Annotated in this window: 54 protein-coding genes and 1 riboswitch (1 of these 55 cut by a window edge); of the genes, 26 read left to right on the top strand and 28 right to left on the bottom strand. The window is 66.0% G+C overall.

Annotated elements, in window-relative coordinates; translation table 11 throughout:
* A protein-coding gene (locus AB0L58_RS23725; RefSeq protein WP_364389744.1) for a DUF4190 domain-containing protein crosses the window boundary here: on the bottom strand, positions 1 to 151 show its 5' portion. Its footprint begins 329 nt before the window's first position; only the first 151 of its 480 coding nucleotides appear in the window; the start codon lies at positions 149 to 151; its stop codon lies off the left edge, out of view.
* A 78-nt stretch (positions 152 to 229) separates the two neighbouring features.
* Positions 230 to 1,009 carry a pirin family protein gene (locus tag AB0L58_RS23720; protein ID WP_364389906.1) on the bottom strand — a complete coding sequence of 260 codons (780 nt, stop codon included), beginning with the start codon at positions 1,007 to 1,009 and terminating at the stop codon, positions 230 to 232.
* A 262-nt stretch (positions 1,010 to 1,271) separates the two neighbouring features.
* On the opposite strand from AB0L58_RS23720, the gene AB0L58_RS23715 reads away from it, so the two are divergent.
* Positions 1,272 to 1,733: an NUDIX domain-containing protein gene (locus AB0L58_RS23715; RefSeq protein ID WP_364389743.1), complete on the top strand. Its 462-nt coding sequence runs from the start codon at positions 1,272 to 1,274 to the stop codon at positions 1,731 to 1,733.
* 339 nt (positions 1,734 to 2,072) lie between these two features.
* A complete protein-coding gene (locus AB0L58_RS23710) occupies positions 2,073 to 3,425 on the top strand; it encodes an MFS transporter (protein WP_364389741.1) in 1,353 nt (450 codons plus the stop codon).
* Here AB0L58_RS23710 and AB0L58_RS23705 read toward each other — a convergent pair.
* Positions 3,415 to 3,918, bottom strand: coding sequence for a hypothetical protein (locus tag AB0L58_RS23705; RefSeq protein WP_364389740.1), 504 nt, complete (start codon positions 3,916 to 3,918; stop codon positions 3,415 to 3,417). The two genes, AB0L58_RS23710 and AB0L58_RS23705, sit on opposite strands and share 11 nt — an antisense overlap.
* 104 nt (positions 3,919 to 4,022) lie before the next feature.
* On the opposite strand from AB0L58_RS23705, the gene AB0L58_RS23700 reads away from it, so the two are divergent.
* The 4 genes from AB0L58_RS23700 to AB0L58_RS23685 all read left to right on the top strand — a co-directional run bounded on the left by AB0L58_RS23700 (position 4,023) and on the right by AB0L58_RS23685 (position 11,308).
* Positions 4,023 to 5,648, top strand: coding sequence for a DUF4185 domain-containing protein (locus AB0L58_RS23700; RefSeq protein WP_364389739.1), 1,626 nt, complete (start codon positions 4,023 to 4,025; stop codon positions 5,646 to 5,648).
* Between the two features lie 85 nt (positions 5,649 to 5,733).
* Complete coding sequence (locus AB0L58_RS23695; protein WP_364389737.1) at positions 5,734 to 9,321, top strand: hydantoinase B/oxoprolinase family protein; 3,588 nt, start codon at positions 5,734 to 5,736, stop codon at positions 9,319 to 9,321.
* Between the two features lie 83 nt (positions 9,322 to 9,404).
* Complete coding sequence (locus AB0L58_RS23690) at positions 9,405 to 10,319, top strand: NAD(P)-dependent oxidoreductase (RefSeq protein ID WP_364389736.1); 915 nt, start codon at positions 9,405 to 9,407, stop codon at positions 10,317 to 10,319.
* 173 nt (positions 10,320 to 10,492) lie between these two features.
* A complete protein-coding gene (locus AB0L58_RS23685; RefSeq protein WP_364389734.1) occupies positions 10,493 to 11,308 on the top strand; it encodes a hypothetical protein in 816 nt (271 codons plus the stop codon).
* Between the two features lie 18 nt (positions 11,309 to 11,326).
* Here the strand turns inward: AB0L58_RS23685 and AB0L58_RS23680 are convergent, their stop codons facing one another.
* From AB0L58_RS23680 to thiO, 9 genes are all read right to left on the bottom strand, one after another.
* The gene (locus tag AB0L58_RS23680; protein ID WP_364389733.1) at positions 11,327 to 12,787 is read right to left on the bottom strand and encodes a CCA tRNA nucleotidyltransferase; all 1,461 of its coding nucleotides are present in this window, start codon (positions 12,785 to 12,787) and stop codon (positions 11,327 to 11,329) included.
* A gap of 344 nt (positions 12,788 to 13,131) precedes the next feature.
* Positions 13,132 to 13,917, bottom strand: a complete 786-nt coding sequence (locus AB0L58_RS23675; protein WP_364389905.1) for an adenylate/guanylate cyclase domain-containing protein — start codon at positions 13,915 to 13,917, stop codon at positions 13,132 to 13,134.
* Between the two features lie 498 nt (positions 13,918 to 14,415).
* A complete protein-coding gene (locus AB0L58_RS23670) occupies positions 14,416 to 15,174 on the bottom strand; it encodes an ABC transporter permease (protein ID WP_364389732.1) in 759 nt (252 codons plus the stop codon).
* Complete coding sequence (locus tag AB0L58_RS23665) at positions 15,174 to 16,118, bottom strand: ATP-binding cassette domain-containing protein (protein ID WP_364389731.1); 945 nt, start codon at positions 16,116 to 16,118, stop codon at positions 15,174 to 15,176. The genes AB0L58_RS23670 and AB0L58_RS23665 overlap by 1 nt, the downstream gene beginning before the upstream one ends.
* Before the next feature lie 361 nt (positions 16,119 to 16,479).
* Positions 16,480 to 16,794 carry a hypothetical protein gene (locus AB0L58_RS23660; RefSeq protein WP_364389729.1) on the bottom strand — a complete coding sequence of 105 codons (315 nt, stop codon included), beginning with the start codon at positions 16,792 to 16,794 and terminating at the stop codon, positions 16,480 to 16,482.
* Positions 16,795 to 16,994: 200 nt separating this feature from the next.
* Positions 16,995 to 18,152 carry a helix-turn-helix transcriptional regulator gene (locus tag AB0L58_RS23655; RefSeq protein ID WP_364389728.1) on the bottom strand — a complete coding sequence of 386 codons (1,158 nt, stop codon included), beginning with the start codon at positions 18,150 to 18,152 and terminating at the stop codon, positions 16,995 to 16,997.
* A 269-nt stretch (positions 18,153 to 18,421) separates the two neighbouring features.
* Positions 18,422 to 19,183, bottom strand: coding sequence for a thiazole synthase (locus AB0L58_RS23650; RefSeq protein ID WP_364389904.1), 762 nt, complete (start codon positions 19,181 to 19,183; stop codon positions 18,422 to 18,424).
* 4 nt (positions 19,184 to 19,187) lie between these two features.
* The gene (gene thiS, locus AB0L58_RS23645; RefSeq protein ID WP_062990150.1) at positions 19,188 to 19,400 is read right to left on the bottom strand and encodes a sulfur carrier protein ThiS; all 213 of its coding nucleotides are present in this window, start codon (positions 19,398 to 19,400) and stop codon (positions 19,188 to 19,190) included.
* Entirely contained in the window at positions 19,397 to 20,494 is a 1,098-nt protein-coding gene (gene thiO / locus AB0L58_RS23640) for a glycine oxidase ThiO (protein ID WP_364389727.1), read from the bottom strand. Before thiO ends, thiS begins: the two co-directional genes overlap by 4 nt.
* 57 nt (positions 20,495 to 20,551) lie before the next feature.
* Between thiO and thiE the strand changes: the two genes are divergently transcribed.
* The gene (gene thiE / locus AB0L58_RS23635) at positions 20,552 to 21,259 is read left to right on the top strand and encodes a thiamine phosphate synthase (protein WP_364389725.1); all 708 of its coding nucleotides are present in this window, start codon (positions 20,552 to 20,554) and stop codon (positions 21,257 to 21,259) included.
* Positions 21,260 to 21,566: 307 nt separating this feature from the next.
* On the opposite strand, the gene AB0L58_RS23630 is transcribed toward thiE, so the two are convergent.
* Positions 21,567 to 22,277: an NUDIX hydrolase gene (locus AB0L58_RS23630; RefSeq protein ID WP_364389723.1), complete on the bottom strand. Its 711-nt coding sequence runs from the start codon at positions 22,275 to 22,277 to the stop codon at positions 21,567 to 21,569.
* Positions 22,278 to 22,392: 115 nt separating this feature from the next.
* Between AB0L58_RS23630 and AB0L58_RS23625 the strand changes: the two genes are divergently transcribed.
* Genes AB0L58_RS23625 through AB0L58_RS23615 form a run of 3 tightly spaced genes read left to right on the top strand, consistent with a single transcriptional unit; the run spans position 22,393 to position 27,277 of the window.
* A complete protein-coding gene (locus AB0L58_RS23625; RefSeq protein WP_364389722.1) occupies positions 22,393 to 23,772 on the top strand; it encodes a hypothetical protein in 1,380 nt (459 codons plus the stop codon).
* The gene (locus AB0L58_RS23620) at positions 23,769 to 24,746 is read left to right on the top strand and encodes a glutamate ABC transporter substrate-binding protein (protein WP_364389721.1); all 978 of its coding nucleotides are present in this window, start codon (positions 23,769 to 23,771) and stop codon (positions 24,744 to 24,746) included. The genes AB0L58_RS23625 and AB0L58_RS23620 overlap by 4 nt, the downstream gene beginning before the upstream one ends.
* Before the next feature lie 5 nt (positions 24,747 to 24,751).
* Complete coding sequence (locus AB0L58_RS23615) at positions 24,752 to 27,277, top strand: tetratricopeptide repeat protein (protein ID WP_364389720.1); 2,526 nt, start codon at positions 24,752 to 24,754, stop codon at positions 27,275 to 27,277.
* Between the two features lie 369 nt (positions 27,278 to 27,646).
* Here AB0L58_RS23615 and AB0L58_RS23610 read toward each other — a convergent pair whose 3' ends face one another.
* A complete protein-coding gene (locus AB0L58_RS23610) occupies positions 27,647 to 28,843 on the bottom strand; it encodes an acetate kinase (protein ID WP_364389903.1) in 1,197 nt (398 codons plus the stop codon).
* Between the two features lie 169 nt (positions 28,844 to 29,012).
* The gene (pta, locus tag AB0L58_RS23605) at positions 29,013 to 31,085 is read right to left on the bottom strand and encodes a phosphate acetyltransferase (protein WP_364389719.1); all 2,073 of its coding nucleotides are present in this window, start codon (positions 31,083 to 31,085) and stop codon (positions 29,013 to 29,015) included.
* 128 nt (positions 31,086 to 31,213) lie between these two features.
* Between pta and AB0L58_RS23600 the strand changes: the two genes are divergently transcribed.
* Complete coding sequence (locus AB0L58_RS23600; RefSeq protein ID WP_364389717.1) at positions 31,214 to 31,717, top strand: nitroreductase/quinone reductase family protein; 504 nt, start codon at positions 31,214 to 31,216, stop codon at positions 31,715 to 31,717.
* A gap of 171 nt (positions 31,718 to 31,888) precedes the next feature.
* Here the strand turns inward: AB0L58_RS23600 and fgd are convergent, their stop codons facing one another.
* Positions 31,889 to 32,899 (bottom strand): glucose-6-phosphate dehydrogenase (coenzyme-F420), encoded by a 1,011-nt coding sequence (gene fgd / locus AB0L58_RS23595; RefSeq protein WP_364389715.1) that lies wholly within the window; start codon positions 32,897 to 32,899, stop codon positions 31,889 to 31,891.
* 385 nt (positions 32,900 to 33,284) lie between these two features.
* On the opposite strand from fgd, the gene AB0L58_RS23590 reads away from it, so the two are divergent.
* The 3 genes from AB0L58_RS23590 to AB0L58_RS23580 all read left to right on the top strand — a co-directional run bounded on the left by AB0L58_RS23590 (position 33,285) and on the right by AB0L58_RS23580 (position 37,063).
* Positions 33,285 to 34,082, top strand: a complete 798-nt coding sequence (locus AB0L58_RS23590) for an HAD-IIA family hydrolase (RefSeq protein ID WP_364389714.1) — start codon at positions 33,285 to 33,287, stop codon at positions 34,080 to 34,082.
* Between the two features lie 454 nt (positions 34,083 to 34,536).
* A complete protein-coding gene (locus tag AB0L58_RS23585; protein WP_364389712.1) occupies positions 34,537 to 35,757 on the top strand; it encodes an MFS transporter in 1,221 nt (406 codons plus the stop codon).
* 1,144 nt (positions 35,758 to 36,901) lie between these two features.
* On the top strand, positions 36,902 to 37,063 hold the full coding sequence (locus AB0L58_RS23580) for a hypothetical protein (RefSeq protein WP_364389711.1): 162 nt from the start codon (positions 36,902 to 36,904) through the stop codon (positions 37,061 to 37,063).
* Positions 37,064 to 37,305: 242 nt separating this feature from the next.
* Here the strand turns inward: AB0L58_RS23580 and AB0L58_RS23575 are convergent, their stop codons facing one another.
* The 6 genes from AB0L58_RS23575 to AB0L58_RS23550 all read right to left on the bottom strand — a co-directional run bounded on the left by AB0L58_RS23575 (position 37,306) and on the right by AB0L58_RS23550 (position 41,913).
* Entirely contained in the window at positions 37,306 to 37,752 is a 447-nt protein-coding gene (locus tag AB0L58_RS23575; RefSeq protein ID WP_364389709.1) for a MarR family winged helix-turn-helix transcriptional regulator, read from the bottom strand.
* Between the two features lie 318 nt (positions 37,753 to 38,070).
* Complete coding sequence (locus tag AB0L58_RS23570) at positions 38,071 to 38,712, bottom strand: DJ-1/PfpI family protein (protein ID WP_364389708.1); 642 nt, start codon at positions 38,710 to 38,712, stop codon at positions 38,071 to 38,073.
* A 40-nt stretch (positions 38,713 to 38,752) separates the two neighbouring features.
* Entirely contained in the window at positions 38,753 to 39,199 is a 447-nt protein-coding gene (locus AB0L58_RS23565; RefSeq protein ID WP_364389707.1) for an RpiB/LacA/LacB family sugar-phosphate isomerase, read from the bottom strand.
* 433 nt (positions 39,200 to 39,632) lie between these two features.
* Positions 39,633 to 40,847, bottom strand: a complete 1,215-nt coding sequence (locus AB0L58_RS23560; protein WP_364389902.1) for an O-succinylhomoserine sulfhydrylase — start codon at positions 40,845 to 40,847, stop codon at positions 39,633 to 39,635.
* Entirely contained in the window at positions 40,844 to 41,260 is a 417-nt protein-coding gene (locus AB0L58_RS23555) for a rhodanese-like domain-containing protein (RefSeq protein ID WP_364389705.1), read from the bottom strand. Before AB0L58_RS23555 ends, AB0L58_RS23560 begins: the two co-directional genes overlap by 4 nt.
* Positions 41,261 to 41,274: 14 nt before the next feature.
* Positions 41,275 to 41,391, bottom strand: a riboswitch (SAM riboswitch).
* Positions 41,392 to 41,457: 66 nt separating this feature from the next.
* Positions 41,458 to 41,913, bottom strand: a complete 456-nt coding sequence (locus tag AB0L58_RS23550; protein WP_364389703.1) for a hypothetical protein — start codon at positions 41,911 to 41,913, stop codon at positions 41,458 to 41,460.
* Positions 41,914 to 42,228: 315 nt separating this feature from the next.
* Between AB0L58_RS23550 and AB0L58_RS23545 the strand changes: the two genes are divergently transcribed.
* Positions 42,229 to 43,617, top strand: coding sequence for an FAD-dependent oxidoreductase (locus tag AB0L58_RS23545; RefSeq protein ID WP_364389702.1), 1,389 nt, complete (start codon positions 42,229 to 42,231; stop codon positions 43,615 to 43,617).
* A gap of 124 nt (positions 43,618 to 43,741) precedes the next feature.
* Positions 43,742 to 44,614, top strand: coding sequence for an amidohydrolase family protein (locus AB0L58_RS23540; protein ID WP_364389701.1), 873 nt, complete (start codon positions 43,742 to 43,744; stop codon positions 44,612 to 44,614).
* Between the two features lie 141 nt (positions 44,615 to 44,755).
* Here AB0L58_RS23540 and AB0L58_RS23535 read toward each other — a convergent pair whose 3' ends face one another.
* Positions 44,756 to 45,238, bottom strand: coding sequence for a DUF456 domain-containing protein (locus tag AB0L58_RS23535; protein ID WP_364389700.1), 483 nt, complete (start codon positions 45,236 to 45,238; stop codon positions 44,756 to 44,758).
* Between the two features lie 49 nt (positions 45,239 to 45,287).
* Positions 45,288 to 45,893, bottom strand: a complete 606-nt coding sequence (locus AB0L58_RS23530; RefSeq protein ID WP_364389699.1) for a TetR family transcriptional regulator — start codon at positions 45,891 to 45,893, stop codon at positions 45,288 to 45,290.
* Positions 45,894 to 45,979: 86 nt separating this feature from the next.
* On the opposite strand from AB0L58_RS23530, the gene AB0L58_RS23525 reads away from it, so the two are divergent.
* Both AB0L58_RS23525 and AB0L58_RS23520 read left to right on the top strand, forming a co-directional pair.
* Positions 45,980 to 46,300 (top strand): hypothetical protein, encoded by a 321-nt coding sequence (locus AB0L58_RS23525; protein WP_364389697.1) that lies wholly within the window; start codon positions 45,980 to 45,982, stop codon positions 46,298 to 46,300.
* An 85-nt stretch (positions 46,301 to 46,385) separates the two neighbouring features.
* Positions 46,386 to 47,531 (top strand): CaiB/BaiF CoA-transferase family protein, encoded by a 1,146-nt coding sequence (locus tag AB0L58_RS23520; protein ID WP_364389695.1) that lies wholly within the window; start codon positions 46,386 to 46,388, stop codon positions 47,529 to 47,531.
* 135 nt (positions 47,532 to 47,666) lie between these two features.
* Here AB0L58_RS23520 and AB0L58_RS23515 read toward each other — a convergent pair whose 3' ends face one another.
* Both AB0L58_RS23515 and AB0L58_RS23510 read right to left on the bottom strand, forming a co-directional pair.
* A complete protein-coding gene (locus tag AB0L58_RS23515) occupies positions 47,667 to 48,371 on the bottom strand; it encodes a CoA pyrophosphatase (protein WP_364389694.1) in 705 nt (234 codons plus the stop codon).
* 187 nt (positions 48,372 to 48,558) lie between these two features.
* Entirely contained in the window at positions 48,559 to 50,061 is a 1,503-nt protein-coding gene (locus tag AB0L58_RS23510) for a PLP-dependent aminotransferase family protein (RefSeq protein WP_364389692.1), read from the bottom strand.
* A gap of 62 nt (positions 50,062 to 50,123) precedes the next feature.
* Here AB0L58_RS23510 and AB0L58_RS23505 point away from each other — a divergent pair, with 62 nt between their 5' ends.
* From AB0L58_RS23505 to AB0L58_RS23485, 5 genes are all read left to right on the top strand, one after another.
* Positions 50,124 to 50,438 carry a hypothetical protein gene (locus AB0L58_RS23505; RefSeq protein ID WP_364389691.1) on the top strand — a complete coding sequence of 105 codons (315 nt, stop codon included), beginning with the start codon at positions 50,124 to 50,126 and terminating at the stop codon, positions 50,436 to 50,438.
* Between the two features lie 52 nt (positions 50,439 to 50,490).
* Positions 50,491 to 51,063, top strand: coding sequence for a methylated-DNA--[protein]-cysteine S-methyltransferase (locus AB0L58_RS23500; RefSeq protein ID WP_364389689.1), 573 nt, complete (start codon positions 50,491 to 50,493; stop codon positions 51,061 to 51,063).
* 69 nt (positions 51,064 to 51,132) lie between these two features.
* Positions 51,133 to 51,348, top strand: a complete 216-nt coding sequence (locus tag AB0L58_RS23495; protein ID WP_364389687.1) for a type II toxin-antitoxin system VapB family antitoxin — start codon at positions 51,133 to 51,135, stop codon at positions 51,346 to 51,348.
* Positions 51,345 to 51,776: a PIN domain nuclease gene (locus AB0L58_RS23490; RefSeq protein WP_364389686.1), complete on the top strand. Its 432-nt coding sequence runs from the start codon at positions 51,345 to 51,347 to the stop codon at positions 51,774 to 51,776. The genes AB0L58_RS23495 and AB0L58_RS23490 overlap by 4 nt, the downstream gene beginning before the upstream one ends.
* Positions 51,777 to 51,853: 77 nt before the next feature.
* Complete coding sequence (locus tag AB0L58_RS23485) at positions 51,854 to 52,264, top strand: cupin domain-containing protein (protein WP_364389684.1); 411 nt, start codon at positions 51,854 to 51,856, stop codon at positions 52,262 to 52,264.
* Here AB0L58_RS23485 and AB0L58_RS23480 read toward each other — a convergent pair whose 3' ends face one another.
* Positions 52,265 to 52,594 carry a hypothetical protein gene (locus AB0L58_RS23480; RefSeq protein WP_364389683.1) on the bottom strand — a complete coding sequence of 110 codons (330 nt, stop codon included), beginning with the start codon at positions 52,592 to 52,594 and terminating at the stop codon, positions 52,265 to 52,267.
* On the bottom strand, positions 52,594 to 53,817 hold the full coding sequence (locus AB0L58_RS23475; RefSeq protein WP_364389681.1) for a Rieske 2Fe-2S domain-containing protein: 1,224 nt from the start codon (positions 53,815 to 53,817) through the stop codon (positions 52,594 to 52,596). The genes AB0L58_RS23480 and AB0L58_RS23475 overlap by 1 nt, the downstream gene beginning before the upstream one ends.
* Positions 53,818 to 54,063: 246 nt before the next feature.
* Between AB0L58_RS23475 and hsaA the strand changes: the two genes are divergently transcribed.
* From hsaA to hsaC, 3 genes are read left to right on the top strand one after another with little or no spacing between them, the layout of a single operon-like run.
* Positions 54,064 to 55,227: a 3-hydroxy-9,10-secoandrosta-1,3,5(10)-triene-9,17-dione monooxygenase oxygenase subunit gene (gene hsaA / locus AB0L58_RS23470; protein ID WP_364389679.1), complete on the top strand. Its 1,164-nt coding sequence runs from the start codon at positions 54,064 to 54,066 to the stop codon at positions 55,225 to 55,227.
* A gap of 2 nt (positions 55,228 to 55,229) precedes the next feature.
* Positions 55,230 to 56,108 (top strand): 4,5:9,10-diseco-3-hydroxy-5,9,17-trioxoandrosta-1(10),2-diene-4-oate hydrolase, encoded by an 879-nt coding sequence (gene hsaD, locus AB0L58_RS23465; RefSeq protein WP_364389678.1) that lies wholly within the window; start codon positions 55,230 to 55,232, stop codon positions 56,106 to 56,108.
* A complete protein-coding gene (hsaC, locus tag AB0L58_RS23460) occupies positions 56,108 to 57,013 on the top strand; it encodes an iron-dependent extradiol dioxygenase HsaC (RefSeq protein WP_364389677.1) in 906 nt (301 codons plus the stop codon). Before hsaD ends, hsaC begins: the two co-directional genes overlap by 1 nt.
* Positions 57,014 to 57,190: the final 177 nt, after the last annotated feature.

Raw genomic sequence — 57,190 nt, 5'->3', positions numbered from 1 at the left:
TCAGGAATCCGAGTATGCCGAGCACCAGTGCGGTGATCGCCATACCCTTGCGCTTCGGCGATTCCTGCCAATAGTTCGGCTGCCCCTGACCCGGTGGCGGCGGGTACTGACCCGGTGGTGGATATTGACCGGGCGGCGGATATTGCGCCATGGGACTTCCTCTCAGCCGGTGCGCTCGCGTTGCGGTCGCCTTCTGATCGCACTCCCTGGGATGTTGATGCCGAGCACGCTAACTGGAGCCGAGCCGTGCGTGCATCTCCCAGACCAGGATCTCCGCGGGCCCGTGGGCGACCACCCGCTGGCCACCAGATCTGGTCAGGCGCACCGCGTCACCCGCGTACAGCGGACCGACGCCCTCCATTTCCACCTCGCCCCTGGCGACGAACAGATGCAGGTACGGCGCATCCGGCAGGTCGATGTCCTGCTCGGTTTCCCCGCCCGCCAACCGCGCCACATGCATCGCCGAATGGCTGCTGCCGATGGCGATCGCGGTCCGATCCCGATACCGCGGCAGGCCGGAGGCCACGGTCACCAAGCCGCCACGCGCCAATTCGTCGTCGATCTCCAGCTGCTGATATCCCGGCTCCAGACCAGGTTCGTCCGGCACCACCCACATCTGTACGAAATGCACCGGCGCGTCGTGTTCGGTGCCGCGGTCCAGGCGCCAGGAGTCGTTCTTCTCCGAATGCAGGATTCCGGTGCCCGCACTCATCCGCTGTGCCAAACCGGGATAGATGACGCCGCTGTGCCCGAGCGAATCCTGGTGCACCAGCGACCCGCCGAGCACCCAGGTCACGATCTCCATATCCCGGTGCGGATGGGTTTCGAAGCCCTGACCAGGGGAAACAATATCTTCGTTATTGACGAGCAGCAGCCCGTGATGGGTGTTGTCGGGATCGTAGTGCTCCCCGAAGGAGAACGAGTGCTTCGAATCCAGCCAGGACACGCGCGTTTTCATGCGATCGCCGCCGCGATGGACATCGATGTGTGGTGTCGTGAGTGTGGACATCATGGTCCTCCTCTCGGGACCGTGCACCGATCACCTTTCAGGGTAGGAGCACTTACGACGCGGTACTCCGAATTCCTAGTAAATTGTCCTGCACTCGGCATTTTACGCGAGCGACCGGCAGGTGAACGGCAGGCGAGCAGTACCGACCGGTTAGTCGAGTCGGCGGTCGGCCCGATCCGCTACCGCACCACGGGGGTTGAGCAAACGCGTAAGGCGGATTCGTAACATCATGTGCCACAACGGAATCGGAGGTGACGAACAGATGCGGACCGAGGTGCTCGCGCGCATCGAGCGGCAACTCCGCGATGCGGCACAGCGCGACGGGATCAGCGATTTCGTCGTCGGTGTCGCGGTATTTCGCGATCGCAAACTCCTGGTGGTGCGGCGGGTACCGGACGACTACCACGGCGGCCTGTACGAACTGCCCGGTGGTGGCGTGGAATCCGGGGAAACCCTGGCCGAATGCGTGGTGCGGGAACTGTTCGAAGAGACCGGCCTGCGGGTGCGCGCCATCACCGAGTTCCTCGGCGACTTCGACTACGCCACCAGGACCAAGCCCCGAGTGCGCAAATACAGCTTCATCGTCGAGGTGGAGCCGGGCGAGGTCGCGCTGGCCCCGGGCGAACACGACGCCTTCGCCTGGATCGATGCCGCCACGCTCGCCGATCTGCCGATGGCACCGGATATGCGCGAAACAATCTCCATCTTGGTCAACTGCGTTTGACCCGGGACACGCCCCCTGCCGACCACCACGGAGCGTGTCTTACGAGCGACCCGTCGCGCCTCCGCGCCGAAGACGCGGCCATCGAACACAGCCGAGTCGTCGAAGCGCATGCGACGAAGTCGCGGGACTCGCCCGTCTGGTGCGTGTACATCGGGTGCCGAACGACCCGCCGTCAGTGACCTCGACGGAGCGAGTCGTACGAGCGACCCGTTCGTGGCCCGTCTCGCGTTCGAGTCGTCGAAGCGCATGCGACGGAAGTCGGGAGTCTCGACGGCTCGGACGCGAGACAAAGGGGGGCCGCGAACACGCAGCGCCGAAGGCGCTGCCAAAGTTACAGACGTGTCCACTGGTCGCCCCGAAGGCTCGACTCCCGCAGACGAGCGGCCGGTTTCGCTACATACGGTGCTCCGGGAGAGTCCCGGCGTAGTGCGTTTGGCGCTGATCCGCTTTACCGGTCAGTTCGGTGACGGCATGTTCCAGGCGGCGCTGTCGGGTGCCATTCTGTTCAACCCGGAGCGGGAGACCGATCCGCTCGCCATCGCGGCCGCGTTCGCGGTTTTGTTGCTGCCGTATTCGCTGATCGGGCCGTACGCGGGTGCGCTGCTGGACCGCTGGGATCGGCGGGCGGTGCTGCTGGTCGCCAATGTGCTGCGGGCGGTGCTGATCGGTGCGGTGAGTGTCGGGCTGTTGGCGGACAGCAGTGCGACACCATTGTTGTTGCTAGCGCTTGCCGTGGTCGGGATCAGTCGGTTCGTGCTCTCGGGCGTATCCGCGGCGTTGCCGAGAGTGCTCGATCAGCACTGGCTGGTGCCCGCGAATTCGGTGCTCGCCACGGTGGCATCCGGATGTGCCGGTGTCGGTGCCGCCGCGGCGGTCGCGATCATCGGGTTGATCGGCGCGGGCGATTTCGCATCGGCGGTCGCGGTGGCGATCAGTGCCGTGTGGTCGGTCTGCGGTGCGGTATTCGCGACGGGATTCGGGGCCGGGGTACTGGGACCGGAGCCGGGGATCGCGGCGCGCGGCACTACGGTGCGCGCGATCGCGACCGGTCTGCGTCACGGTGCGGCCGCCGTCTGGGGCGCGGTTCAGGTCACCACCGCGATGGTCGGTATCGGCACGCATCGGATCGTATTCGGCACCAATACGCTGATCATGGTGTTGGTGCTGCGGCAGGCGCCCGTCGACGGCGGCGGTGCGAATACCGGGCTGACCCGGTTCGGGCTTGCCATCGGCTGCACCGCGGCGGGGATGTTGGTGGCGGCGGTCGTCGCACCGGTGTTGATTCCGCGACTGGGTCGGTCGCGCACGGTAGTGCTCGGGCTGTTGACCGCGACCGTGGTGCAGTTGGCGCTGGTCACCCCGACCGCGCTCGCGACGGCGGGGACCGCGGCGCATCGGGCACATCAATTGCTGCTGGTCGCGGCATTCCTGTTCGGGCTCGCGGGGCAGACCATCAAACTGACCGGTGATGCGACCATGCAGATCGATATCGATGACACCCGACGCGGTCAGGTTTTCGCATTGCAGGACACCGTATTCAATATCGCGTTCGTACTGGCGATCGCGCTCACCGCATTGGTGATACCGGCGGATGGGCGGTCGATCGCTGTGGTGCTCGTCGGCGCCGGAATCTATGGTGCCGGCATAGCGGCCATTGTCGTGAACAATCGTCGGGTGCCGGTCACTCGCTGAACGACGTTGTCGGGTGGCCGGATTCATCGCCGGAGAAGGTGCGGTGATCGCGCAGCGCGGCGACCTGTTCGATCGGCGCCTGCGGATCCGACCAGCCCGAATCCTGTTTCGGCTCATCGTGATTCGACAAGGCCGCACCGAGTTCGTTCGCGGCGAGGTGATCCGGCTCCGGCTCGGTGCGCTCGATCCAGGCCAGGTGTTCGTTGTCCGCATCGGCCGGACTGCCGGTGATCTGGTGATTCCAGATGCCGTTACCGGTCGGATCGGTGAAGAAATGGTCGGGTACGCCGTCGTCGTCGAGATCCAGCCCGGCGACATCGGCAATGCCGGTGCCGTGCGAGTCCCACAGCACGTCATCGATCAGGCCGTCGCCGTCGAAGTCGAGCGCCACCGCATCACCCACGCCCGACCCGGATAGATCCAGATCCGCCTGGCTGGTCCAGACGTGGACCGTACCGTCACCGGTCCCGAATACGTATTCGATCTCGTTCATATCTGCTTGGACGCGACTGCACCCCATCCGGTTCCACCCTGCGCGCGATTCGGTCGGGTAAGTTGATCTCCCATCGACCCGAATCGACAGGGAGTCAACAACGGATGGGATTTCGGCCGAGCAGTGCGCGGGTGTTCGCGTCCACGGCCAGGTATCCCTGTGCGCCCGCAATCCTGGGGGTGCTGCTGGCCGGTACGCTGACGGTACCGACTCCCGTCGCGCAGGCCGCGCAGCATCCTTGGGCGCCGGCGCCGGTCAACAGCTGCGGCGAGGTCGGATTCGACCCGCTGAACCGGGAACCGGACCCGAACGCACCGCCACCTCCGCCGCTGCCCCAACTGCCGCCGCAGATCGATATTCCGGTGCCGATTCCCGAGATCACGCCGGTTCCGGTCCCCGACCCGCCGCCGGACAACACTCGGATCGATCCGGAGCCGCTGCCCGCCGACCCGTGCCGCAATCCGTGCCCGGATATTCGGGATACGCCGAAACCGCCTGATCCCGCCGCCGATCCGGAACCGGAGGGCGCGCCCGACACCGACACCGGCTCCGGATCCGGATCCGGATCCGGTTCGAGCTCCGGTTCCGCCTCGATCCGCCTGCCGCGCATAGAGATCCGTCTGGAGATCGAACCCGTTCCGATCCCGGTGCCCGGTGAGGACGGCGTCCAACCGCAACCCGCGCCGCCGCCGATCGTGCACCCGGCCGAACCCGGACCGCTGACCGCCGCCATCGCCCCACCGCTGGTGGAGTCGGTGGATCTGGTCGGTCAGGTGACCGGGCACGGTTCGGCGAACCGCACCGATATGCGCTGGCAGGTCGACGGCACCGACCTCGGCATCATGTGGGAGACCAAGCCGGGTGAGATCGCCGTGGCCTTCGGCGACACCTTCGGCGATGGCTGGACCAGTGGCGGCGTTGGCGGACCGGACTGGCGCAGCAATGTGCTCGGCTACAGCACCGACCACGACCTCGCCGACGGCCTCGGCATCGACACCATGGTGCAGGACAGCCGTTGTCACGCCACCGAACTGCTGTCCAGCCGCAAGATCAAGAACTGGGAGACGACCACCATCCCGACCTCCGGATTCGCGATCGGACAGCGCCAGTTCATGAGCTATATGTCGGTGAACCACTGGAGCCGCATTCCGGGGCTGTGGTCGACCAATTACGGCGGGCTCGCGTACTCCGACGACAACGGCCGCACCTGGGTCAAGGATCAATGGGCCAGGTGGGACAACTTCTTCGGGCTCGGCCGATTCCAGGTGGCGGCCATGGTGCCGCACGGCGATTACGTCTATATGTTCGGCACGCCCAACGGCCGGGTCGGCGTCATCGGCCTGGCCAGGGTGCCGAGGACCGAGGTGCTGAACAAATCGGCCTACCAGTACTGGGTGGGTGGAACATGGGCGCCCGCGGCCGAAAATCAAGCCACACCTTTGGTTCTCGGTATGGCCAGTGAGTTGTCGGTGCGCTTCGATGCCGAAACCGAGCAGTGGCAGATGGTCTACTTGGATTCGGCGCGCGGTGCGATCGTGATGCGCACCGCGGCGAGCCCGCAGGGTGCCTGGACCGATGGTGTTCAGCTGGTCTCGACCGACGACTATCCGAAGGCCTACGGCGGCTTCATCCATCCGTGGTCGACGAGCACGGACCTGTACTTCACCATCTCCGCGTGGGACAGCTACAACGTGTATCTCATGCACGCGAAACTCGATCCGCCGCACTGATCGCGCTCGGATCCGCGCCGACGGTGATTCGGTATGGTGCGCATGTGATCGACCAGCACATACGCATTACGCACTGGCGGCTCCGGTGACGGCCGAGACCGGTCCGGGCTGGCAGTTCTGGATCGATCGGGGCGGCACGTTCACCGATGTGGTGGCTCGACGACCCGACGGCAGACTCGTCACGCACAAGCTGCTCTCGGAGAATCCGGCGCGCTATGCCGACTCCGCAGTGGCGGGCATTCGCGAAATCCTCGCCGACGCGGGCGGCGGCGCCGAGATCGATGCCGTCCGGATGGGCACCACGGTCGCGACCAACGCGCTGCTGGAGCGCAAAGGCGAACGCACCGTACTGGTCATCACGCGCGGCTTCCGCGATGCATTGCGCATCGCCTATCAGAATCGGCCGCGGATCTTCGCGCGGGAGATCGTGCTGCCGGAGTTGTTGCACGAGCAGGTGATCGAGGTGGACGAGCGCGTCACCGCGGACGGCACGGTGCTGACCCCACCGAATCTGGACGCGCTCGCGTCCGAACTGAAGCCGTTGTACGACAGCGGTATTCGCGCCATCGCCGTCGTCTGTATGCATTCGCATCTGTATCCGGAGCACGAACAGGCGATCGGCCGGATCGCCCGCGAGATCGGATTTCCGCAGATCTCATTGTCCAGCGAGGTGAGCCCGCTGATGAAACTGGTGCCGCGCGGGGACACCACGGTGGTGGACGCCTATCTCTCGCCGGTGCTGCGCCGCTACGTCCAACAGGTCGCCGACCAGCTCACCGGTGTGCGGCTGATGTTCATGCAGTCCAATGGCGGACTCACCGAGGCCGGACAGTTCCGCGGCAAGGACGCCATCCTGTCCGGTCCGGCGGGCGGCATCGTCGGCATGGTGCGGATGTCCGAACTCGCCGGATACGACCGCGTCATCGGCTTCGATATGGGTGGAACCTCCACGGACGTATCGCATTTCGCGGGTGAGTACGAGCGGGTGTTCATCACCCAGATCGCCGGTGTCCGGTTGCGCGCGCCGATGCTCGATATCCACACCGTCGCGGCGGGTGGTGGTTCGATTCTGCACTTCGACGGCAGCCGCTACCGCGTCGGACCCGATTCCGCGGGCGCGGCACCCGGACCGGCCTGTTACCGCGGCGGCGGGCCACTGACGGTCACCGATGCCAATGTGATGCTCGGCCGCATCCAATCGGCCCATTTTCCAAGCGTTTTCGGGCCGGACGGCGACGCGCCGCTCGATGATGCGCTGGTGCGCGACCGATTCGCCGAACTCGCCGCCGACATCGCGCAGCGCACCGGTGACGATCGCACCCCGGAGCAGGTCGCCGAGGGCTATCTCGAAATCGCGGTCGCCAATATCGCCGCCGCCATCAAGCGGATCTCGGTGCAGAAGGGCCACGATGTCACCCGGTACGCGCTGACCACCTTCGGCGGCGCGGGCGGCCAACTCGCCTGCAAGGTGGCCGATTCCCTCGGCATCCGAACCGTTGTCGTGCCGCCCATGGCCGGTGTGCTCTCGGCCCTCGGTATCGGTCTCGCCGATACCACCGCCATGCGCGAGCGTTCGGTGGAGTTGCCGCTGCGCGATGAGTCGATGGACCGTGTCGCCGAGATCGCCGATGATCTGGAGGCCGTCGCGCGCGCCGAACTACTCGGTGAGGACGTCCCCGTGCACCGGGTCCGCATCGTCCGGCGTGCCCACCTGCGCTACGACGGCACCGACACCACACTCACCGTCGAACTCACCGAACCGGCGGCGATGGCGGCGGATTTCGTCGAACGCCATCGCAGCACCTACTCCTTCGTACTGGATCGCCCGATCGTGATCGAGGCGCTTTCGGTCGAGGCGACCGGATTGACCGAACCACCCGATCTCGCGGGCCTGGCCCGGCCGCCCGCGACCACCGGCGCGCCGGAGTCGGTGCCACTGCATATCGGTGGCGCTCGACGCGAGGTATTGCTTTATCGGCGTGCGGAATTGGTGCCGGGTAGGGCGGTGCGCGGACCCGCGATCATTACCGAGGCCAACTCCACCACGGTCGTCGACGACGGCTGGCAGGCCGTGCTCAACGACCTCGGACATCTGATCATGGAACGGGTGGCGGTGGCGGCCGGACCGCAGGCGGGTACCGACGCGGATCCGGTACTGCTGGAGGTTTTCAACAATCTGTTCATGTCCATCGCCGAGCAGATGGGCGCGCGGCTGGAGTCGACGGCGCAGTCGGTCAATATCAAAGAGCGCCTCGACTTCTCGTGCGCGCTCTTCGATCCCGACGGCAATCTCGTCGCCAACGCCCCACATATTCCGGTCCATCTCGGGTCGATGGGCACCAGCGTCAAGGAGGTCATCCGGCGCAGGCAGACCGGGGGCATGCGTCCCGGCGACACTTACGCGGTCAACGATCCCTACCACGGCGGCACCCACCTGCCCGATGTCACGGTGATCACGCCGGTATTCGACACCGCGGGTACCGAGATCCTCTTCTATGTCGCCTCGCGTGGTCATCACGCCGAGATCGGCGGCATCGCACCCGGATCGATGCCGGCGAACAGCCGTCGCATCGAGGAGGAGGGCGTCATCTTCGACAACTGGCTGCTCGTCGAGGACGGCCGGTTCCGGGAGAACGAGACGCTGCGATTACTCACCGACGCGCCGTACCCGTCCCGCAATCCGGCCACCAACCTCGCCGATCTGCGCGCCCAGATCGCCGCCAATGCCAAGGGCGTCGAGGAAGTGCGCAAGATGATCGACCACTTCGGACTCGATGTCGTCGAGGCGTATATGCGGCATGTGCAGGACAATGCGGAAGAATCGGTGCGGCGCGTCATCGATGCGCTCGACGACGGCGAATACGCCTACGAAACCGATCTGGGTGCCACCATTCGCGTCCGGGTCACGGTGGATCGGGAAAATCGCAGCGCCACCATCGATTTCAGTGGCACCTCGGCGCAGCTCGACGGCAACTTCAACGCGCCCTATGCCGTTGCGAACGCGGCGGTGCTCTATGTCTTCCGCACACTGGTCGCCGACGATATTCCACTCAACGACGGCTGCCTGCGACCGCTGCGCATCAACGTGCCGCCCGGTTCGATGCTGGCACCGGAACCGCCCGCCGCGGTTGTCGCCGGCAATGTCGAGACCTCCCAGGCGATTACCGGCGCCCTGTACGCGGCGCTCGCAGTACAGGCCGAGGGTTCGGGCACGATGAACAACATCACCTTCGGCAATGATCGCAGCCAGTACTACGAGACGATCGGATCCGGATCCGGTGCGGGCGACGGCTTCGACGGTGCACCGGTGGTCCAGACCCACATGACCAACTCCCGGCTCACCGATCCGGAGGTGCTGGAGTGGCGGCTGCCGGTACTGCTCGAGGAGTTCTCGGTGCGGGCGGGCAGCGGGGGCACCGGGCGCTGGCACGGTGGTGACGGTGCGGTGCGTCGGCTGCGGTTCACCGAAGCGGTGACCGTCTCGACGCTGTCGAGTCACCGTCGGGTGCCGCCGTACGGTATGGCGGGAGGTGCGCCCGGAGCCCTGGGCCGAAACCGGATCGAGCGTGCGGATGGCACGGTGCAGGACCTGCGCGGTGCGGATTCGGCGCATCTCGAACCCGGGGACGTGCTGGTCATCGAGACGCCGGGCGGCGGGGGATACGGGAACTGATCACTCTCGGCGCGTACTTTCGGCAGTGAGCTGGGTCATATTCGACAGTGTCACGTCGGAGGGTGGTCAGCTGTCTGATGGACATGAACGACATCAGGCACGTACTGCTGGCCGGGGCGAGCGGAGTGCTCGGCGGCCACATCACCACCGCGTTGCGGCAGTCCGGCTACACCGTGATCTCGTTGTCCCGCAGCGCCGGGGCCGATATCCAGGCCGATCTGATGAATCGCGACCAACTGTTGCGCGCGGTCGAGGGCCGCACCATCGATACCGTGGTGCACGCGGCGACGGCACTGCACAAAGCACCCATGCGGCACAAGGACATGTACGCGACCAATGCGCTGCGGATCACCGGCACCGCCAACCTGCTGGCGGCCGCACGCGCCGTCGGCGCCCGGCGGGTCATCGCCGAATCCATGGTCTTCGGTTACGGCTACGGTGATTTCGGCAATCACGTGCTCACCGAGGACGACGCCTTCGCGCCGACCGGCGACAAGGCGGTGGAACCCCACCTCGAAGGCATGCGCGTCAAGGAGGAGTTGATGCTGAATGCCGATGGGATCGAAGGCATCTCGTTGCGCTACGGCCTGTTCTACGGTGCGGGCGGCACCGAGGCCATCGTCGAAATGCTGCGCAAGCGCACGTTGCCCGTAGTGCGCGATCACGGTCGGGTGCTGCCGTGGATCAATCTGACCGATGCGGGTGCCGCGGTGGCCCTGGCCGTCGAAGGCGGAAAGCCCGGTGCCGCCTACAACATCGTGGATGACGCTCCGCTCAGCTTCAGCGGACATGTCCGGCTGGTCGCCGAAACCTTCGGCACGCCGACGCCGTTGACGCTACCGGCCTGGATGATGCGGCCCATGTCGTACGCCTACCGCATGACACAGGCCGATATGCGGGTGTCCAATGCCAAGGCCAAGGCGGAACTCGGATGGACACCGCGCTATCGGTCCTGTGCTGATGGCCTGAAGGCGTTGGCCGCCGCTCAGCGGGGATGAACCTGAACTTCCGCCGCCGTGATCGCAAAGTACACCGAGCGGCCCGGAGCCAGGTCCGGTTCAGATTGCCACCACTGCGCGGCACGTCATTCCGTGGATACACACAATTGCCCACTTCGTCACGGCCGTGACCGTGGTCGTGTTCGCCGACGCCAAGTACGCTCGAAGCAATCATGGCCACGTACTTCGATCCGACGTCATGGTCACCGATGCGGGCCGTTGACCTGGGTAAACGCCTCTTCGATCAATCGCTGCTCGAGCAGTGGCTCGCCAACACCACCGCATGGGTGGATCCACTGGCCGACTTCGGCGCGGGCACGGTGACCGCGCTCATGCCAGATGTGCTGATGACCGTGCTCAGCGAAGGCATTCTCAGCCGGTTCGGCGGCCAGGAGGTCACTGCGACCCTGCTCGGTCACGATCTGCACGCGACCCTGCAGGTGCTGAAGGTGCGCAGGCGCGGCGCGCATTTCCAGACCAAGACCGTGCTGTCCCGGCTGCGCTGGGACGATCACCCGATCGAACAGGTCACCGTGATCGCGCACGGGGTCCGGCTGGTGCCCGGCGTGCCGACGAAGGCGCGGGTGCAGCAACTGGACCTGAACGGGACCGTCACCACCGAGGCGCTGGTCGGCTGGCTCGATACCCAGCGGCTCGATTGGCAACTCACGGTGGACGCCAGCGGATTGATCCGGGCGAAGCATCGAAAACGCCCGATCAGCGTGCTGGTGGAGGCACAAGTGCGCGATAACTTGCTCACCGTCGATATCCACCGAGTGAACTGGGCGGGCATCCGGATCCCGCGCAAGCTGGTGACCACGCCGACGATACTGCTGGATCGGCTACCGAACGACGCGCGCATCGTGCACGCCACCCGCGACGGTGATCTGGTCCGATTCCGAGTCGAGCTGCCGGGGCTGACCGGATCGTTCGATCTGGCACAGATCCGCTCGGCCATTGTGGCGGGCACCACGCTGATCATCTTCTGATCAACCGGCGAATTCTCCCTAGACCCGGGCTTTCCACCATTCCAGCAGCGCGGCCTCGGCCTCATCTCTGGTGAGCGGTCCGCGATCGAGGCGCAACTCCTTCAGGAATCGCCACGCCTTGCCCACCTCTGGTCCCGCCGGAATGCCGAGCAGTTCCATGATCGCGTTGCCGTCCAGGTCAGGACGCACCCGATCCAGATCCTCCTGCTCCTGCAGTCTGGCAATCCGCGTCTCCAGCTCGTCATAGGTGGCGCGCAGCGCGGCGGCGCGACGCTTATTGCGGGTAGTGCAGTCGGCGCGGACCAGTTTGTGCAGCCGGGGTAGCAGGTCGGCGGCATCGGTGACATAGCGGCGCACCGCCGAATCGGTCCACTGTCCCTTGCCGTAGCCGTGAAAACGCAAGTGCAGGAACACCAGTCGCGCCACGTCCTCGGTGAACTGCTTGGGGTACTTGAGCGCGCGCATCCGCTTGCGCACCATTTTCGCGCCGACCACCTCGTGGTGGTGGAAGCTGACCCCGCCGCCCGGTTCATTGCGCTTGGTGTCAGGTTTACCGATGTCGTGCAACAGCGCGGCCCAGCGCAGCACCAGATCCGGATCGCCCTCCTCCAGGTCGATCGCCTGCTGCAACACGGTCAACGAATGCCAGTAGACATCCTTGTGCTGGTGGTGCTCGTCGATCTCCAGCTTCATCGCGGGCACCTCGGGCAGCACCAACTGGGCCAGCCCCGTCTCGCACATGATATTGACGCCGTCGATCGGATGTTCGGAGGCGATGAGCTTATCCAGTTCGGTGCGCACCCGTTCCGCGGTGATCCGCTCGATCTCACCCGACATCGCGACGATCGCGGCCCGCACCCGCGGATGCAGTTCGAAGCCGAGCTGCGCGACGAAACGCGCCGCCCGCAGCATGCGCAGCGGGTCGTCATGGAACGAATCCTCCGGCGCCGCAGGCGTATCCAGCATTCCGGCGAGCAGCGCATCCATCCCGCCGAGCGGATCGATGAACTCCAGCGACCCATCGGCCCCGATCTTCACCGCCATCGCATTGACCGTGAAATCGCGCCGCACCAGATCACCCTCGAGCGAATCACCGAAGGTGACCTCGGGATTGCGCGATACCCGGTCGTAGGTATCGCTGCGGAAGGTAGTGATCTCCAACTGCTGATCGGCTTTGGACGCACTCACCGTGCCGAATGCCAACCCACCGGTATCCCACAGATGATCGGCCCACCCCCGCAACAACTCCTGCACCTGTTCGGGCCTGGCATCGGTGGTGAAATCCAGATCCGTCCCCAACCGCCCGAGCACCGCATCGCGCACACTGCCCCCGACCAAGTACAGCTCATGCCCCCGCGCCGCGAACAACTCGCCCAACGGCGTCAACACATCGGACAACCGTCCCACCGTGACCGCGGCCGCGGCCAGCAATCGGGTACGTCGATCCAACGCTGCATCCTCGGACTTGGGCGAAACCACGAAGTAGCAGCTTACCGAGCCCCCACAACCGATATTCCAGCGCAACCTCCGCAGCGCGTACAGATATACAAGGCCAAGCGCATGCGGTGGGGGTGGAGGTGCCGAGATCCAGTCCGAATTCGAACATCCAACACCGCTCTCGGATACAAACACTCAGGTCGCAACCTCGGCTCCCAACGCAACCCCGACGGAGCGAGTCTTACGAGCGACCGTTGGCGGCCCGTCTCGCGTCCGAGTCGTCGAAGCGCATGCGACGAAGTCGCGAGTCTCGACGGCTCGGACGCGAGACAGCAGGGGGCCGCGAACACGCCGCGCCGCAGGCGCGGCAAATTAGACACAGCAAATCAACACAGCCGGAAAATCCGCAGATCCTCCGGCACGCCGCTCAGGGGCGCGGCGAAGAAACTGCGCCGATACGGCTTGACCGAGAATCCGAGTTCCGCCAGCGTCTCCGGCGCGATGGCCTGCAAGGTCGCATCCGAGAGCATGGTGTTGCCATTGCCCCCTGCCTCCATCACACGAGCGGCAATCGTGACATCCACACCGAGCCAGTCGCCGCCGATCTCGCGCGGCGTGCCGGTGTGCAGACCGATCCGCATCTGCGGGCGATAATCGTGCACACTCACATCGGCCAGGTTCTTTTTGGCCTGTGCCGCGGCGCGCACTGCGTGATCGGCCGAGGTGAAGACGGCCATCACCCCATCGCCCATGCGCTTGACGACCTGGCCGCCGCGATCGGCGATCGGCGGCTCGATGGCCTTGGCTACCCCGCGCAACAATTCCAGAGTCGCCTCATCGCCTGCGGAGAGCGACCAACTGGAGAACGCCACCAGATCGGTGAACATCACAGTTATTTCTTCGCTACCTCTGCCGCGGCCGACGCGCTCCAACATGGCCTGCCAGACCTGCAGCGCCCCGAACCCGATTTCCCGGGCCGCGCTCGGCGTATCGCCGACCAACTTGTCCGCCGCGCGCGCCACCGCGCGGGCACCGCCCGGACCTGAAACCGAAAGCGGGTCACCGAAAGACGGGTCACCCGGCAGTTGTTCGCGCGCCTTCCGCAGCGCACCGATGATGTCGGGCCGCTGGTTCGCGACATTCACCAGTGCGGAGAGCTGCCCGCGTCGAATTCCCGAGTTTCGACGAGTAGATCGATCCTCGTCGGCGGGCACCAGCGGTATGGTCACCTCGGGCGGAACGCCGCCGTTTTCCTCCGGCCCCGTCCCCGGCTCAGCACCGCCGGAAGGTGTTTCGGTCACGCCTCGAGCGTATCTCAGCCGACCAACTGTCGGCGGGTTACGTGTTATCGCCACCTGCGCCCCCTCGATCAGACTGAGCGGGCACTACGACGGGTCCGCCAACGGATAACTCACTGATTGCTGACCTCGAGCGTAGCCAGCCTCGATTCCGGATGAAAGCGCTGCCCGCCATAGTTTCCGGGATGTTCACATGCCGCCCGGATTGTCCCGAAACATGCACCGACCCGGTGTGGAAGGGGATTCACACACCGGGCCGATGTCACATCGTCCGCCGGGCAGTGGCAGACGGTGCGCGGGGTGCTCGGACCTCCCGACAAGGTCGGCACCCATTACCCGAGTGGCGAGGGAGGGCAACTCGGGCAATATCCATCATGCGTCGCGTTGGTTGACCATTACCAGTGCGGCGCCGAAGACGATCACGACAAACGCCGTGAAATAGAGCAGGCTTCCCCACGGACCCCAGTGCCAGTTCGCCGTCGATTCCGTGGCGCTGTAGAAGTGGCTCGCATTCGCGAAGGGCAGGAACGGCTGCACATTGCGCCCGAAACTGCCGAACGCGCCGAGCAGCGGCTCGATCAGCAGCGGCCACAGCACGATCAGTGAAATCGCCGCGGCCGACTGTCGGACCAGCACCCCGATACCGACCGCGAGAATCACGCTGAGCAGGGCATAGACCGGAATGCCGTAGATCTCGCGCCAGGCGTCACCGCCGGAGAGCGTCAGATTCTTGCCCGCGTCGCCGCCGACCGCCTTGGCGATCGCGAAGGCGGCGAAGGCCAGCACGATGGTGAGCACCGCGCCGTAGACACCGACCAGACCCGCCTTGGTGGCGATCACCTTGGCGCGATGCGGCGTCGCCTGGAAGGTGGTCCGGATGATGCCGAAGCGGTATTCGCTGGTCACGGTCAAGGTGGCCATGATCATCAGGACCATGACGCCGAATCCGCTGATCCCGCCGACCGCTGTGGCGACGGTCAGGTCCAGCGCATTCTCCTTGCCCGATGACGAGCGGGCCACCGCCGCGAAGAGCGCGGCCAAGCCCAGGGCGAGCACCACCACGATCGCCGAGCACCACCACGGTGACCTGGTCGAGGTGAGTTTGATACGTTCCGCTGCCAGCACGCCCATCAGAGCGCACCTCCCATCACCTGGTCGAAGCCTTCGCCGTGGTACTGCACCGCACCGCCGGTCATCCGCATGAAGGCCTCCTCCAGCGAGGCCCGCTGCGGCGCCAGCTCGAACAGGGTGATCTCGTTCGCGGCGGCCAGCTTGCCGACCGCGTCGCTGGTCACCCCGGCCACGACCAGTGCGGCGCCGTCCTGGCCCGCACCGTCCTCGCGGACGGTCATGCCATTGGAGGTGAGCAGGCTGCGCAACTGCTCGAGCTGCGGACTGCGTACGCGCACCGACTGTTCCGAGGCGCGCTCGATGAATTCCTGTGTGGTCGAGTCGGAAATCAGCTGACCGCGTCCGATGACGACCAAATGCTCTGCGGTCTGGGCCATTTCGGACAGCAGATGGCTGGAGACCAACACGGTCCGCCCCTCGGCCGCGAGCCGCTGCATGAAGCGGCGGATCCAGAGGATGCCCTCGGGATCCAGACCGTTCACCGGCTCGTCGAACAGCAGCACCGGCGGATCGCCGAGCAGTGCCCCGGCCAGACCCAGCCGCTGCGACATACCGAGGGAGAAGCCACCGGCGTTCTTACCCGCCACTTCGGACAGGCCGACCAGCCGCAGCACCTCGTCCACACGGGACATGGCGATGCCGTTGGATGCGGCCATCCACTGCAGATGCGCGCGGGCCGAACGGTTCGGATGCACCCACTTGGCATCGAGCAGCGCACCGACGGCGCGTAGCGGATGGTCCAGCTCGTGGTAGGGCTTGCCGTTGATCAATGCGGTGCCCGCGGTGGGCTTGTCCAGGCCGAGGATCATCCGCATAGTGGTGGATTTACCGGCGCCGTTCGGCCCAAGAAACCCCGTCACCTGTCCGGGTCGAACGGTGAAGGAGAGATCTTGAACCGCGACGGTCTGCCCGTAATGCTTGGTCAGGCCTCTCAGCTCGATCATGACGACCAGCTTTCCTCAATCCGCGGCAACGCGCGTCATTAAATGGTGCCGAGTTCAATCATCCTCGAGGATGATCGAGAATCCCACCGGCCCCGAGCCGCATCAGGGAATAGCCCTGACCGATACCCCTGTTAACGAGCCGGGCTCCGAACAGCCCGCCACCTACCAGCTGCGCTGCATGTAAACGGCGGCTGTGGGCTGCAAACCCATCGCTGTGTGTGGAGCCGACACCATGCCGTAGTCGACCCTGACTACTTGTCGTCCTCGTCATCGCGGCCATGGGTCGGCCAGCAAACCGCACCGACAAGCACCGCCAGCGGCAACCCCGCCGCCATAGCCAACCCGAACGCAACAGCCCCGCTCACCGCGGCTGCCCGGCAGGCGCGACCGCCGCCCAACGATGAAACGACAGCCGCGGCAGCACGATCTCCACATCGGCCACACTCATAATCGCGTTCACCGCAAGCACATTCAGATGTTCGAGCGACGGCGCGATCACCGCATCGACATCAGCACAGCGCACTTGGTCGACCAGCGGAAGCCGCGACAACTCCAGCGGCCAGACCAGCGCGTACCCGAGCCGCTGCGCCAGCCGCCGCACCTGCGCTGCATCCCAGTCCGAAGCCGAACTGATTTCGAAGTCAACCCATCCCAACGCGGTCGGCTCGTCTCGCATCGCATCTACCCCCTCGTTCGACTTGGTGGGCACCCGCCGCCGAGGTGCCGAAAGGCATCGACTCGGCGGCGCGTGCTATCTCGAGCGTCACACCGGGGACCTACGACACTCAATGGCACTTTTGCGGGCGACATCACGGAAGTGCCACAGCGAAGTTATGCGCCCTGGAGATAGCGGGCAGCCGAAAGAGGTTGGTGCGCTTAGTATTCCAGGCGGACCAGATCAGCCAACTCGCGCATTTCATCGGTAAGAGTGCGTCGCCGGGTGATGATCCTGCCGACCAGATCCCGGGCCATCCGCTGCTCGATCAACCACGGCCGGGCTTCCCGAGACAGGCGGAACAGGGTTTCGAATGCCGCGTCGTAACGGCGCAGCTCGATATACGCGTGCACGACGTCCAGCAGATGCCGATTTCGATTGTCGGACGTCGGCCGCAGTCCCACCGGGACGTTGCGGGCAAGTCGGAGCGCCAGGTCCGGCCGATTATCCACGACCGCGTTCTCCACGCGCTTCATCGCGACTGTCGCAACGTCGAATGTTGTCCAATATTGGTGGTAGCCGCCAGGTTGGCGGCGAACCGCGACCGCTCCGGCATGAGCGAGCCGCATCATGTCGTCGGCCTCGTCGGATCGGTTGTCCCTGATGGCTGCGGCGGACGCCCGCAACAGCAACCAACCCCACGTGGAGATCTCCTCGGTGGTGGCCACCGACAGTCGTGGCTCGACCCGATCGGCCCATTGCGTGGCCAGCTCGCGCACCTTTTCGAACTGCCGCTCGACCAGCAGCAGCCAGCACAGGGTCACCACGGCCGACGCCGCGTAGAGCACGTTGCCGGTTGCTTCGGCCTCGACCAGGGAACGTTCGAGCGCCACCCGTGCTGGCTGCAACTGACGCGTCTGGACCAGCACCGAACCGGCAAGTTGCAGGATCCTCGACCGCATGAGGGGAGACGCGGCGTAGCCGTCCTCGATAAACCGAGGCAAGACGACGGCGAGCCGCTCGTACTCGTTGTCGTGGTACAGCTTCACGGCGCCGTTGAGGGCTTCCTCCATTGTCCGATCGGCCACTGCCCCATCGTCTTGCACGTGGTTGGGCGACAGGATGGCCGTACGAGTCGGCAGCCAAAGACTGCCGCCGCCACTCTCCGATACCCCCGGGTACGGACCGAGCAATACCGACACCGGACACTCCAGCGCGACGGCCATCCGGCGCAGGGTCTCGATCCGGGTGTCGTCGCGCTCCCCCTGTTCGATCTTGCGGACCAGCGACACAGAGACGCCCGAAGCCTTTGCAAGCTCCCGCTGTGTCAGTCCGCGCCGCTTCCGAACCGATTGCAGGCGTTCGCCGAGATCCGCCATGATCCGAGCCTACGGGCATGTGGATGCGGCCGCCCGGGTATCTGCACCAAGACCGCCTTCAAACGCACCACCTTGGAATTCCCGCACCGCTGAATGCACGCGTCGGGCTGCTGCCGCGCATCGATTCGCAGGCTACGCGCGAATTCGCGCGAAATAACATGCGTGGCACGCGAATCGATGCGCGGGACGGTGCTACCGTCCGCATGCCTCGGCGGCACCTGAACTGCGGATACCGCCGGACCACGCGTCAGCGCCGGGTCGGCCCCGACTCAGCGATCCGGTGAGGAAGCCTGCGCCCAGAAGCGTTTGGGGATGCGGCCCGCGCGACGGGCGAGGTGACCTGCGTTGACCGCAGAACGCATAGCCGCCGCCATGAGGGCGGGGTGCTTGGCGCGGGTGACGGCGGTGGCGAGCAATACGGCCGAGCAGCCGAGTTCCATGGCCAGCACCGCATCGCTCGCGGTGCCGATGCCCGCGTCGAGGATGACCGGGACGCCTGCCGCTGCCACGATCATCTCGATATTGTGCGGGTTGCCGATGCCGAGTCCGGTGCCGATCGGGGCACCGAGCGGCATGACGGCGGCACAGCCCGCATCCTCGAGTCGCCGCGCCAGGATCGGGTCGTCGGTGGTGTACGGCAGTACGACGAATCCGGCGTCGACCAATTGTTCTGCGGCGGTGAGCAATTCGATCGGGTCCGGGAGCAGGGTGCGCTCGTCGGCGATCACCTCGAGTTTGACCCAGTTGGTGTCGAGCGCCTCCGCGGCCAGTTGCGCGGTGAGCACGGCCTCGGCGGCGGTGCGACAACCGGCGGTGTTGGGCAGCGGCATGATCTCGAGGCGTTTGAGCAGATCGAGCACGCCGGTGCCACCGACGGCATCGACCCGGCGCATGGCGACCGTGGTCAGTTCGGTGCCCGAGGCGACCAGCGCCTCCTCCAGCACGGCGAGATTTTCGGCGCCGCCGGTGCCCATGATGAGGCGGGAGCCGAACCGCTTGCCCGCGATCTCCAGTGTCTCAGGGGTTTCCAGTGCCTCAGCCACCCTGAACCGCCGTCAGCACTTCGATCTCCCAGCCGCGACCGACCGGCTCGTCCCAGCGGGACTTCGGGAAAACCGCACCGTCCACCGCGAGCGCGACCCCCTGCGACGGCAACCCGAGACGATCGAGAAGTTCACGCACCGTGAGGGAGCGGTCGAATTCGTGGTCCTGTCCGTTCACGGTGACACCGATGGGGACCGAGGTCATCGGACTCCTCCTGCAGAGATGGCGAGTGACGGCGGGTGTGCCGTCGAAAAACGATGGGGGTCGGCGGCTTTCGCGGCAGCGAGCGGTGCGCCGTCGAGCAGGCTCAGCACCGCGTCGACGGTGAGCGGCACCGCGAGCATGCCGTTGCGGCCGTGGCCGGTGGCCGCCACGATCCGGTCGGTGAGCCGCCCGATCAGGGGCAGGTTGTCGGGGGTTCCCGGCCTGGATCCAGCGCTCGCCTCGGCCAATTCGTATTCGCCGATTCCGGGCAGTACGGCCTCGGCATCGGCGATCAGATCGCGGACTCCGGCGACGGTCACCGTCGTGTCATAGCCCGCCTCGTATTGTGTTGCGCCGACGACGATTCCGTCCGCACGCGGCACCAGGTAGACCTGTCTGCCGTGCACCCGCGCGCGAATCACGCGCCGCGGCGGCGGTGTCGCGCCCGGACGATGACGCAGGCGCAAGATCTCGCCCTTCACCGGACGGACCGGGAGTTCCGGCCACAGCCGCGACGATGCCGCGCCCGCGGCGAGCACGATCTGGTCGTGCGGCAGCGCCGCCACCGCGTCGACCGTTTCGGCACGCACCTCGACTCCGGCTGTGCCGCAGGCCTTTTGGAGTGCATCGAGCAGTCTTCGGTTATCGATGGCGGGTTCGGCGGCGGCGCGCAGACCGGCCCGAACAGTGCGTGCCAGTGCGGGTTCCAGCGCGCGCACGCCGGCCCGGTCGAGCACCTCGAGCTCATGGCCGCGGGCACCGACCCATTCGGCCACCGTGCGCAGGTCGGCGGCGTCGGCACCATCGAGCGCGACGGTCAGGGTTTCGTCGGCGACGAAAACCGCGACGCCGGTCCTCGATTCGAGTCGCGCGGCGAATTCGGGCCAGCGGGCCAGCGAGGCGGCACCGAATTCCAGGACCAGATCCTCCCCCGGCCAGCCCTCGGACAGTGGTGCCAGCATCCCCCCGGCAACCCAGGAGGCGCCGGATCCGACGACGGGATCGAATACGGTGACCGACCACCCCGCCTCGGCCGCGCGCCAGGCGGCGGCGAGTCCGATGGCGCCGCCACCGACGACGGCCAGAGTCCGCATTTGATCCACCTGCCTCACTATTCGCATCCCCACGGTAGCGCGACTACGGTCGAGCACGTGCAACCCTCCCACCAGTTCCGGTCCCTACCGCCCAGGGAGCGTTTGGCTACCGCCCGGCTGTATCTCTGCACGGACGCGCGCAGGGAGCGCGGCGATCTGGCCAAGTTCGCCGAGGCCGCACTCGCGGGCGGCGTCGACATCATTCAGCTGAGGGACAAGGGTTCGCCCGGTGAGGCGGAGTTCGGCCCGCTCGAGGCCAAGGCCGAGATCGGCGCACTCGCCGAATTGAAGGCCGCGGCCCGCAGGCACGGCGCACTGGTCGCGGTCAACGACCGCGCCGATATCGCGCTCGCCGCCGGTGCCGATGTATTGCATCTCGGACAGAACGATCTGCCGCCGTGGTACGCGCGGCGCATTCTCGGCCCCGATGTGGTGATCGGGCGCTCCACCAGCAGCCGGGCGCAGGCCGGGCTCGCGGCGATCGACGAGCACATCGACTATTTCTGCACCGGACCGGTGTGGGCGACACCGACCAAGCCGGGACGCCAGGCGGCGGGCCTGGATCTGGTGCGTTCCACCGCCGACGCCCACCCGTCCCGCCCGTGGTTCGCCATCGGTGGCATCGATGCCGAACGACTCCCCGAGGTGCTGGCGGCAGGAGCGGAGCGTGTAGTCGTGGTGCGCGCGATCACCGAGGCGCGCGATCCCGAAGCGGCGGCCCGGCACCTGAAGACGGCGCTGATCGCCAACGCGCACCTCGGCTGAGAGTTCCCCCGCACGATCTCGGCCCGGCGCCCGCTCGACGCTCGCCCCAGCGCACCACCACCTCAGCCCAGCACCCGCTCGACTCGGCGCAGCACGAACTCGACTCGCCGCTACTCGCTACATGAATCGGCCGACGTGCTGAGCGCGATCTCGAGGTGACGCTGCCCACGAATGTTCCGCTCGGTTCTCAAAACGCGACCGCATAGCGATATCGCGCCGGGCTCGACGTCGGGTCCGCTCTTCGATACATGTGAGGCTCTTGCGGTGAGTTCTGCCACATGCACGCGCAGGGCACCTGAGGCCAGCGTCAAGACAGCAGTTGAACACGGGTGAGCGACAAGATCGGGTCAGCCGGTGCTGCCTCCGCATTCGCGGCCGGCCGCACGATATCCGTCGAATCCGCATGTGCGGGATCGACGATGCGGGCGTAGGTACCGGGTCCGTCGGGGTCCGCGTGCAACCAGACGAAGCCCTGATCGGCGAGATCGACGGTGCGCGGTAGCGCGGCGGCCACCGTATCGGCGTCGCCCACATCGATGTCGTCGAGGCAGACGCGCGCCGGAGCCGCGCGCAGCGCGGGCCAGGCTGCGGCGAAGCCCGGGTGCAGCGGATGACTGTCGACCTCGTCCTCGGGAACCCAGGCCAGCGCACTGCTCTCCCGGTTGCGACTGGTCGGCAGGGCCACCACGGCATCGGCCACCACGGTGGTGTAGGTCCAGCCGCTCAATGCCGTCGCGGTGACGCGCTCACCGCGCACCCGAACATCGGCGGGATCGATACCCGCTTCCTCCCATGCCTCGCGGACCGCCGCGTGCACCGGCGTCTCGTGGCTGTCGCGGGCGCCGCCGGGCAGCGCCCAGGTGCCGCCCTGATGACTCCACGGCGCGCGGTGCTGCAACAACACCGCCGAGCCGCCGCCCGTGAGCGGGGCGCGCAGCAGCAGTCCGGCAGCGCCGAAGCGGCCCCAATGCCGCAATCCGTCCGGGCCGTGTGACCAACCGTCACCGTCACCACGCATCTGGTTACCATCCTCTTCCAGCCGTCGCGGGGGTGTTTCACACGCCACGGCGTCGGTAAGACCACAATAAGCTCCGAGCAAGAGCACCACGTGCGCACCAACCGGGGAGGTGGAGATGGCAGCGCTCGACTCGACGACGGCCCCGCGGCCGCCGTCAGTCACGGCCGATGTCGGGCCCGAGCGGCTGGACGTGCCGCGCGAGGCCGGGCTACGCGCCCATCTGGACCCCGCCAACCTACGATCCTTCGCACTGTCGACCCCGGGCCGACTCATCGCGATCGGTCTGCTGCTCATCGGCCTGTGCCTGGCCGCGGGCATGATGACCGCCGCGACGGTGAGCGATCGCCAGCAGGCACTCGACATCCTGCTCGACGACACCGAGCCGGATGCGAATTCCTCCCATCACCTCTACACCTCGCTGTCCATCGCGGACGCCGCGGCCAGTACCGCATTCATCGCGGGCGGCCTGGAACCGCAGGCCGTGCGCGACCGCTACAGCCAGGCACTCGGCGAGGCTTCCGCCGAATTGGTGACGCAATCTGGTCATGCGGCCGGACAGGCCACCGATGACGATCCGGATACCCGGCTGCGTACCGGCATCGCCACCGGCTTGCCGGTCTACTCTGGTCTTGTCGAAACCGCCCGTGCGAACAACCGCAACGGGTACCCGGTCGGCGCCGCGTATTTGAGCGAGGCATCGAATCAGATGCAGACTGTCCTGCTGCCGATGGCCGCACAACTGCAGAGCCATCGCTCCGATGCCGTGAGCGCGGCCCAGCGGCATCATGTGCAGCCGCCGTGGTCCGCGATCGGTGTGCTGATCCTGGCGCTCGGCACACTTATCTGGGCGCAGTTCGATCTGTCGAAGCGCTGGCATCGCGTGCTCAATCCGGGACTGCTGCTCGCCTCGACCGCGATGCTGATCCTGTTGGCGTGGACGGTGGTCGCCGGATCCGTCTCGGCCGCGGAAATGATCGGTGGCCGCGACCACGGCGCGGTGCCGAGCTCCCGTTTGACCGAGAGCCGCATTCTGACCCAGCAGGCCCGTTCGGCGGAAACGCTGAAGCTGGTGCGCCGCGATGCCACCGGTGATTACGACCGGACCTACGAATCGAGTGTCACCCGGCTCAACGAACTACTCAGCGGCTACCCGTCCGATGCGCCAGCCGCCGGTGAGATCGAGCAGGCCCGTGCGGCACTTACTCGTTGGCGCGCGGCCCATCAGCGCATGAACGACACCCTCGCGCGCGGTGACTTCGTCGGGGCGGCGACGGTGGCGACGGGGCCGGGTGCCGCGGATGCCGCGGCACAGGTGGAAGCGATGGACCGCGCACTGGGACTGGGCTTGGACGCAACGCGCGAGACGTTGCGCGACAACATCTCCGGCGCGGCCCGGTCACTGGACTTCCTGGCACCGGGCGCGATGGTGCTGGGGATACTCGCCGCGGCCTATGTCGGCCTCGGTATCTGGCCGCGACTTCGGGAGTACCGATGAACCGCGTGCGCGGGCTGCTCGCCGCGCTCGCCGCCAGCGTCCTGCTCGCCGGGTGCGCGGCGGGCTCGGGCACGACCGATAACAAGACCACCGTCTACACCGAACCACCGCTGCCCGCCAAAGCCGTTTCGATACCGACGGATTCACCGATTCCAGCGGAACGCGACGAGCAGTGCGGCGATCCGACCGCGAGTCTGCGACCCACCGGGGCGGGTGCGGCCGCCCGCGGACCGACCATCGACGCGATTCGTGCCCGTGGTCGGCTGGTGGTCGGATTGGACACCGGAAGTAACTTGTTCAGCTTCCGGGATCCGGTCAGCGGCTCGATTGTCGGGTTCGATGCCGATATCGCCAGGGAGGTCGCCCGCGATCTGTTCGGCAGTCCGGAGCAGATCGAGTACCGCAGCCTCGGGTCCGCGGAGCGCGAGTCCGCGCTGCAGGATCACCTCGTCGATATCGTCGCCAAGACGATGACGATCAATTGTGAACGGCGGCAGAGGGTCACCTTCTCCACCGTCTATCTCCACGCGAATCAGCGGGTGCTCGCGGTCAAGAACTCCGGCATCCGGAGTCTGGCCGATTTGGCGGGTAAGCGGGTGTGCATCGTTTCCGGCACTACCTCGCTGGACCACATGCGCCGCGAACAGCCCGCCGCGACCATCCTCACCGTGCCCACCTGGGCCGACTGTCTGGTAGTACTTCAGCAACGCCAAGTCGAAGCGATCAGCACCGACGATGCCGTCTTGGCGGGTCTGGCCACACAGGACTCGTCGTACACCGAGTTGGTCGGCCCCAGCATCAGCGTCGAGCCCTACGGCATCGGCATCCCCAAGGGCAACGACGATCTCGTCCGTTTCGTCAACGGCACGCTGGAGCGCATCCGCAACGACGGCACCTGGGCCCGCCTATACCAGCAATACCTCATCGCACTAGGGCCGCTCCCCGCCCCGCCCGTCCCGACCTATCAGGACTGACAGCGATGAGATCACCGCACGATTCCGACGAGGGCGAGCCGAAGGAACCCGCCGAGCACACCGAAGAAGCCGGAGAAAGCACCCGGCTGGCCGCGTTCTCGAAACCCGACGCAGTCGACCCCGGCTCCGCCGCCATCGAAACGATCAAGCGGGCGCCGGGTACCGGCCCGGAGGCCGAAAACCAGCGTTCCGCAGCCACTTCCGGGGCCGCTGATGAGCAGGCCAGCGCCGCTTCCGATGCGGAAGCGCGGCAGCACCGCGCCTCCGCCGAGACGATCCGCAACCAACCCGCCGCCGGCGAAACCGTTCACCGCGACGAGATGGCCGCCGAATTCACGGTCGGCGCATGGAATGCCCCGGAGCCGACCTCCGCCGCCACCACACGCACGTCCGGCCGCAGTGTCCGCACCGCGCGCTCGCGACCGACCACGCGCAAACTCGGCGCCGGCCTGGTCACGATTCCGAATGTCCCGCCCGCCGATCCACGCGCCGCGGTACTCGCCGATCCCGTTGTCTCCGAGGGGCGGCGCTTCTGCTGGCGCTGCGGCAACCCGGTCGGACGCGCCACCGCGACCCGCCCCGCGACCACCGCGGGCACCTGCGAAACCTGTGGCGCGCCATACGATTTCCGCCCATCGCTGCACGAGGGCGCTCTGGTGTCGAGCCAGTACGAGATCCAGGGCTGTATCGCGCACGGCGGACTCGGCTGGGTCTACCTCGCGATCGACCGCAATGTCAGCGACCGCTGGGTGGTCTTGAAGGGTTTGCTGCATGCGGGCGATACGGAGGCGCAGGCGGTGGCCGTCGCCGAACGCCAATTCCTCGCCGAGGTGGCACATCCCAGCATCGTCAAGATCCACAACTTCGTCGAGCACACCGGCCCGGACGGTGAGTCGATCGGCTACATCGTCATGGAGTACGTCGGCGGCCGGTCACTGCGCGATATCCTCGACACCTACCCACGGCCGGCGCGGATGCCGATACCCGAGGCGATCGCATATCTGCTGGAGATCCTGCCCGCGCTGGAGTATCTGCATTCGATCGGGTTGGCCTACAACGACCTCAAACCCGACAACATCATGGTCACCGAGGATCGGGTCGAACTCATCGATCTCGGCGCCGTCACCCCCCTCGATGCCTACGGAAACCTGTACGGCACCAGAGGTTTTCAAGCGCCCGAAATCGCCAGGACCGGACCGACGGTCGCCACGGACGTCTATACCGTCGGGCGGACGCTGGCCGTGCTGACGCTGAGCATGCCGATGGAACAGGGACGCTATCTCGACGGCATTCCCGATCCGGCCGAACATCCCGTACTCGAACGCTACGAGTTCTTCCATCGTCTGCTGCTGTGCGCGACCGATCCGGATCCCGAACGCCGCTTTCCCTCCGCGCGCGTCATGTCGGCCCAGTTGGCCGGGGTGCTGCGCGAGATCCTGTCCTTGCAGACCGGCGTCGATCATCCACAGCTGTCCACAGCTTTCAGTCCACAGCGCGGCAGCTTCGGCACCGAGGAGTCGATCAGCCAGACCGACGCCTATGCCGATGGCATCGCGAGGAGCAATTTGCTGCGCGCCCGCGAAGTGGCTGCGGCACTTCCGGTTCCGCTCATCGATCCGCTGGACGCGTCGATGCCGGTGCTGGCGGCCGTGGCACATCCGGAACCGCGCGAAGCACTGACGGCGTTGCGGGAAGCACATCAGCGCGCCGAGGCTGATCCCGAAAAGCCCGTGGAAACAAGGGATCTGGAGCTGACGCTGGCCGAGGCCAAGCTACGGCTCGAACTCGGCGAATCGGCGGTGGTGCTGGATATGCTGTCGCGGCTGCCCGGCGATCACGATTGGCGCATCGATTGGTACCTGGGCCAAGCCCAGCTGCTGGAGCTGGATTACCAGCAGGCCTATGACAGTTTCGATGCGGTGCTGCGGGTGCTGCCGGGCGAGATCGCACCCAAGCTCGCGCTCGCGGCGACCGCGGAACTCGTACTGCAACACTGGGATTCGGACGATCCGGAGCAATGGCGAAGCCATGCGGAGAAGTTCTACTCGACCGTCTGGCGCACCGATCGCGCTGTGGTGAGTGCCGCGTTCGGTCTGGCCAGGCAGTTGGCTGCGGTGGGTGAGGTCGACGAGGCCGTGCGCGCGCTCGACGAGGTGCCCGCCGCCTCCCGGCACTACACAACGGCCCGGATGACCGCGGTGTGGCTGCTGCTCACCGCCGCCCCGGTCGCCGAACTCCCCGAATCCATACTGCATATCTCGGCCTCGCGCGTCGAGAGTCTGCCCAGCGGGGAGAGCCGCGCGACCCAGATGCGCGTGCTCGTCCTCGGTGCCGCCCTGGCCTGGGTGCAATCGGGCAATACGCCCCGCAACGACGAGGCGACCCTTTTCGGTGCGCCGTTCACCGAGCGCGAGCTGCGCGCGGGCACCGAGGCCGGGCTGCGCGCGCTGGCCCGCAGCGCCCCCGGCCGCAATCACCGCTATGCCCTGGTGGATCTGGCGAACTCGATCCGTGCCAAGACCTGGATCTGAATTCGAAGCAGGACAACTGATCTCGTGCGAACACGGGCAACCCAGCACCGAGCCACCCTCGTAATCGTCGGCCCGCGACGACAGTCCCCCGCCTCCCGACGACCGGCAAAAGGCCCGGGGAGGCGGGGGCCTCGGATCCGGGTTCGCGGAGCAGTCGGCATGCCGATGATCCCCGGGGTTCCGCGCCTGCGGCCCGCCCCGGGGGCAGCCGGAGCGGGCTTATCGAGAGTGGCGAGGGCAATCGCGGTCCCGATGGCGGCGGACGGTCCGGCCCGGTTTCGGCGTCCGGCGCGAACCTGATCCGACATCAATACTGCCGCAGCGACTGTGAGGATTCCGTGAGGTTTTCTAGAGCCGCGCCCGTAGGGCTCAGTCAACACCCTGAGCTGCGACAACGCGGCGCGCCGCCTGTGCGATCGCCAATTCCTCATTGGTCGGCACGACCAGCACGGCGACCTCGGCGCCCGGCGCGGAGATATACCGGGCGGCGCGATCCTTGGCGGCGTTGCGGTCCGGATCGACTTCGATACCGAAGCGGGACAGCCCGGCGAGCGCGTCGGCGCGGACCTGCGGGCTGTTCTCGCCGACACCCGCGGTGAAGATGATGGCGTCGACGCCGCCGAGCTCGATCAGGTAGGCGCCGAGATAGCGGCGCAGGCGATGGATGTACACGTCATAGGCCAGGCGAGCCGCGGCGTCGCCCGCATCGATGAGCCGCTGCAACTCGCGGAAGTCGTTGACACCGGATAGGCCCTTGAGTCCGGCATTGCGGTTCAGCATTTCGTCGATCTCGTCGATACCCAACTGTGCCGAGCGGACCAGATGGGCGATGATCCCGGGATCGAGATCGCCGCCCCTGGTGCCCATGACCAGGCCTTCCAGCGGAGTGAGACCCATGGTGGTGTCGATCGGGTGGCCGCCGCGAATCGCCGATGCCGACGCGCCGTTGCCGAGGTGGAAGATGATCTGATTCACCTCGGCCGGATCGCGCTCGAGCAGCGCGGCGACCCGGCCGGAAACGTACTCGTGCGATGTGCCGTGGAAGCCGTACTTCCGGATGCCATGCGCGGCAGCGAGTTTCGCGTCGATGGCGTAGGTCTTGGCGGCATCGGGCAGGCCATGGAAGAACGCGGTATCGAAGACCGCCACCTGCGCAACGCGGGGCAGCAGCTCACGCGCACTCTCGATGCCCGCGACATTCGCCGGATTGTGCAGCGGCGCGAGCGAAGACAGCTCGGAGATGGCCGCGACAACAGCGTCATCGATGAGCGTCGGCCGGTAGAACACCTCGCCGCCGTGCACCACGCGATGCCCGACCGCGCGCACACCGGCCGTGGCCAGATCGTGGCCGGATTCGGCGAACACCTCGAAAACGAGCCGCAGCCCCGCGGTGTGATCGGCGATCGGCCCGCGGTGTTCGATGGTTCGGCCATCGACCCGATGCTCGATTCCGGCCTGCTCCTCGCCGATCCGATCGACCATGCCGGACGCGGCGACCACACCCGACTCCGGGTCCAGCAGTTGGTATTTGATCGACGACGAGCCGGAATTGAGCACCAGCACCAGGTCATTGCGCCCACCCGTCGCCTGAGCGGCACGCCCCACGGAATCGCCACGCGATGCTGCCCTCACCTCGACACCTCCTGCGTCGCGCGCGTACCCCGCACTCGATCAGCAACCATGGATCCGGCCCCATTGTTCCGCCGTGTGCCACACGACACTGATGCGGCGCGCATCAGCCCTCCTGCGCCTGGATCGCGGTGATGGCGACGGTATTGACGATATCGGCGACGAGCGCACCGCGGGACAGATCGTTGACCGGTTTGCGCAGCCCCTGCAGCACCGGTCCGATCGCGATCGCACCGGCGCTGCGCTGGACCGCCTTATAGGTGTTGTTACCCGTGTTGAGATCCGGGAATACGAACACCGTTGCGCGCCCGGCCACTTCGGAGTCCGGGAGTTTGGTGGTGGCCACGGTGGGTTCGATCGCGGCGTCGTACTGGATCGGGCCCTCCACCAGCAGATCCGGCTCACGTTCGCGGACCAGTTTGGTGGCAACCCGCACCTTGTCCACATCGGCGCCGCTACCGGATTCACCGGTCGAGTACGACAGCATCGCGACGCGAGGTTCGATGCCGAAGCGGGCCGCGGTAAGTGCGGAGGAGATCGCGATATCGGCCAGCTGCTCCGAAGTCGGATCCGGGACGACGGCGCAGTCTCCGTAGGCGAGCACGCGATCGGCCAGGCACATGAGGAACACACTGGAGACGGTGGAGACGCCCGGCACGGTCTTGATGATCTCGAAGGACGGCCGGATGGTGTGCGCCGTCGTGTGCACCGCACCGGAGACCATGCCGTCGGCAATGCCCGTGTGCACCATCATGGTGCCGAAATACGAGATATCGGCCATGGTTTCGCGGGCGCGCTCCAGCGTCATGCCCTTGTGCTTGCGCAGTTCGGTGTACGCCACGGCGAATTCGTCGAGGTAACCGGAGGTGCGCGGATCGAGTACCCGCGCTGCCGAGATATCGACGCCGAGTTCGGCGGCGCGGGCGCGCACCGCCGTTTCGTCGCCGAGGATGACCAGATCCGCGATCTTGCGCTGCAGCACCCGACCGGCAGCGCGCAGAATCCGGTCGTCGTCGCCCTCGGGCAGCACAATGGTTTTGCGGTCCGCCCTGGCGCGTTCGATCAGCTGGTATTCGAACATCTGCGGCGTCACCACCGAGGTATCCGGAATTTCGATGCGCTGCAACAACTCCGACGCGTCGACATGCTGTTCCATCAGGGCCAGCGCAGTATCGACCTTGCGCGGGCTGCCCGCCGACATGCGGCCGCGAGTGCGGTAGGCGGCGCTCGCGGTGTCGTAGGTGCCCAGGTCGGTGATGAGGATCGGCAGCTTGGGTTTGAGGCCGTTCATCAGCCGCGCGACAGCCGGATGCGGCAGCATTCCGCCGTTCATGATGATGCCCGACAGCGACGGAAAGCCTTCCGCCTCATGCGCATTCACGACAGTGAGCAGGACGTCGGAGCGATCGCCCGGCGCGATGACGACGACACCGTCGACCAACCGTTCCAGAATATGCTCGGCCGTCATGCCGCCGACCATGATCTTCAATGCCTCACGCTGCAGCAATTCCACATCGCCGCTGTACATTTCGCCGTCGATGGCGGTGCACAGCTCGGCCATGGTCGGCGAAATCAGCAGCGGCACTTCGGGTAACGTCCAGATCGGGACGTCGAAGCCGGTCAGCGCAGCGCCGACCTCGTCCAATGCCCGTGGATCGCAACGGTTCGCGATGATGGACACCAGATGCGCGTGTTCGAGGGACAGCTCGTGCGCACACAGCTCGGTCAGCTGCTTGACCTCGTCCGGGGTACGGCCCGCACCGCGCACCACCAGCAGAACGGGCGCGCCGAGGTTCACCGCGATGCGCGCATTGAAGCGCAGTTCACTCGGGCTGGCCACATCGGTGTAGTCGCTGCCGACGACCACCACCGCATCACACAGCTTCGCGACCTCGTGGAAGCGCATCACGATCTCACTGATCGCGGCGTCCGGATCCGCGTGCACCTGGTCGTAGGTGACTCCGATGGCCTGCGCGTAATCGACATCGGCGGTGCTGTGCTCGAGCAGCAGTTCCAGGATGTAATCCGGCTCGGTGGTCGAGCGGGTGATCGGCCGGAAGACACCGACCCTGGCGGTCGTCGCGCACAGCATCTGGAGCATGCCGAGGGCCACCGTCGATTTTCCGGTGTCACCCTCCGGAGATGCGATGTACACAGCGGATGGAGCGGAATCGGCCATGTTCGAGAGCTTAATCAACTACCCGGTCCGGAAAGACGAGGGTTTGCTGCTGTTAGCGGGGTGGCTGTGTTGGGGCCGAGACCGTGATCACGCGGTCGCGGGTGTGCCCCGACGGCTATAGTCCGGGGATGGCTGAGGAGTTCCCGAAACGGCAGTGGGGTTCGAACACCAATTTTCTTGCCCGCCTCGCGACAAAACTCGCGTCAACCGAACCCGGTTCGTGGCTGATTCGGAAGGTCACTCCGGTGGATCGGGTCATCCTCGAACGCACCGATGCCAAGTACACACTCCTCGGCCCGATCGGCGCGCCGGTCATGCTGCTGACCACCATCGGCCGCAAATCCGGTGAACCGCGTACTCAACCGCTGCTCTGCCTGCACGACGGCGACACCATCTATGTGATCGGCAGCAACTTCGGCCAGCAGCACCATCCGGCCTGGACCACCAACCTGCTGGCGAATCCGAATGCCACCGTCGCCATCGCAGGCCAACGCATCCCCGTCCGCGCGGCCCTGGTCGAATCCGACAAGGACGCCCTCTTCACGCGCTTCATCGAGATCACCAGCGCCTACAGCGTCTACCGCACCCGCACCACCCGAGACCTCCGCATCTTCGCCCTCACCCGCACCTGACCAGCCGCACCACTTCACACCCCGTTGTGGAGTGGTGCGGAAGTGATGCGATTACCGCAGAGCGAAGAGATCGAGGAGCGCAACCAGCCGCATAGCGATGCCCGGCCGAATATCGGCAGGCAGGGCCCAACGACATCCGGCCGGTACCACCGAGATCGGAATAATTGCGGCTCAGCCCAGGGCGCGTAGGCGCGGGGCCAGGTCGCGCTGGAAGAGGTCGAGGAAGCGGGACTGGTCGTGGCCGGGGGCGTGGAAGACCAAGTGGTTGAGGCCAGCGTCGAGGTACGGCTTGATCTGTTCGACGGCCTGGTCGGGATCACTGGCGACGATCCAGCGCTTGGCGATCTGCTCGATCGGGAGGGCGTCGGCGGCGGCCTCCATTTCGATCGGGTCGGTAATCGAGTGCTTCTGCTCGGCGGTGAGCGAGAGCGGGGCCCAGAAGCGCGTATTCTCCAGTGCCAGTTCGGGGTCGGTGTCGTAGGAGATCTTGATCTCGATCATCCGGTCGATCTGCTCGACGGTGCGTCCGGCCTTGGCGGCACCCTCGGCGACGGCGGGCATCAGCTTCTCGGTGTAGAGGTCCATGCCCTTGCCGGAGGTGCAGATGAAACCGTCACCAGCGCGGCCTGCATAGCGCGCGACCAGCGGTCCGCCCGCAGCGATATAGATCTGGATACCGCCCTTGGGCACATCGTAGATCGAGGCGCCGACGGTCTTGTAGTACTCGCCGTCGAAGTCGGTGCGCTCACCGGTCCACAGTGCGCGCATGAGGTCGACGGATTCGCGCAGCCGGGCGAAACGCTCCTTGAATTCCGGCCAGTCCCCGGTGTAGCCGGTGGCGATCTCATTGAGCGCCTCACCGCTGCCGACACCTAGCATGATGCGGTCCGGGTACAGACAACCCATGGTCGCGAAGGCCTGCGCGATTACGGCGGGGTTGTAGCGGAAAGTCGGGGTGAGCACCGAGGTGCCGAGTTGGATGCGCTTGGTGCGCTCACCGACCGCGGCCATCCAGGCCAGCGAGAACGGCGCATGTCCGCCCTTGTGCCGCCACGGCTGGAAATGGTCGCTCACGGTCGCGCTGTCGAGGCCGTGTTCCTCGGCCGCCACCGCGATTTCCACCAATTCCCGAGGGCCGAACTGTTCTGCAGACGCCTTGTATCCGAGCTTGAGATCACCCATATGCGCCACTCCTGTCACGTCGCTCAACGGTCCGTGCGGGCGATTCCGCACACCGTCGGCCGCCTGAATCCCACGACCGCAACCCGGTACAACCACAAGGGCGGCACCGGAGTTCCCGCGCCTCGATCGGCCTACCCGAGCGCTGCGCGATCGTTCCTCACACGGCCTCCCCTCGACCATAGTCAGCGCGCCACCGCGAGGTGTGCAGGGTCACCCCTGCTGTCGCATACCCAGTGGGCATCGCACACAACTCACCGACCGTGTGCGTGATGGTCACTGAATTTGTGCCGGTTCTGGGGCTCGAGCGCGGGCGGCGCGGTGTGGGGATGGTCGCATCGGGGTCGGTATTCGCACGCTGGGCGGGGGGATAGCCGACAATTGACTCGTGACGACGCCGGATGAACCGATTCTGTCCTACCTCACCGATATGGACGGGGTGCTGGTGCACGAGGACCATCTGGTGCCGGGCGCCGACAAGTTCCTTGCCGAACTGCGCAGCAAGGAGATCCCGTTCCTGGTGCTCACCAATAACTCCATCCGCACGCCGCGCGATCTGCAGGCCCGCCTGCGCCACACCGGACTCGATATTCCGGAGGAGGCGATCTGGACCTCGGCGTTGGCGACCGCGACCTTCCTCAACGACCAGCGCCCCAATGGCACCGCCTACGTGGTGGGCGAATCCGGGCTCACCACCGCATTGCACGAAATCGGCTATGTGCTGACCGATAGCGACCCGGATTACGTGGTGCTCGGCGAAACCCGCACCTACTCCTTCGAAGCGATCACCACCGCGATCCGCCTGGTAGACCGGGGCGCGCGCTTCATCGCGACCAACCCGGACGCGACCGGACCGTCCCGCGAGGGTCTACTCCCCGCGACCGGTTCGGTCGCCGCACTCATCACCCGAGCGACCGGTAAGGAGCCGTACTACGTCGGCAAGCCGAATCCGCTGATGATGCGCTCGGCACTGCGCCGGATAGGCGCACATTCGCAGTCGACGGTGATGATCGGCGACCGCATGGACACCGATATCGTCTCGGGCCTGGAGGCAGGCATGCGCACCGTCCTCGTCACCACCGGCATCTCCACCCGCCAATCCGTCGAGCAATTCCCCTACCGCCCAACCCTCGTCGTCGACTCCGTAGCCGACCTCGTAGGTCGAACCGACACCCCCTTCGCCTGACCCGCACCGACGATCAAGATCAGGTGGCATTGCGGTGTAAAGCCCGGCATCGTGCGGAGTTCGACCGCCGCCGAGGGCATCGACGTCGATGCTCTGTCGGCCGCGTTCGATAACGACCCGGGCGTATCGGCCAATCGTCACCTGGATAGTCGTGAACTCACGCCCTATCGGAAGGGTCGACCACACCCCGGCCGCGGTGTGCCACTGGGCAGCCCCCGCGGAGGCAGGTATGGCGGACGAACCGCCCCGCCGAACATGAAGCCGCGCTCCCAGTAGTGGGAGTTCGGATGTGCCAGTACCCCAATAGGATTGGGTCGCTGTCGACGCGTCAACCGCGTGTCGCCCTGCGCGCGCGGGACCGGAGAAAGACAGGGATGCATTCGAGATACCGCTGCCGAAATATTCCTGGGTGCAGCGTCGGGGTCCGACAACGCACCGGACACCTTCGGTCGCTATGAGCAGAGCATCTATCTACCTGGATCGAAACCTCTTACTGCTCTGGTCCGGAAATGCGGTATCGCTGACGGGCTTTCACGGTGTCCGGATCGCCTACCCGATGCTGGTGCTCGCGATGACCGGTTCGCCCGTGGCGGCGGGCTGGGTCGGATTCGCGCTGACCGTTCCGAGCTTGCTGTTCCAGATTCCGGCGGGAATGCTCGCCGATCATGGCGAGCGGCTGCGCACCCTGAAGCTCTGCCAAATCATTGGGCTGGCCGGAACGTGCCTGACGGCCGCGGCGACGATCACCCGGCCGCCATGCTTGGGCCTGATTCTCGCGGGGACCGCGTTCATCGAGGGCAGCGTCTATGTGTTCGTGCATCTGAGCGAACTCGGCCTGGTCCGGGATTTAGTACCGGCGAGCCGACGGCCAGCGGCGATCTCGTTCCTCGAGGCCGAGCAGTCCGTTGCGAATCTCGTCGGACGCGCCACCGGCGCAGCGATGTTCGGCGTCGCCCGGTGGCTGCCGTTCCTCGTCAACGCCGTGTCCTACCTGTGTTGCCTGGCGGCACTGTCACGAATCCGGTCCGGGCCTGCGGAATCCACCGACTCCGCAGACCACCCGACCGGACGCGATCTCGCGGTCGGAGCGCGCATCGTCTGGACCGAGCCACTGCTACGCACGTCGACATTGCTGATCGGAGCCTCGAATGTCGTCGTTCAGGTTGTCCTGTTACTGATCCTGGTGGAGCTGAAAACCACCGGGCAACCGGCCTGGACCGCCGGTGTCGTGCTGGGCATGTCCGGGGTGGGTGGTCTGCTCGGCGCGGCGATGGGCACCTGGATCACCAGCCGGTTCACCGCAGAACGCGCCTACCGCGCAGTGCTGTGGTTACAGGCGGCGCTCCTCGCGCCGATCGCCTACAGCACCAACCCGATCGTGCTCGCGCTGTGCTGGTGCGGCATCGGTTGCGTCACGGTCACCGGCTACATCACGTTGACCGTCTACCGGGTGGCCGTCATCCCCGATCGGATCCTGGGACGTGCGCTCGGAACCATAACGCTGGTCACCGAGGCGGCGGCGGCCCTCGGGGCACTCGCCGCAGGGTATCTCCTGTCCGTCTGTGGGGTCACCACCACTCGGTGGGCAATGCTCATCGCGATGGTCGTCCTCGCGATGCGGGGGCTGGTCATCGCCACCCCGGCGGCCGCACGAGCGACCGATCTCGTGCGGTAACAACAACCACCGAAACAGAGATCGGCCGGCTTCACGGCACCCCGTGAAGCCGGCCGACCAGTGGTGTCGACGCCGACTTTGTCCGCGTCTGGCAGTCTCGCTACGAAACTACGCGCCCGGCGGCGGAACGATCGGCGGGGGAACCATGCCGGGCGGCGGGACCATCACACTGGGCGGTGGCGTCAGCGAGCTGGGCGGGGGGACAATCCTGGTCATCGGATATTCCTTCCTCTTTGATCAGCCTGGGGCGGGTTGACTCCCAGACAGTCTCGGACCCGGGCGCAATTCCTGCCCGAGTGCACACACCCGGCGGGATGGAAAATGCCTCCAGCTAGAAGTATCAGCCATACCTATATCCGGCGATGATGTCGCGTTACATATTGTGACGCAATCAACCCCGAGCACCGTTCCCAATTCTGGGCATATTCGACAATTTTGCGCCACGCCAGAATGCGGATATTTTTATTTCGAATGGCGGATGTTTTTCTGACACACTTCTGCTCGGCGCCAGACGATGTAGTAGACGACCGCCACGGGACCAGCAGCTGCCGGGCGCTCCGTGGGAAGAGGCGCACAGCCAGCACTCGCCACTACTTGATGCAGCCCGCGATCGCGAGGCCGGCCGCCTTCGGCAATAATTCGGCGGCGGCGAAGGCACACGACTTTGTCCTCGCCCGGCAGGTCGACCGCAGCCGCGGCCAGGCCAAAAGTTCGAGCGGGCATCACGCCACCTCGCCCGCGACCGGGATCACCGGACCAGATCAGCCAGGTCGCTCGGATCAACTCGAACCGAGCGGGCACCGACCCTGTAGGTCCGCAAATCACCCGCCGAGATAGCAGGCTCGAGGTTCCGAACGCTGCGTCCGTGACATCGGGACACCATTGCCTTAATGGTCCGCGAGACCGAGAGCTATTTGTGTTCTGACGCCGTTCGACCGGAGCGCATCACGAATGACTCGGAGCGATTACTACAACGATCCGAACGCACCGCAGGCCAATAGCCGCACAGTGGCGGTCAGTGCGCTGGTTCGCGACGACCAAGGCCGGATCCTCATGATTCGTCGGACCGATAACGACAAGTATTCGATCGCCGGAGGCGGCCCAGAAGTTCGGCGAAACCGTAGCGGACGCGGTCGTCCGCGAAGTGTACGAAGAGACCGGCATTCATGTCGAGGTCACGGGGATTATCGGCATCTTCTCAAATCGCAACATGTCATCGAATACGAGGACGGCGAGGTGCGCCAAGAGTTCTCGACCACATCGGCGGCCAGCCGGGCCCTTGAATGTACGCCCGTCGACGCGGTAGGGATGCGGAGGGCTGCCACTGCAACCGTGCCACCCTCGAGCTGATCCGGGCGTCCGGGCTGACCAACAGGAAGCGTCGTGGCGGCGGGGAGAGCCCCGATTGTTCGACCGCTGATCCTGGGTGTGGCCGCCAAAAGCGGTATCTGACTGAAGCCGTGCCGCGCTAGGCCGCGTACCGCCGAGCTGCCGCAACGGCCTGCCGGTGGTACCAACCCCACGAAACAGCGCACCACTAACCGTGGGCTAGGAGGTAATGGCGTCCAGGGCGGCGGAGAGTTGGGTCATCAGGTGGACTGTGCGGGTTAGTTGGTCGGGGCCCAGATGGTCGGCTAGGCGTTTTGCCATGACGGCGTGTTGGGGGTTGATGCGTTTGATCGCCTCGCGGCCGGTATCGGTGACCGCTACGAGTTTGGCGCGGCGGTGGGCCGGATTGGGGCGGTATTCGGCAAGGCCCTTGGCTACCAGTAGGTCCGCTATGCGCTGGACGCTCTGCCTGGTGATTCCCATGGCTCGGGCGATTCCGACTACCGGCAGTGGTTCGCGCAGTACCGCGCCGAGCACCTGCCACCATGCCGCGGTGATTCCGGCGGGAGCGGCCAATTCCTCGGCGATGGCGAGGAATTGACCGTTCAGCTGGAATGAGGTGATGGCGACCGCTGCGAAGAGTTCCTGCTCGGGTGTGTCACTCATTCGACTTCCTCCCCACGCCTGAAGACGGGGGATTCCAACCCACGGGTCGGAGCGGTAATCCCGCACGGTTTCCTGCTGGTTCCCGCTTCACGGACCGACCGGTGTCGAAGTCTCCACAGGCTGTGACCGCCGGCCCGGCGGCCAGCACGTTCTCACGTTCGCGCACAACGTAACACTCGGAACCGTTGGGTCGCAGGGGAATTGACGTGCTCACCGCCCATAGCGGAAGGCGAGGGTCCGCCGCAGTACGTTTCATGACGATCGGAACTCCTGTTCTACATGCCCTTCCCGGATCGGCGGGTTGCCCCGAATTCTTCCTTACACGGAAGCGGTGGCCCTTTGTGCCTCGTATTCGGAAAGTGCCGCGAAGCCTGCCGGATCGCTCTGGCCGAATAAGCGGTACCAGGCGTCGAGCACATGCGATTCGTAGACATCGAGCCTGCGCAGCACCTCGCGGGCGAATTCGAAGGGTGCGGTCGGGCCCGCGGTAATGAGATCGCCGTCGAGTACCGCCGCCTGGTCCAGATAGCGATCGCCGCCCGAATATCCGCTGTAGGCGAGGTATTCCGCGACGGCACTGGTGTGCGCGTGGCTATCGAGCAGCCCCTCCTTGGCCAATCCGAAGGTGGCCCCGCAGATCGCCGCGACCGGAACGCCTGCGTTCAGGAACTCGCGCGCCTTGTGCGCGAAGGGTGCGAGTTCACCCGTTTCCCAAGTATCGGCACCGGGCAGGACAAGCATCGCGCTCGCGGCGGGGGCGAGATCGGCGAGCACCACATCCGGCACGATGCACATCCCGCCCATCGTGATGATCGGATCGGCAGTGCGCCCGACGGTCCGGACCTGGAAGGTTCCAGGCGCTTTCTGCCAGATGGGCCTATTGATATGCGCGGTGGCGGCACCGACCTCCCAGTCGGCGAGGGTGTCGTAAACGGCCAGGTGAACAGTTTTGGAGGACATGACAGCATGCTGTCATATTTGACAGTATGCTGTCAATGAATCAGCGCTCACGCTCGAGCTTCGCCAGATGCGCGATATTGGCGCGATCCTCCGCATCCATACTCGGCTCACCGGCAAACCACGCGTCCAGAATCTCCGTCAGGTGCGCCCTGGACGTCGAACGCAGGCTCAGCGCAAGCACATTCGCGTCATTCCACTTCCGCGCGCCAGCCGCCGTCGCCGCATCACCGCACAGCGCGGCCCTGATCCCCGCCACCTTGTTGGCGGCAATGGACGCACCCGTCCCGGTCCAACAGCACACCACCCCCTGCTCCGCCCGACCCTCGGCCACATCCCGCGCCGCCGCCGCACTGGCCCAAGCCCAGTCGTTCCGCTCACTATCCGATAGCGCCCCGTGCACCAATATGTCGAACCCGCGCCGCTCGAGCTCTACCACCAGCTCCTCGGCCACTCCCACCCGCTCATCCGCCGCAACCGAAATTCGCATAACCCAAGCGTAATTACGCCCCCACCGCACAACCCCGAAAACGGCGAGCGGCTCGAGAAATATGGTCCACACGTGTTCCCGGGCCGTCCCGAGAGCTCCTCGAGCAACGCCGCGTGCGCAGATGACCCATGAAGACGTTCCGCACCTTGGTTTCCAGCTCCTCGGCCGGGCGATCCAGGAACCGGCGCGCCGGATTCGCAATGGATCGGCAACCGAGCAGGCACCGGCCTGGCAATCGTTGTATGACTCGGGCAAGGTCCCGAGCCCGGACCTGCGAAGGTGATCGAAACTGGTATCGACGTCGGTTCGGGTCGACCAAACCGCCGCCGATACCGACTCCGCCTCGGCGAGATCGAAGCGAACTCGACATCGCCGCGCACTTCGTCGCGATCTCGTCACGCCCGCCATCACCTGGCGCCGAACGCCTGAGCGGCTAGCTCAGCGCATGGTCCAGATCGCTCAGCAGATCCTCGACATCCTCGAGTCCCACCGAAATGCGGACGACGCCATCGGACAGGCCGATGGTGGCGCGGCCTTCGGGCCCCATGGCGCGGTGGGTTGTGGTGGCCGGATGGGTAATGAGGGTCTTGGAGTCACCGAGGTTGTTGGAGATGTCGATGACGCGCAGGCGGTTGAGGACCTCGAAGGCGCGCTTCTTGGCCTCGCTCTCGAGCGCGTTCAGTTCGAAGGTGACCACGGTGCCGCCGCCGCTCATCTGGCTGGTCGCCAGGTCGTGCTGCGGATGCGACTCCAGGTACGGGTAGCGCACCCACGAGACGGATTTATTGCCCTCGAGGAAACGCGCGATGCGTAGTGCGGCTTCGGTCGAATGACGCACGCGCAGCGGCATAGTCTCCAAACCCTTGAGCAGTGTCCACGCATTGAACGGGCTCAGCGCCGGACCGGTATGGCGCATCAGGGTTTTCACCGGACCGTCGATGTAATCCCGGGCGCCGAGGATGGCACCACCGAGCACCCGACCCTGACCATCGATGTGCTTGGTGCCCGAATACACCAGCACATCGGCACCGAGTTCGAAACCACGCTGCAGCAGCGGCGTGGCAAAGACGTTGTCCAGCACCACTTTCGCCCCGGCGGCATGCGCGAGTTCGGTCACCCGACGCACATCGACCAGCGTCTGCATCGGATTGGCCGGCGTCTCGAAGAAGACGGCCTGGGTCGGCACCGAGAGCGCCTGCTCCCACTGATCCAGATCATCGCCGTCGACGAAGACCGTTTCCACACCCCAGCGCGGCAGAATCTCGTTGCACACCACGAAGCACGAGCCGAACAGACTGCGTGCGGCCACGAGTCGGTCGCCAGCACCCAAAAGCGCACCGAGCGCGGTGAATACGGCCGACATACCGCTCGCGGTCGCGAAACATGCTTCGGCGCCGTCGATCAGACGCAGCCGCTCCTCGAACATGGCCACCGTCGGGTTGCCGTAACGGGAGTACACGAAATGCTCGATATCGCCGGTGAACGCGGCCTCGGCCGCCTCGGCGCTCTCATAGACGAAACCGGAGGACAGATACAGCGCCTCGGCGGTTTCCTCGAATCCCGAGCGGCGCAGGCCACCTCGCACGCCGAGCGTCGCGGGACCGACGCCTTCGGGCAGCGGCTTGTCGAACGCACCGCCGGTGATCACGACTGCCGCCACGGCAGGCCGATGGCGCGCCAACCGGAGCCGCCACGATGTCCGAACTCGTCGATCGGGCCTTCGAAGCCCTCCAGCACATTGAACGACGGGGCGATGCCGACCCCGGTCGCGGCCACTGCCGCACCGATGGAACGCTGTCCGGAGCGACAGAGGAAGACGACGGGCGCCGCCGGGTCGCGGTCCGCCAGCGCCTGGGTCAGCTGCTCGACGAACTCGCCGTTGCGGGCGCCGCTGCTGTCGACCCATTCGATCAGCACCGTCGGTCGCTCGATCGAACTGGTATCCGGCACACCGACGAAACGCCATTCGGCCTCGGTGCGCACGTCGACCAAGACGGCTTCAGGGTTGTCCCGCAACAACTCCCACGCCTGTTGTGGGGTGATGTCACCGGCATATGTCATGCGATCCTCCTGTGAATCCACGCTTGCCGCACCTGGGTTTCGGTGCGCGGCCAGGTCGTCACCCGGAGCACCCCACCGCGGAGGAGGGTTGCCGACCAGCCAGCCGGGGCTTGGCGCTGGTACTCATGACCCGAAAATGAGATTGCCTGGGCAGGTGCCACCATGTCAAACCCCCCGTTCGTGCCGCGCACAGGCAATCAGCCGCAGACGATCCAGCGGTCTTCGGAGCGGGTCAGATTCCACGTTGCCGGTGTCTCCCGGCCGTCGACCGCGATGGTCACCGTCGCCTTGGCCTTATCGCCGTCGACCATCGCATTCTCAATCTTGGTGACCTTGATCGACTTTCCGGCCGCGGCCCCACCGAACTGACCCGCGAGCGGCGTCTTGCTCTCGTCGAATCCCGGACAGGCAACGGCGGGTGGCGGCGTGTTGTCGGTGGTGGCGCGGGCCTCCGCGTAGCGCTGCACCGCGGCCGCGATCTTGTCCGATTCTGTGACATTTTTCTCAGCGGGCGAGAGCACCGCACCGAGCACGATCGCGATGAGCACGACAGCGGCGAAGACGGCCGCCGCGATGAACGGCGCCATGGAGCGACGATCGGTCTGATCGACCTCGATTACGGGTTCTGCATCGGTGCCCTGCTGCTCTGTCATGGTTCGATCATCCCTGGTGGGCGGCGGTATCCGGCATTCGGCCCCGTGCCGACCCCATTACCCGCGCGGCGCGGATTCGATAGATGCCCGCGGAGTGGGTAGTCACGGTAGTGGGTCGGGCAGCAAACACCCGGTGTACGCACCGCCGCAGGGCGCACGGTATGCCACCGATAGAATCGCGAGACTGCGGCCTGCTGTCATAGCCGAGATGGCCGCCCGTCCGCATCGTGAGGTGCGACCAAGAGGGTGCGTCAAGTTAGCCTAAGCTAAGACTGACGCCATTAATTGTTTCGACCATAAGGGTGCGCGTAAGAGATGACCGAACACAGTGCAGCGACTCGCCCGCTTCGCATCGCGATCGTAGGCGCGGGACCGGCCGGTATCTACGCCGCCGACGCGTTGATGAAGTCCGATGCCGAGGTGAGCATCGACCTGTACGAGCGCATGCCCGCGCCGTTCGGGTTGATCCGCTACGGCGTGGCGCCGGACCATCCGCGTATCAAGGGCATCATCACCGCCCTGCACAAGGTGCTGGACAAGCCGCAGGTCCGCCTGCTCGGCAATATCGACTACGGCACCGACATCACTCTCGATGATCTGCGCACCTTCTATGACGCGGTGATCTTCTCCACCGGCGCCAACGCCGACCGCGCGCTGCCGATTCCGGGTATCGACCTGGACGGCAGCTACGGTGCGGCGGACTTCGTGTCCTGGTACGACGGTCACCCGGACGTGCCGCGTACCTGGCCGCTGGAGGCGGAGAAGGTCGCGGTCCTCGGTGTCGGCAACGTCGCCCTGGACGTAGCGCGGGTGCTGGCCAAGACCGGTGATGAGCTGCTGCCGACCGAGATCCCGCCGAACGTCTACCACGGTTTGCAGGCCAATAAGGCGGTCGAGGTGCACGTCTTCGGTCGCCGCGGCCCGGCCCAGGCCAAGTTCACCCCGCTCGAGCTGCGTGAACTCGACCATTCCCCGACCATCGAGGTGATCGTCGATCCCGAGGACATCGATTACGACGAGGGCTCGGAAGCCGCGCGCCGGCATTCCAAGCAGGTCGACATGATCGCCAACACGCTCGAGCAGTGGGCCATCCGCGATGTCGGCAACCGCCCGCACAAGCTGTTCCTGCACTTCTTCGAATCCCCCGCCGAGATCCTCGGTGAGGACGGCAGGGTCGTCGGCCTGCGCACTGAGCGCACCCAGCTCGACGGCACCGGCAATGTCAAGGGCACCGGCGTGTTCAAGGACTGGGAGGTCCAGGCCGTCTACCGCGCCGTGGGTTACCTATCGCAGAACCTCACCAACCTGCCGTTCGACGATCAGGCCGGTGTCATCCCGAACGAGGCCGGACGCGTCCTCGCCGACGAGGACGCCGACGGTGCGGACCGCTACCTGCCCGCCACCTACGTCACCGGTTGGATCAAGCGCGGTCCGGTCGGCCTCATCGGCCACACCAAGGGCGACGCCAACGAGACCGTGGCCTGCCTGCTCGACGACAGCGTGAAATTCACCCCGGCCGCCAAGCCGGAACTGGACGCGGTCACCGACTTCCTCGAGGGCAAGGGCATCCCGTTCACCACCTGGCAGGGCTGGTACCGCCTCGACGCCCACGAGCGCGCCCTCGGCGAGCCCGAGGGACGCGAGCGCGTCAAGGTCGTCGAGCGCGAGGACATGCTGCGCGCCAGCGAGCCACACAAGGTCTAGTGCGAGCGCCACTGGGGATGATCATCACCTCCTGTGGCACTCGACAATCCGACTCGGCCGCGGCAGCACAAAATCTGTCGGGTCTGTGGCAGCGGAAACTCCGGCACTGAGGCATTCTGTACAAGTGTTCGATGCCCATCTCCACATCTTCGACCCGCGGTTCCCGCTGGCCGAGAACGAGGGCTACCTGCCCGACCCGTTCACCATCGCCGATTATCGAAAGCGTATGTCGCGCTTCGATGTCGGCGGTGGGGCCGTGGTCAGCGGATCCTTCCAAGGCACCGACCAGACCTATCTGAAGGCGGCGCTGGCGGAGCTCGGCGAGGGCTGGGTCGGCGTCACCTCTTTGGACCCGGACGCCACCGATGACGAGATCATCGAACTCGACCGGATCGGCGTGCGGGGGCTGCGGTTCAACGTCAAACGCGCGGCCGCGGACATCACCGCGATGACCCTGCAGGCATTGCGTGCGCACGACCTCGTCGGCTGGCATGTCGAGGTGTACATCGACGGCAATATGCTCACCTCGATGCGGCCGGTGATCTCGAAGCTGCCGGTGTTCTCCATCGACCACCTCGGCATGTCCGAGGAGGGTCTGCCCTATCTGCTGGATCTGGTGGATCGTGGGGCGCGGGTGAAGGCGACGGGCTTCGGGCGGGTGCAGATGAAGGTGGCCCGTACACTGCGGCGGATCCACGCGGTCAATCCCGAGGCGCTGATGTTCGGTTCCGATCTGCCCGGCACCCGCGCGGGGCGGCCGTTCCGGGATTCCGACGTCGATCTGATCTGCGATGTGGTCGGCGCCGACATGTTCAAGGTGCTCGAGGACAACGCGCGAGCGTTCTATCGCCTGCCCGCCCGCGAACGAGCTGTTCCGACCGATCCGACCCCCACCCTGCCGATCCACCGCACCGAGCAGCCGACCCTGCCGCTGCGGCGCGATGAGCTCCCGAAACTCGAACCGGCCGATACGATTCCGTTCCCGACCATCGAGTGAGTGCGACCCGGCCCTGGGCCGGGACCGCCGCGTACGACACCGATCTGCCTTATTCGTCCAGCATCGGGGTGGTCGGACTCACCCTTCACCTCGTAGCCGCGCAGTGCGGTGGTTGGAAATGCCGACCCGCCGAAGTTCGCCTCAGGTCACGATGGCACCGATGACCCAGACGCCGGTCGCCAGGAGCGCACCGAAGAGCTCGATCAGCATGGACAGGCCGACACCCTTGAGTGCGTGAACTGTTGCCCGCCAAGCGGGTTGGTTGTCGCGCAGCCGGTGCAGCTCCGAAAGATACACGCCAAGAACGAATCCCACGAACAACCCGACCACCGGTATGATGAAGAACCCCACGATGCCGAAGATCGCGCCGATGAACAGCGCGCGATTGGAGACGCCCGCATCCTTCATCTTCCGCCCCGGCCAGGTGTATTTGATGATGCCCGACAGCACCAGGAAGGCCGTACTGATCGCGCATACGATCCACGCGGTCGCACCCCCGGTCAGGAACGCCCACACAGCAATGGCCCCGAAGATCAAGATGGCCCCCGGCAGAATCGGGACGATGATCCCGACCAGCCCGACCAGAATTACCAGGCCGACAACGACCTCACCCCAAGCTGACACCGCCGGTCCCTCCGCTTTCCGCGTCTTGTCACGCTGCCAGGATTCTGACCTATTCGCCGGGGGCGTGCACGGGCGAGGTTTCGGCGGCGGTTGTCGTCGGGCCGCAGGCGATGTCGTGGAAGGCATGGCGCAGCAGGGCGGTGATACGGGCGGGTGGGGCATCGCGCAGTCCGTCGAGCTGGAGTAGGTGTCGACCGATGACGGTGCCGATGGTGATCGCGCCGATCAGTCCCGCGCGCAGGTCCGCGTCGTCGTCGGCCAAGTGCTGGGCGGCTTGTCGTTGCCGGGACACCATGGCGAGTTGTACTTCGGCGGCGGCGTCGGGGTGGGTGAACATGGAACGGATCGCGGCGAGCGCGTCGGTGGGTTGCTGAGCGAGCTTGGTTTCGAGTGCCGCGAGCAGTTGGTCGGCCACCTGTCCGGGCGTGCCGGTCACCCGATCTTCCTGTTCGAATCCGGACGCCTGGGCGAACAGGTTGTCCTTCGACCCGAAATAGCGCATCACCAGGCCCGGATCGGCCTGCGCCTCGGCGGCGATCGCGCGAATGGTGGCACGGTCGTAGCCGACCTCCGCGAACAATCGCCGGGCCGCGTCCAGGATCCGGGATTGCGTGCTCTGCCGTTGCTCGGCGCGGCTGCGCGGGCGAGAATCCATGAGCTCAGTCTACGGGCGTTGACCGAACCGAATTCGCCATGCTAATTTTCGGTCTACAAGCGTTGACCGAAAGTGGGTAACTCGTCATGTGGCACACGATTCTGCTGTCGGCACTTGCCGGACTGTTCGGCGCGAATGCGGTCCCGCATTTCGTCAAAGGCATGGTCGGCGAACAGTTTCCGAATGTGTGGGGTAACGATCCGCTGCGCAATGCGGTGGCAGGCACGCTCGGTCTCGCACTCGCGGTCCTCATCGGCTACTGGGCCGACCTGCCGACGCATGTCTACGCGGGTATCGGCAGCGCCACGGTGGGCGCACTGCTGATGGCGGTATTCCATGGGCTGAGCGGGGCCTATCGGCTCAACTCCGCGTTGGGGCTCGCGAATCCGTCGCGCGCCGCGGGGTGATATAGCTTCAGCGTTATTGTCATACTGTCAATACAGCCTCGGGTTGCCCCGGGGAGCGCTGGAAAACGACGAACCGAGGTAAGGCGTGAGCACACCATCCACCGGAGCTGTATTTACCCACCCCGCCGGCTCCGCCGGCTGCCATCCCCCTCAGCAGGGCCCGCTCGCGGGCGTAAAGGTCATCGAACTGGCCGGAATCGGCCCCGGTCCACATGCGGCACTGCTGCTGGCCGACCTCGGCGCCGATGTGGTGCGGGTGCAGCGGCCCAATATGCTGCCCGGCTTCATGGAGCGGCCACAGTGGCGCGGACGCACCATCGTCGAGGCCAATCTGAAGGATCCGGCGGATATCGATAAGGTGCTCGCACTCGCCGAGAAGGCGGACGTGTTGATCGAGGGCTTCCGGCCCGGCGTCACCGAGCGCATGGGGCTCGGCCCGGATGCGGTGCTCGCGCGCAACCCACGGTTGGTCTACGGCCGCATGACCGGCTGGGGTCAGGACGGCCCGCTGGCCGATCGCGCCGGACACGACATCAACTACATCTCGCTGACCGGTGTGCTACACGCCATCGGCCGCAAGGGTGAGCGTCCGGTGCCGCCGCTGAATATGGTCGGCGACTTCGGTGGCGGCTCGATGTTCCTGGTGTTCGGCATTCTCGCGGCACTGGTCGAGCGGCAGAGTTCCGGTAAGGGTCAGGTCATCGATGCGGCGATGATCGATGGGGCGCTTGCCCTTTCGCACATGATCTGGGGTATGCGCGGCATGGGCCTGTGGTCGGATGAGCGCGGCACCAATCTGCTCGATACCGGTATGTCGTTCTACGACACGTACGAAACCTCGGACGGCAAGTACATGGCGGTCGGGGCGATCGAACCGCAGTTCTACGCGGAACTGTTGCGGGGCTTGGAGATCGATCCCGAGGGCCTGCCCGCGCAGATCGATCCGAATGGCCAGGATCAGCTGAAGAAGCTGTTCTCGGAGAGGTTCAAGACCAAGACCCGAGACGAATGGGCCGCGATCTTCGAGGGCACCGATGCGTGCACGACGCCGGTACTGACTTTCACCGAAGCAGAACAGAATCCGCACATTGTCGCCCGCACCGGGTTGATCGAGATCGACGGTGTCGTCCAGCATGCACCGGCGCCACGCTTCTCGCGCACTCCCCCCGGTACGCCCACCCCGCCCCCGAACGAGGCGACACCGATCGAATCCGTTTGGGCGGATCGATAATTCACGTCTGATGCCACCACACAGGCCTCGGGTTCCACCCGAGGCCTGTGACGATTCGGGACGTTGCGAGTGGCTCCGGAGCCGTCGGTCTGCAGTCCGACAGCCACTCGAACGACCCCGGCCCGAAACCTACCGCTAGTGGCGGGTCCAATCCGGTTGCGCGAAATGGGCAATGCGGGCTTCGGCAGCATCGCGGCCCAGCAGGACAACCTCGCGGAACTGCCAGAGCATCGCACCGGTCGGCGCGTGGATGGTCATATCCTCGGCGAGGCGCATCTGCAGTAGACCAGGGCCGTCGGAACCGGCCGATGGCACATCGACATGCAGATCCTGTTGCCGCACGGCATCTTTCGGGTGCACCCAGTGCGGGACATCGTCGGCGGCCAGCCGGGCGAGAGACACCCGATGGACCGAGTGGACCTCGTCCGGGCTGGGCCGCAGCTCGGACGCGTCGGTCAGGGCCGCCACGATCGGGGTGATGGCGAAACCCGAGGCGGCGGGAAAGTCGTCGAGCCTGCCGAGCAGATCGGCCGGGCTCGCGGTCAGTCCGAGTTCCTCGTGCAACTCGCGCATCGCCGCGTGCTCAACCGTTTCCCCCGCGTCGAGCCGCCCACCGGGCAGCGCCCATTGCCCGGCATTGCGACCGCGATACGCGCGTCGGATGACCAGCACCGACAACGGGCCGCCCGACTGATCGACAACGCAGAGCAGGACCGCGGCACGACGAAGGCCAGGCGCGTCCGTGACCTCGGTGTGCGGAAACCGGTCGAGCCGGGTGCTCGCCAAGGTGCGGAAGTCGTCGACGCTGGTGGGGACACCAGGTCCCGTGCTGGGGCCCATCCTTCGATCCTGCACCACCGCCGGCTCTGCCGTGACGTCGGTTTCCACACAACGGCAAGCTCCCGGCTCCCACTGACGAACTGGGCCCACGCTCACACCGCACGGAACTGCGGCGTGCCACATCTGCCGCGCCACGGGTCAACGATTCGGGCCGGCCGGCGAACGCACCGACCGGCTTGCCTGGACCTCAGTAGCAGGTGAGCGGTTGGAGGGGGTCGGCGGCGCGGGGCGTGAGGGCTTCGTAGGCGGCCGCGATGGATTTCACCGCCAGGCGGAGTTCGGGTTCGGGGTGGGTGAAGGGCAGGCGGATGAAGCGTTCGAAGGCACCCTGAACACCGAATCTCGGTCCGGCGGCGAGCAATACACCGTGGTTGGGGGCGGTGGCGGCCAGCGCCGTCGAGACCGGGGCCGGTAGTTGCGCCCAGACCGACATGCCACCGTCACCGACGATGGTGCGCCAGTCCGGGAGCTCTTCGCCGAGCGTGGTGAGCAGGGCCGCCCGCTGGGCGCGGAGTTGGTCGCGACGGCGGGTGAGGATGGTGTCGGCATTCTCCAGCAGGTGGATGGTGGCCAGTTGGTCCATGACGGGCGTGCCGAGGTCGACCGTGGAGCGGATACCGAGCAGCTTGGTGATCAGCGACTGGTTGGTGCGTATCCAGCCGACGCGCAGACCACCCCAGAAGGATTTCGAGGCCGAGCCGATGCTGATGATCTCGCTGCCCTTGGCGAAGGCCGCGACCGGCGGAGGTGCCGTCCGGTCGGTCAGACTCAGGTCAACCATCGACTCGTCGATCACCACGGTCATCCGGGTCTCGCGGGCGATGGCGGCCAGTTCGGCACGGCCGTCGGCATCGAGCAGCAGGCCGGTCGGGTTATTGAAGTCCGGCACCAGATAGGCCAGGGTGGCGGCGGTTTGTCTTGCGGCACTGCGGATTCCGTCGAGATCCCAGCCGGACTCCGGTGTTTCGGGACGCAGCGGCACCGGCACCGGGCGGGCGCCGACATCGCGGATCGCCTCGATGGCGTTCGGGTAGGTCGGGTGATCGATGAGCACCCTGGCCGCGGGTGCGGTGAGCACATTCAGCAGCAGGCGCAGGCCGTGCTGGGCGCCGAGGGTGACCAGGATCTGGTCCGGTTCGGTGGGCAAGCCGCGCTCGGTGTAGCGGCGGGCCAGTGCCTCGCGCAGCCCGAGCACACCGACCGGATCCATACCGTGTGTGCCGAGATAGGCCGGAAGCCCTTGCAGTGCAATGGAGTACGCCTCCTGCATTTCGAGGGGCGCGGCCATGGCGGCATAGGTCATATCGACGGTCGGCAGTTCCGGTTGCGCCATCATCGCCAGAATGCTGCGGGCCGGTTTGGTGCCGTCGTGCTGCACGTCGCGCGGGAGGGCGACGGTGCTGCGCGAGCCCTGGCGGCTGATCAGATAGCCGTGTTCACGGAGCAGGCTGTAGGTGGAGGTGATGGTTGTGCGGCTGACGCGCAGGGTCGCGGCCAGGTCGCGCTCACTGGGCAGCGCGACGCCGAGCGGTGCGCGGCCGTCGTGGATGAGCAGACGGATGCCTTCGGCGAGAGCCAGATAGGCCGGGCGCGTCGACCGGCGCTCCCCCGGTTCACCGTTCTCGTCCGCACTGCGCCAACTGCCCAGATCGCGGGCAAGGCTGGCGGCACCGATAACTCTCGTCGACATAGAGTCCAGTATTAGCCAAGTGGATATTCAATGACAAGGCCAGTGGGCGCACGCTGACTAATATGACCGCCCTCGCCACCCTGCTCGTGATCGCCGCCTTCGCCTATCTCATCCACCGGTTCGCACCGCGGAGCCCGAGCGAGGCCTTCCGCCTCGAACGGCTCCACGCGCCGGGACCGCTGACCGACCGGTCGCCGTCGTACTACGAAAACCAGCGCCAATACGCGGATCTCGCCGCGATCTACGGCCGCGGCGACGTGCCGGATCCAGATGCCCCCGCCCTCGCGCATTCCCCCGGGACCGCGCAGCGGCGGATCTCGAACCCGAGTTGCGGAGGGGTCGAACCGACCGTCAGCGGAGTCCAGGCCAGTTTCTGAGAACTGGACTGGCCTGCTCGAAGATGTCGGACCCGACGTGCACACTGACCACATGAGTGCTTCCGCTCGCCCGGTCACCGGGTCGGCGCTGTTCGACACCACGATCGGCACCTGCGCGATCGCCTGGACCGACGACTCCGTCTTCCGATTCGGACTGCCGGAGGTGAGCCCCACCGCGACGCGGACTCGGATCATGCGTCCGAGCAGCCGAATTCCGGACGCCGAGGCAGTTCCGGAGGCGAAGCCCACCGGCCCCATCGCCGATGCCATCGCCCGCATCCAGGCCCACCTCGCCGGCGAGCTCGACGATCTGCGCTGGATTCCCGTGACCACCAACGGAATTCCGGAATTCCACCGCGCCGTCTACGCCGTCACCCGGGCCATCGATCCGGGCCACACCCTGAGCTACGGCCAGGTCGCCGACCGCATCGGCGCCCCCGGCGCGGCCCAAGCCGTCGGACAGGCCCTCGGCCGCAACCCGATCCCCCTGATCATCCCCTGCCACCGCGTCCTGGCCGCCGACCACACCCTCACCGGCTTCTCCGCCCCCGGCGGTATAACCACCAAACAGCGTCTCCTGGAAATCGAACGCACCCCCGGCTTCGGCGAACCCACCCTGTTCTGACACAGCTCGACTGCCGTATATCTCCGCTGATATCATTGATATACGGATAGATATCAAGGAGGTTTGGCCATGGCTCGGACCGTGATAGATCTCGATGACCAACTGCTCGCCGACGTATCGAAGACACTGGGGACCAGCACGAAGAAAGACACAGTGCACGCGGCGCTGCGCGAGGTGCTGGAGAACCAGCGCCGAGTTCTTGCGCTGATCCGTCTGCAAGATGCCGCCGCCGATGGCGCCTTCGATCTGGACCTGCTCGAGGACAAGCGGAAATACCGTCGGTGAGCGCGGCCCAATTCCTCATCGACACCAGTGCTCTGGTACCGATCATGAAGCAGGACCCAGGCGCCTTTGCCTGGCAGCGCGCGGCCGCTGCCGGGCTGATCGCCGTCTGCCCGATTGTCGAGTTGGAGTTCTTCTACTCTGTGCGGTCAGCCGCCGACCGGGACCAGACCATCGAGGACATGCGACTGGTGTTCGGTTGGGAACCCATCGACGATCGGGCCTTCGACCGCGCCTGGGAGGTCCAAGGGGAGCTCACCGAGCGGGCGCAACATCGCAGCGCGGGGCCCGTCGATCTCGTTCTTGCTGCCACAGCGGAGCTACGCGGATTGACTCTGCTGCATAGAGATCACGATTTCGAATGCATCGCAGCGGTCACCGGGCAGCCGCATCAGTGGCTCGGCCCCCGGGAGCGGGTGGATCGGGCATAGTCGGGGCATGAGCGAGCGAACAGAAAACACAGCCGAGCATCGCTCGTGCCGGAGCCGAGCGTTAGCGAGGCGTAGGCATGAGCGATGACCGACCGGCGCTGGCGGTTGCATTGGATCTGGAACCGCATCCGGAGGGTGGGTGGTATCGGCAAACCTGGCGTGGCGCGGTGGAATTCACGCCGGAGCGATACTCGGGACCGCGGGCCAGCGCTACCGCGATCTACTTCCTGTTGATGCCTGGTGAGCAGTCGGCACCGCATACGGTGCGCTCGGATGAGTTGTGGCTGTGGCATCGGGGTGGCCCGTTGGTGCTCGACATCGGGGGCGAGGAGATTGTCCTCGGGCCCGATGTCGAGCACGGGCAAGTATTGCAGGCGGTGGTGCCAGGCGGGGTCAGTCAGGCCGCGCGGCCAGCTGGCGCCGAATATGTCCTGGTGAGTTGCATTGTTTCGCCAGGATTCGACTTCGCCGACTTCACCCTCGACTGATCAGTCGATTTCCAGTAGACCCTCGTCGACGGCCCATTTGATCGTCTTCTCCAGTTGCGCACAGGTTTCCGGGCGTCCCGGCCCGTAACCCTGCGCGCTGAGCCGGGCGAAAACCGGGCAGCGCGCGGCCGGATTCTCGGTCCACTGCACCGAAGTCTGGTGCGATGAACTCTTGCGCACCAGCACCTCGCTCTGGCATGACTGACACCGCAGCGGCGTCAGCCCCTCCTCCAGATAGCGCTGCTTATCGACGACGGTCTGGGCCTGCACCGCGGCCCGCCGCGCCGGTTGGTCGGCGAAGTCGGGTGCTTTCGCCCAGGTCGGCGCCATCAGACTCCTGCTTCCGCTTCCGTTTCCCGCCTGCGCCGCAGATTCTCGGCGACCTCGGCCTCCCACGCCTCATTCGCCTTGGTGGTATCCACCTCGAATTCGAAGCGCTGGGTCATCTTGTCGGTGACGTCGGCCAGATCGACGTAGAACTGGTCGTACCACCGGCGCAGCTGGTAGACCGGGCCGTCCTCCTCGCAGAGCAGCGGATTGTCGACCTTGGACTTGTGCTTCCAGATCTCGACATCCTGCAGGAATCCGACGCTGATGCCCTCGGTCATCTTGGCGGCCAGCTTGTCGGCCATATCACCGTCGACGCCCTTCGGCTTCTCCAGCGAGACGCCCCACTGCAGCACGAACGAATCCTGCGTCACCGGGTAGTGGCAGTTGATCAGGACGCTCTTGACCTCGTATCCGCTGTAGATATTGACCAGAGGATTGATCATGTAGGAGGGCCCGAAGTACGACGCCTCCGACTTCAACAGGGTGTCGCCGCCGTACTTCGAGGCCATGCCGATATCGGGACGACCCTTGGTCTCCAGGAATTGGGTGGCGATATGCCCCTCGAAGACGTTCTTGAAGTACGTCGGGAAGGCGAAGTGGATATAGAAGAAGTGGGCCATATCCACCACGTTGTCGATGATCTCGCGGCAGTTCGCGCCCTCGATCAGCAAGGAGTTCCAGGTCCATTCGGTCCACCCGCTGTCGAGTTGCTCGCTCGGGTTGCCGTCCGCGTCGGTGTACGGGCCGACGATATGCGGAATGGTCACCTCCGGCGGCGGCTGGCTGCCCTCGACATCGTGCCAGACGAACAGCTGTCCATTGCGCTCGAGCGTGGTCCACTTGCGGGTCCGCGCCAGCGGCGGCACGCGCCGCGCATAGGGAATCGAGGTGCATTTGCCACTGGTGCCCGACCAGCGCCAGTCGTGGAACGGGCAGGCGATATCGCCGTCCTTGACCTCGCCCATGCTCAGGTCGCCACCCATATGCCTGCAGTAGGCGTCCAACACCCGGAGTTCGTCATTGCTGTCGACCCAGACGACGAGCTTGGTTCCGAACACCTCGACCGCGTGCGGCTTGCCATCGCGGAACGTCTTCGCCAGACCGAGGCAATGCCATCCCCGCGCGTATCGGGTGGGCGCGGAGCCCACATCGAGCTCGCGAACCTTCGCACCGCTGCGCAGTGCGGGATTTGCCGCCTCCCGGGTCCCTCCGGGGTTACGCACGCTGCCACCTCCGGGCCCGTCGCTCGGCGGCGGTGGGGTAACTGCCATCGCGATTCCTCCTCCTTCTGTACTAGAACACGTTACAAAAATGTCGCGTTCCACGCCAGCGATTCACTCGACCACCTGCGAATCGGTGACGAATGCCCCTTATGGTCACCCGTTCTCGACAGAAATAAGAACCTGTTCTAGTCTCAGAGGCAAATGAGTACCGGTTACCAATCCGACCAGGCAGGAGCGGGTCCCGCGATGACGCAAGAAGTGACCGAACGGGTCGAAGCACTGTTGCCGATGCTGCGCGAGCGTGCGCAGGAGGCCGAGGACCTGCGGCGCATCCCCGACGAATCGATGAAGGCACTGCAGGAGACCGGCTTCTTCCGTCTGCTGCAGCCCAAGCAATGGGGTGGCCATGCGGCCCATCCGGTCGTCTTCTACGACACGGTTCGCAAGCTCGCCAGCGCCTGCGGATCCACCGGCTGGGTGGCGGGCATCGTCGGCGTGCACAACTGGCACCTCGCGTTGTTCGCGCAGCAGGCGCAGGAGGATGTCTGGGGCGAGGACAACGAGGTGCGCATTTCCTCGTCGTACGCTCCGATGGGCGCGGGCACGGTCGTCGACGGCGGCTACCTCGTCAAGGGCGCGTGGGCCTGGTCCTCGGGCTCGGATCACGCCACCTGGGCGGTGCTCGGCGGTCCGGTGATCAAGGACGGCAAGCCGGTCGACTTCGGCAGCTTCCTGATCCCGCGCACCGACTATCGCATCGATGACGTGTGGAATGTGGTCGGCCTGCGCGGCACCGGCTCCAATACCGTTGTGGTGGAGGATGTTTTCGTGCCGAAGCATCGGTTCCTCAGCTTCCGCGCGATGAGCGAGCTGAAATCCCCCGGCCTGGAACAGAACACCGATCCGGTGTACAAGATGCCTTGGGGCACAATCCATCCCACGACCATCTCGACACCGATCGTCGGCATGGCTTACGGCGCGTACGCCGCCCATGTCGAACACCAGGGCAAGCGGGTGCGTGCGGCCTACGCCGGTGAGCAGGCCAAGGACGATCCGTTCACCAAGGTGCGCGTCGCCGAGGCTTCCAGCGATATCGATGCCGCGTGGCGTCAACTGTCGGGCAATGTCGCCGACGAATACGCACTGCTGGTGGCGGGCAAGGAGATTCCGTTCGACCTGCGAGTGCGGGCACGCCGCGACCAGGTACGCGCGACCGGCCGGGCGATCGCCTCGATCGACAAACTCTTCGAGGCCTCCGGTGCCACCGCGCTCGCGAACGGCACTCCGCTGCAACGCTTCTGGCGCGACGCGCACGCCGGTCGGGTGCACGCGGCCAACGATCCCGAGCGCGCCTATGTGATGTACGGCACGCACGAATTCGGGCTTCCGGTTACCGACGGCATGGTCTAGTCGTGACGGCGACGACCGAACTCACCTACGCATCGACCTCGCGATACGCGCAGGTGCGGCCCGATCTGCGCCTGCACTATCACGAGGCCGGAGTCGGCAACGGCCCGACGATCGTGCTGCTGCACGGCGGCGGCCCCGGCGCCTCCTCGTGGTCGAACTTCGCCCGCAATATCCCGGTGCTGGCCCGCGAGTTCCACGTGCTCGCCGTGGATCAGCCGGGATTCGGACTCTCGGATAAGCCGACCGAGCACCCGCAGTACTTCGTGCACAGCGCCTCGGCGCTGAAGGATCTGCTCGACGCGCTGGAGATCACCGGACGCGTACACCTGCTGGGCAATTCGCTCGGCGGCGGTACCGCGGTGCGCTTCGCGCTGGACTATCCGGATCGAGCGGGCAAGCTGGTACTGATGGGTCCGGGCGGGTTGAGCATCAATCTGTTCGCACCGGATCCGACCGAGGGTGTGAAGAACCTCGCGAAGTTCAACTACGAGCCGACCAGGGAAAACCTGGCGGCATTCCTGCGGATCATGGTCTTCGATCAGTCGTTGATCACCGATGAGCTGATCGATGAGCGCTTCGCCTCGGCGAGTACGCCCGAGGCGTTGGCCGCGACCAGGGCGATGGGAAAGTCCTTCGCCGGAGCGGATTTCGAGCAGGGCATGATCTGGCGGGATGCCTACAAGCTGCGCCAGCCCGTGCTGCTCATCTGGGGCCGGGAGGATCGGGTGAATCCACTCGATGGCGCGCTGGTCGCGACGAAGATGATTCCACGGGTGCAGCTGCACGTCTTCGGCGGTTGCGGGCACTGGGCCCAGCTGGAAAAGTTCGACGAATTCAACCGGCTGGCAACGGACTTCCTTGCCGGTGTGAAGGAGAAGTGATGGGCATTCGATCACTGGCGTATCTGCGCATCGAGGCCACCGACATGGCGGCCTGGCGTGAATACGGGCTCAAGGTGCTCGGCATGGTCGAGGGCAAGGGCAGCCATCCCGAGGCGTTGTATCTGCGCATGGACGACTTCCCGGCACGCCTGGTCATCGTGCCCGGCGAACGGGATCGGCTGCAGGTCTCCGGCTGGGAGACCGCCAATGCCGCTGAGCTGCAGGATATTCGGGACCGGCTGGACGCGGCCGGGGTGCCGTTCAAGGAAGGCACCGCGCAGGAGAAGGCCGATCGCCGAGTCTACGAGCTGATCTCGTTCGAGGATCCGTCGGGCAACACCCTGGAGGCCTTCCACGGTGCGGCACTGGAACATCGGCGGGTGGTCAGCCCCTATGGGCACCGATTCGTCACGGGCGAACAGGGGCTCGGCCACGTGGTGCTCAGCACCTCCGACGATGCGGCCGCGCTCACCTTCTACCGCGATGTGCTCGGCTTCCGGCTGCGCGATTCGATGCGGCTGCCACCGCAGATGGTCGGGCGGCCCGCCGACGGTGAACCGGCCTGGCTGCGCTTTTTCGGCTGCAATCCGCGCCACCATTCGCTGGCCTTCCTGCCCATGCCGACGCCGAGCGGCATCGTGCACCTGATGGTCGAGGTGGAGGGCTCCGATGATGTCGGGCTCTGCCTGGATCGCGCACTGCGCAAGAAGGTGAAGATGTCGGCGACACTGGGTCGGCACGTCAACGACAAGATGCTTTCCTTCTATATGAAGACACCGGGCGGCTTCGACGTCGAATTCGGTTGTGAGGGTCTAGAAGTCGACGACGCCGACTGGATCGCGCGGGAATCCACCGCGGTCAGCCTGTGGGGGCACGACTTCACGGTCGGACAGCGGCAGCCGTGAGCGAGCGTCAGCGAGTGAACCGTGGGCACAGCCGAGCATCGCTCGGTCATGATGGAGCCGAGCGTCAGCGAGGTGGAGTCATGAGCGAGCGTCAGCGAGTGAACCGTGGGCACAGCCGAGCATCGCTCGGTCATGATGGAGCCGAGCGTCAGCGAGGTGGAGTCATGAGCGAGCGTC

It is taken from the genome of Nocardia sp. NPDC052112 (genome assembly GCF_040680135.1).
GTDB lineage: Bacteria > Actinomycetota > Actinomycetes > Mycobacteriales > Mycobacteriaceae > Nocardia.
The sequence above is the reverse complement of the archived record's forward strand: the minus strand, read 5'-3'. Positions and strand labels throughout refer to the sequence as shown.

What these genes read in the sequence shown, in the direction of transcription:
- AB0L58_RS23500 (WP_364389689.1), top strand. Translation starts at nt 50,491, where the DNA reads ATGAGTGCTTCCGCTCGCCCGGTCACCGGGTCGGCGCTGTTCGACACC.
- AB0L58_RS23660 (WP_364389729.1), bottom strand. Translation starts at nt 16,794, where the DNA reads ATGCGAGACGAGCCGACCGCGTTGGGATGGGTTGACTTCGAAATCAGT.
- AB0L58_RS23655 (WP_364389728.1), bottom strand. Translation starts at nt 18,152, where the DNA reads ATGGCGGATCTCGGCGAACGCCTGCAATCGGTTCGGAAGCGGCGCGGA.
- AB0L58_RS23550 (WP_364389703.1), bottom strand. Translation starts at nt 41,913, where the DNA reads ATGACAGAGCAGCAGGGCACCGATGCAGAACCCGTAATCGAGGTCGAT.
- AB0L58_RS23495 (WP_364389687.1), top strand. Translation starts at nt 51,133, where the DNA reads ATGGCTCGGACCGTGATAGATCTCGATGACCAACTGCTCGCCGACGTA.
- AB0L58_RS23600 (WP_364389717.1), top strand. Translation starts at nt 31,214, where the DNA reads ATGGCTGAGGAGTTCCCGAAACGGCAGTGGGGTTCGAACACCAATTTT.
- AB0L58_RS23715 (WP_364389743.1), top strand. Translation starts at nt 1,272, where the DNA reads ATGCGGACCGAGGTGCTCGCGCGCATCGAGCGGCAACTCCGCGATGCG.
- AB0L58_RS23485 (WP_364389684.1), top strand. Translation starts at nt 51,854, where the DNA reads ATGAGCGATGACCGACCGGCGCTGGCGGTTGCATTGGATCTGGAACCG.
- AB0L58_RS23570 (WP_364389708.1), bottom strand. Translation starts at nt 38,712, where the DNA reads ATGTCCTCCAAAACTGTTCACCTGGCCGTTTACGACACCCTCGCCGAC.
- hsaA (WP_364389679.1), top strand. Translation starts at nt 54,064, where the DNA reads ATGACGCAAGAAGTGACCGAACGGGTCGAAGCACTGTTGCCGATGCTG.
- AB0L58_RS23670 (WP_364389732.1), bottom strand. Translation starts at nt 15,174, where the DNA reads ATGGGCGTGCTGGCAGCGGAACGTATCAAACTCACCTCGACCAGGTCA.
- AB0L58_RS23700 (WP_364389739.1), top strand. Translation starts at nt 4,023, where the DNA reads ATGGGATTTCGGCCGAGCAGTGCGCGGGTGTTCGCGTCCACGGCCAGG.
- AB0L58_RS23565 (WP_364389707.1), bottom strand. Translation starts at nt 39,199, where the DNA reads ATGCGAATTTCGGTTGCGGCGGATGAGCGGGTGGGAGTGGCCGAGGAG.
- pta (WP_364389719.1), bottom strand. Translation starts at nt 31,085, where the DNA reads ATGGCCGATTCCGCTCCATCCGCTGTGTACATCGCATCTCCGGAGGGT.
- AB0L58_RS23615 (WP_364389720.1), top strand. Translation starts at nt 24,752, where the DNA reads ATGAGATCACCGCACGATTCCGACGAGGGCGAGCCGAAGGAACCCGCC.
- AB0L58_RS23665 (WP_364389731.1), bottom strand. Translation starts at nt 16,118, where the DNA reads ATGATCGAGCTGAGAGGCCTGACCAAGCATTACGGGCAGACCGTCGCG.
- AB0L58_RS23545 (WP_364389702.1), top strand. Translation starts at nt 42,229, where the DNA reads ATGACCGAACACAGTGCAGCGACTCGCCCGCTTCGCATCGCGATCGTA.
- AB0L58_RS23685 (WP_364389734.1), top strand. Translation starts at nt 10,493, where the DNA reads ATGGCCACGTACTTCGATCCGACGTCATGGTCACCGATGCGGGCCGTT.
- hsaC (WP_364389677.1), top strand. Translation starts at nt 56,108, where the DNA reads ATGGGCATTCGATCACTGGCGTATCTGCGCATCGAGGCCACCGACATG.
- thiS (WP_062990150.1), bottom strand. Translation starts at nt 19,400, where the DNA reads ATGACCTCGGTCCCCATCGGTGTCACCGTGAACGGACAGGACCACGAA.
- AB0L58_RS23530 (WP_364389699.1), bottom strand. Translation starts at nt 45,893, where the DNA reads ATGGATTCTCGCCCGCGCAGCCGCGCCGAGCAACGGCAGAGCACGCAA.
- AB0L58_RS23525 (WP_364389697.1), top strand. Translation starts at nt 45,980, where the DNA reads ATGTGGCACACGATTCTGCTGTCGGCACTTGCCGGACTGTTCGGCGCG.
- AB0L58_RS23480 (WP_364389683.1), bottom strand. Translation starts at nt 52,594, where the DNA reads ATGGCGCCGACCTGGGCGAAAGCACCCGACTTCGCCGACCAACCGGCG.
- AB0L58_RS23705 (WP_364389740.1), bottom strand. Translation starts at nt 3,918, where the DNA reads ATGAACGAGATCGAATACGTATTCGGGACCGGTGACGGTACGGTCCAC.
- AB0L58_RS23505 (WP_364389691.1), top strand. Translation starts at nt 50,124, where the DNA reads ATGACCGCCCTCGCCACCCTGCTCGTGATCGCCGCCTTCGCCTATCTC.
- AB0L58_RS23515 (WP_364389694.1), bottom strand. Translation starts at nt 48,371, where the DNA reads ATGGGCCCCAGCACGGGACCTGGTGTCCCCACCAGCGTCGACGACTTC.
- AB0L58_RS23720 (WP_364389906.1), bottom strand. Translation starts at nt 1,009, where the DNA reads ATGTCCACACTCACGACACCACACATCGATGTCCATCGCGGCGGCGAT.
- fgd (WP_364389715.1), bottom strand. Translation starts at nt 32,899, where the DNA reads ATGGGTGATCTCAAGCTCGGATACAAGGCGTCTGCAGAACAGTTCGGC.
- AB0L58_RS23510 (WP_364389692.1), bottom strand. Translation starts at nt 50,061, where the DNA reads ATGTCGACGAGAGTTATCGGTGCCGCCAGCCTTGCCCGCGATCTGGGC.
- AB0L58_RS23555 (WP_364389705.1), bottom strand. Translation starts at nt 41,260, where the DNA reads ATGACATATGCCGGTGACATCACCCCACAACAGGCGTGGGAGTTGTTG.
- AB0L58_RS23630 (WP_364389723.1), bottom strand. Translation starts at nt 22,277, where the DNA reads ATGCGTGGTGACGGTGACGGTTGGTCACACGGCCCGGACGGATTGCGG.
- thiO (WP_364389727.1), bottom strand. Translation starts at nt 20,494, where the DNA reads ATGCGGACTCTGGCCGTCGTCGGTGGCGGCGCCATCGGACTCGCCGCC.
- AB0L58_RS23620 (WP_364389721.1), top strand. Translation starts at nt 23,769, where the DNA reads ATGAACCGCGTGCGCGGGCTGCTCGCCGCGCTCGCCGCCAGCGTCCTG.
- AB0L58_RS23575 (WP_364389709.1), bottom strand. Translation starts at nt 37,752, where the DNA reads ATGAGTGACACACCCGAGCAGGAACTCTTCGCAGCGGTCGCCATCACC.
- AB0L58_RS23625 (WP_364389722.1), top strand. Translation starts at nt 22,393, where the DNA reads ATGGCAGCGCTCGACTCGACGACGGCCCCGCGGCCGCCGTCAGTCACG.
- AB0L58_RS23690 (WP_364389736.1), top strand. Translation starts at nt 9,405, where the DNA reads ATGAACGACATCAGGCACGTACTGCTGGCCGGGGCGAGCGGAGTGCTC.
- AB0L58_RS23585 (WP_364389712.1), top strand. Translation starts at nt 34,537, where the DNA reads ATGAGCAGAGCATCTATCTACCTGGATCGAAACCTCTTACTGCTCTGG.